We start from the raw sequence: 57671 nt of genomic DNA, 5'->3' as shown, positions 1-57671 counted from the left end.
ATCAGGGTCACGCCACGCAGCCAGATTTCGCCGCTCTGCCCCACCGGCAAGACGGCTCCATCCAGATCGGCAATGCGTACCTCGATGATGGGCGACAGCACCCCCGCGCTATGCGGGTGCGCCTCGAACATGCGTCCCGAGCTGCCTGCGCAGACGCCGTTGGACTCGGTCAGGCCGAAACCAATGCCCGACATGCGCCCTTTGAACTTGGCCAGCACCTCATCGATGAGACGCGGGTGCAGTCCTGCTCCGCCAAATCCGACACCGGAGAGATTGCCGGAGCTCTCAGCCTGCTCGAAGCCCGGCAGACCAATCAGCTGCTGAACCATGCTGGGCGCACCGTTGAACTGCGTGACTTTCTCCTTGCGAATCAGCTCGGCGGCCTTCGCCGGTTCCCATCGGTGCACAAAAATCAGACGGCGACCATGGCGCAGACTGACCAGCAGCTGGGCATGCAGGCCGCTGACGTGGAACAGCGGCACCGCCGACAGGGTCGTGGGCTGGAGCTGTCGCGCCATGATCGCGGCGATGGCGTCCGGCGACGTCATGGCCGCCACGGCGCCGATGAAGTCGATGTTGAAGATGCCCTGGCACACGGCGCGGTGTGTCGACTCCACACCCTTGGCACGGCTGGTGGCACCCGATGTGAACAGAATCAGCGCAGGGGCGTCGGCACTCAGCGATGGCGACACGAAGCCATCATGGCCTCCGGCCGTCAGCTCCTGCCAGCTCAGATCGCCCCCCTCGCCATCCACCACCACCGTCTTGATGGCCGTTCGTGCAACGGCCTCGACGACGCGCGCATGCCGGTCTGCGTCGCAGAACAGCAGCACCGGGCGGGTATCCTCCAGATTGGCCATCAGCTCGCTGCTCAGCCCAAAGCTGTTCAGCGGAACCGGCACCGCGCCCAGCTGGGCTGCAGCCGCAAAGGCCACCGCCCACTCGGGACGGTTGCGCATGGCGATGGCCACCCGGTCTCCGGCCTTGATCCCGTGCCGCTTCTGCAAGCGGCTGGACAGCGCATCGGCGGCTGCAAAGAAGCGATCGAAAGTCCAGCGATCCTCCCCATAGACCAGGAACTCGGCCGCACCGTGGACCCGGCCTGCGTCTATCACCTGGGCAAGAGTTTGAAATGCATTGCGATAAGCGGCCACGCTGCGTCCGTCGGGCAGCGTGATCTGCTGCACTTCGAAGGCCGCGCCCGGCGCCGTCAGCTGCGCGCGAATGCGCCTGATCTGTTCACCCATGGAAACCAAGGCATCGCTCATCTCAGAAACCTTTCAGTTGTGCAAAGCGGTTGCGGTGATAAATGCCATCACCCAGCAGCCGCTGCAAAACGCGTGCCCGCTTGAAGAACAGACCAATATCCAGCTCATCCGTCACCCCGATGCCACCATGCAGCTGTATGGCCTCATTGCACAGCCTCTCGCACAGGTCGGATGCCTTCGCCTTGGCCAGGCTGACCAGCGCGGGAACCTGGGCTTCGCTGCCGGAATCTATCGCTTCCAGGGCGGCCAGCACACTGCTCTGCAGCAGTTCAAGCTCCACATACAGGCGGGCTGCGCGGTGCTGCAATGCCTGGAACGAGCCGATCGGCACATCGAACTGAACGCGCTCCTTCAGATAGCTCACCGTCCGCTCGAACACCTCACGCAGCAGGCCCAGAGACTCCGCCGCCAGGCAGGCTCTGCCCCGGTCCAGCACTTCCTCCAGCGCACGATTCGCCGGCCGGCCCACCAGCGCCATTTCAGAGCTCAGCGCCACCTTGTCAAACCGCACATGCGCCATGTTGCGGCTGTCGATCATGCGCATCGGGCTGACGCTGACACCCCGAGCGTCGGCGGGCACCAGCCACAAGCCGGGGACCCCTTCCTCGGACACCGCCAGGACCATGAAGCCCTTGGCACCCACGCCATCCAGCACAAAGGACTTTTCACCGCACAGGCTCCAGCCCGAGGCGGTCCGCTCTGCCAGAGTGCCGGATCGATGGGCCGGATACTGCCCGGATGAGTCCTCCAGAGCCAGCGCCAGCCTGGCCTGCCCATTGGCCAGCAAAGGCAGCCACTGCGCCTGCTGGGCGGCAGAGCCCGCGCGAATGAGCAGCTCCGGTGCCAGCACGGCCTGGCTCAGAAGCGGCTGGGCCGACAGGTTGCGGCCAATGGCCTCAAACACCGCCCCAATGCCCAGATAGCCTACGTCCAGTCCTTGATGCGACTCGGGCAGAACCGCCACGGGCCACCCCATCTCCACCATCTGCTGCCACAGCGGCGTATCAAAGCCCTGTTCCACCCTGGCATCCCGCAGGCGACGCTGCTGGGCCACAGGCGCTTCCTGCGCGAGAAAGGCTGCCGCGCTGTCCCTGAGCAGCTCCTGCTCCTGCGACAAAAGCATGGTCATATTCCGGTCTCCATTTCTTTTCATGATCCACTGCGCTGGCGCCGCAGCAGGACAAGCCCTGCTGCAGCCAGCGGCTCAAGGCAGCTCCAGCACCCGCTTGGCGATGATGTTGAGCTGTACCTCCGAACTGCCGCCGGCAATCGTGTAGCTCTTGGAGCGCAGCCAGGCGCGGCCTACCTCGATCTCTTCGGCCGTGAGGCCATTGCCGGCTTCCCAACCCAGGCCACGCAAGCCCAGCACCTGCTGCAGCAGCTCGTACTTGGCAACTTCCTGCTCGGTCTGCACCAGCTTCATGATGCTGGAAGGCCCCGTCACATCCTGGCGCGCCAGCGCCTTTTCGGTGACCCGACGATGGGTCAGTGCGAAGGCCTGCGCATCCATCAGCAGCCCGGCCAGCCTGTCACGCAGCGCACCATCGCGGATCTGCCCCTGCTCATCCAGCATATAGGGCAATGCGGTCGCCAGAGCATCGTGCGAGGGCGCCCCCCCTTCCGTGAACTTGGACATGGCGGCGCGTTCGTGCTGCAGCAGTTTCTTGGCCAACGCCCAGCCTTCGCCTTCCCGGCCCACGAGCTGGCGCACCGGCACGCGCACATCGTCGAAAAAGACCTGACAGAAGCTGGACTTTCCGCTGATCAGCTCTATGGGCTTGACCGTAACGCCGGGGCTCTTCATGTCGATCAGCAAAAAGCTGATGCCGTCCTGCTTCCTGCCTTCGCTGCTGGTACGCACCAACGCGTACATCCAGTCGCCCTTGTCTCCGTCCGACGTCCAGATCTTGCCCCCGTTGACGATATAGGCATCGCCCTGCTCGTCCGTCACGCGCCTGGCCGAGGTCTTGAGACTGGCAAGATCCGAGCCTGCATTGGGCTCCGAAAATCCCTGGCACCAGCGCTGCTCCCCTCGCGTCATGGGCACCAGGTGTTCGAGCTTTTGCTCGTGCGTTCCAGCCTCCACCAGGACCGGCCCCAGCATCCACACGCCCAGGTTGTACTGGGGCTGCCGGCAGCCGAGACGGGCCATCTCCGTGTCCAGGATTCGAGCCTGCTGGGGGGTGAGACCACCTCCGCCGTACTCCCTCGGCCAGGACGGAGCAAACCAGCCACGGTCGCGCATGCGCTCGAACCACAGCTTCTGGTCCTCGTTCATGAACTGCAGCCTGGAGCTGCCCCAGACCATCTCCTCGGAGACTATGGGCCGGCGCATGCTCGCAGGACAGTTTTCCTCCAGCCACTGCGCCACTTCTTGTTTGAATGTTTCCAGGTCCGTCATGGCTTCCTCACCTCAGGCCAAAGAGAAATACGCAATCTTGCCTTCACCCGCGGTGCGCAACAGCACTCCGTCCTGGTGAAGCAGGTTCAAATGGGCTATCGTTTCCCCTAGGGCCATCAGACGGTCCACGGGGGTGCGCAGCCGGGGAAAGAGCACCGGCACCAGTTCGGCAGCCGTGGCCCGGCCCACCCGGCCCAGATGCCCGGTCAGCAGCGCAAACTGCTCGGCATGGTGCTCCAGCACCTGCGCCAGGCGTTCGTGCAGACCGTAGAACACCCCCTGATGCGAGGGCAGCACCAGCGTGTCGGCCGGCAGCTCGCGCAGTCGATGCAGCGAATCGAGCCAGCGCCTGAGGGGATTGCCCTCGGGCTCGATGGGGCTGACCATCACGTTCGAGGTGATGCGCGGCAGCACCTGATCCCCGGCCAGCAGAATGCCGTCGTCCTCACAGTACAGGCAGGCATGCTCGGGCGAGTGTCCTTCACCCAGCACGATGCGCCACTGGCGCTCCCCGATCTGCAGCAGCTCGCCCGGGTGAATGCGCTGGTAGTGGCTGGGCTGCCTGGGCATGAACGGGTCCTTGCGCATCGCCGCCAGCATGCTGTCCAGCTCCTCGCTGCTCACCCCTGCACGGGCATAGAACTCCCGATGCGCCTCGGGCAGCGGATCGGGCGGCGGCCCCATCAGCGAGCGCAGCATCATGAACTCTCCGGAGGTCATGAGCAGCGGCACGCCAAAGCGCTCCTGCAGCCACCATGCCGCCCCCGCATGGTCATAGTGGCAGTGAGTGCAGATCACCCGGGTCAGAGGCTGTCCGGCCAGCTTCTGCGAAAAGATCTTCTCCCACAGCTCGAAGGTGCCTGGAATGCCCAGTCCCGTATCCACCAGTGCCCAGCCGTCGCCGTCCCTGAGCAGATAGACATTGATGTGGTCCAGGGCCATGGGCATGGGCATGCGCAGCCACAGCAGGCCTGGCACGATCTCCACATGGCTGCCATCGGCTGCGGGCGGCACCAAGGGGTAGCGCAGCACATCTGCGGGCTTGGCCCGTACGCGCTCCTGCGCGACGACGCTAGCCACGCAGAGCCTCCTCGACCGCCTCGGCCGTCAACGGCACATAAGTCTGCAGTCTGTCATTGCGCACGAAAAGCGGATCGCTGCCCGGGACATTGTCATACCCCTGCCTTTGCAGATCGACCTTGCGCAGCTTGTAGTTGCCGGTCATGTCCGGCGTATCCATGAGGCGCAGGAACAGCGGCGCTGCATAGCGCGGCAGGCGGGAAACGGCCAGATCCCAGAATGCCTTGGGGTCGAACCGTGCGCCCTCCTGCATCACCAGTGCGGCCATGCCTGCACGGCCACCGTGTCCGGGAACCTGCACGCCATAGACGGTGATTGCATCCAGCCCCCTGAAGTCCCCCAGGGCATCGCCGACCTCCATGGTCGAGACGTTCTCGCTCTTCCAGCGAAAGGTATCGCCGATGCGGTCCACGAACCAGCAATAGCCGTCTTCGTCGCAGCGCAGCAGATCCCCCGAAGACCACCACACGTCGCCATGCTGGAAGACATTGCGCAACAGCTTCTTCTCCGAGGCTTCCTCGCTGGTATAGCCCTCGAAGCGCCCGGCCACCACGCCGGGATACTGGATGACCCTGCCGATGGCCTCACCGGGCTCGTTCACACCGGCGAGTTGCAGAAAGCCGTTCTCGTCGCGGATGTAATCGCCTTTCTCCTGGTCGTAGCGGACCAGCCGCAAATTGGTTTTTTCCCAGAAGGGAACGCGACCGCAGGAGCCGATCCGATTGTCCAGGTTGATGGTGTTGGTGTTGGACTCCGTGCCGCCCCAGCCCTCATAGATCTGGAACACGGCACCAAAGCGTGCTATCCATTGCTGCCAGATCTCCGGCGTCAGACCGGTTCCGGCCATCTTGCGCAAGCTGTGCTCCCGGTCCCTGTCGGTCGCAGGCGCGCTGAGCAGAAAGCGGCAGATCTCACCCACGTACTGGCAAAAGCTGATGCCATGCGTGCGGACATCGCGCCAGAACTCGCTGCGGCTGAACTTGCGGCGCACCACGATGCGCGCACCTGCGGCCATGGCGGTTGCGGTCAGCGACATGGACGCCGCGCCGTGGTAGAGCGGCAGAAAGCAGTAGAAGCAGTCGTCCCGGGTGATTTCCCACAGCAGCTGCATGGAATCTCCGGCCATCAGCCAGCGTGCATGGCTGATGACTGCGGCTTTTGGCAGGCCCGTGGTCCCGGAAGTGAAGATGTACTGCGCCGTGTCGCCAGCCCGCACGCCCTCGCGCCATGCCAGCGGCACGGCGGCGCCGTCCTGGCTCATGGCCAGCGCCTGCAGATCCGGCCCGAAGTGCGGCGGGATGCCCCCGGCCGCAGGCCTGTCCTCGTCGGGCCAGTGCCAGTAATTCAGCGCGGCATTCAGACCCTCGGTCTGCGCAAAGCGCTCCGCACATTCCTCGCCCACGATCACATGGCCGGCACGGGTCACCTCCAGCGCATGCGTCAGTGGCTTGCCCGTCACATGGGTGTTGATGAAGGCCACCACGGCTCCGAGCTTGGCCACGCCGAACCAGGCAAAGAAGAATGCGGGACGATTCTCGATGGCCATGGCCACCACATCTCCCCTTCTGACCCCCTGCGCATGCAGCGCACGGGCCACCTGATTGGCGCGCTGATTGAACTGCGCATAGGTGTAGCGCACATCCCCTTCAATCAGAAAGATGCGTTCGCCAAAATCCCGCGCACAGTCCTCCAGGCGATCGGCCATGGTGTAGGGCGTATCGGCCATGTACTTGGCCGCAATGGGCGCGCGGCGATCCAGCTTGAGCTGGGTCTGCTCGCGCGACACCACAGTCGTGTCGCTCATCACATGTCTCCTTGGTATTCTTGATGTGTGAGATGTCGTCGATCAGCGCTGAGGACGCGGCATGCCGAGGCCGAACTGGGCGATCAGCTCGCGCTGGATTTCGTTCGTGCCACCGCCGAAGGTGTTGATGGTGGAGGCGCGCAGCTCGTATTCCAGCTCGCCCATCAGGTAGGCGGCCGCCGAGCCGCCGCGCACCAGAGCGCTGCTGCCCACAATGTCCATCAGCCGATGCAGCACCTCGACCACGCTTTCCGAGCCATAGACCTTGGTGGCCGATGCCAGGCCCACATCCATGGCGCCGGCCTCCAGACTCGCCGCGATGCGGAAGTTGGTCAGCCGCATGGCTTCCAGGCGGGCATAGCATTCGGCCAGACTGCGTCGGACCCACGCCTGATCCACCGCACGGCGCCCCTGCTCGTCCCGGGCCTTGGCCCACTGGAGCACCTTGGCGAAGGGGCCGAACACCTTGTCCGACCAGGCACCGAGCCCCAGGCGCTCGTGGTTGAGCTGGGCGGTGATCAGCTTCCAGCCGCCATTGAGCTCGCCGATCAAACGTGCGGCGGGCACCTGAACATTGTCGAAATACGTGGCTGCCGTGTAATTGCCCACGGTCTGGATCAGCGTGTGCGAGAAGCCCGCATCCCGGGTATCCACCACCATGATGGAAATACCTTTGTGCCGGGCCAGCTCCTGGTCGGTGCGCGCAGCCAGCCACACGTAGTCGGCCGACTCGATGCCCGAAGTCCACAGCTTCTGGCCGTTGACCACAAAGTGACCTGTCTGCAGATCGCCGTGCAGCTGGGCCTGTGTCTTGAGCACGGCCAGGTCGGAGCCCGCACCGGGCTCGGAGTAGCCAATGGCGAAGATGATGTCGCCACTGGCCATGCCCGGCAGAAACTCCTTCTTCTGCGCCTCGGTGCCATGCTCCATCAGCGCGGGACCGACGGTGCTGATGGTCACGAACGGCAGCGGCGCCCCGGCGATGTTCGCCTCCTCAAAGAAGATCAGTTGCTCGGTGGCCGACAGGCCCTGGCCGCCGAACTCCTTGGGCCAGCCAATCGCCAGCCAGCCATCGCGCCCCATCCTGCGGATCAGCGCGCGGTACTCGTCTCCGCCTTCGGCACCGCGCATGCGGGCCTTGAGTTCGGGTGTCATCAGGGCCTGAAAGTAGTCGCGGCATTTCAGGCGCAGCGCATGCTGCTCGGGAGTCAGGTCAATGAACATGGATGTCTTCCTTGCATCAGGCCTCGTCGCCCAGAATCAGACCGCTGGTGGGCACGCCGGTACCGGCGGTCACCACCATGTTGTGCACGTCCCTGACCTGGTTGACGGAGCTGCCGCGGATCTGACGGACGGCTTCGGCAATGCCGTTCATGCCGTGGATGTAGGCTTCGCCCAGCTGGCCGCCATGGGTGTTGATGGGCAGGGAGCCGCCGCGCGCATGCTCGCCGCCACGGATGAAGTCCTTGGCCTCGCCGCGTTTGACGAAGCCGAACTCCTCGAGCTGGGGGAGCACAAAGGGCGAGAAATGGTCGTACAGCACTGCGCTTTGAACATCCTTGGGCGTCAGGCGGCTTTGCTGCCACAGCTGTCTGGCGACATGACCCATCTCGGGCAGACCGGTGATGTCTTCGCGGTAGAACGATGTCATCGACTGCTGGCCCTCGGAAATGCCCTGGGCCGCCGCCTTGATGTAGACCGGCTTGGCCTTCATCTCGCGTGCGCGATCGCTCGATGTGATGACCATGGCCACGGCACCGTCGGACTCCTGGCAGCAGTCCAGCAGGTGCAGCGGCTCGCAGATCCAGCGGCTGGCCTGGTGCTCCTCCAGCGTGATGGGCTTGCCGTAGAAAAAGGCCTTGGGATTGGTGGCTGCGAAGTCGCGCACGGCCACGGCCACGCGGCCGAAGTCCTCGCTGGTAGCGCCGAAGCAGTGCATGTAGCGGCGCGCAAACATGCCCACCCAGGAGGCCGGGGTGTGAAAGCCATGGGGCATGTACCAGCCATAGTTCACATTGTCGAAGAACGGCGTGCTGCCGAAGCCATAGCTGCCGGTGCCGAACCTGTACCAGCTGCGCTCATTCATGGCACGGTAGACCACGACGGTCTTGGCAATGCCCGTGGCCACGGCCATGGCCGCATGCAGCACGGGGCCGCAGGCCGCACCGCCGCCATGCGGCACCTGCGAGAAAAAGCTCACATTGCGAGCCCCGAGCAGGCGGGCGATTTCGTACTCGGGAACCTTGTCCACGGAGTAGGAGGAAAATCCGTCCACCTCCTTGGGGTCGATGCCGGCATCGCTCAGCGCAGCCAGCGTGGCTTCCATGGCCAGGCGCAGCTCGGTGCGGCCCGAGTTCTTGGAAAATTCTGTTGCGCCCAGACCCACAATGGCGGCGCGACCGGAAATATTCATATCGTTCAAAGGAATGTCTCCGCTTTCTGTTCTCAGACCAGGGCCACTTGCACAGTGCCGCTGACATGGGAGCCCATGGAATTGCTGCCCTTGAGCGCGATCTGAACGCTGCGCGTGGCCTCGTTCTTCTCGATCACCGAGCCCGTGAACGTCATGGTGTCGCCGGGGTAGTTGGGCGCACCCAGGCGAATCCTGAGGTCCAGGAGGCGCGCCTCGTTGCCCGCCCAGCTCTCGACAAAGCTCTGCACCAGACCGTTGGTGGTCAGGATGTTCATGAAGATATGGGGCGAGCCCAGCCCGCGTGCAGCGTCGCGGTCATGGTGACCGGGGAAATAGTCGCGCGTGGCGATGGCGCCGCCGGCAATCAGCGGCACGGTGATGGGCACGCTCACGGATTGCAGCTCGTCGCCCACGTTCACCGTCTCGAAGCGAATAGATTGATTGGCCATGTTGTTGTCTCCTTAGCGGTCCTCGGGCAGGTCGTACTTCCAGCCGAGCGTGTCGTTGTCTGCGAGCCAACGGCCCAGCGCTTCCAGGTGCTGCTCGGCGCTGCCAAGCTCGGCAGCCAGCGCACGGCACCAGAACATGAATCGGTGCATGGGATAGGTCACATCCACCCCCATGCCGCCGTGCACATGTTGTGCAACGCGGCCTACCCTGAGGCCCAGTTCGCTGGACTGGGCGCGCACCGCATGGGCCTGCGGCACGCAGGGCAGGCCGGCATCCAGACGCCAGACCAGCTGGCTCAGTGCGCTGCGCTGGGCCTGCATGAGGATGTAGCCGTCGGCCATCTGGCCCTGGACCAGCTGAAAGGTCCCTATGGGCCGATCGAACTGCTTGCGCTCGCTTACATACTCCACCGTGCGGCGCAATTGCTCCTGCGTCACGCCCTGCTGAAGGCTGGCCAGGCAGGCGATGGCGGTCTCCTGGACCCAGTCCAGCGCGCGATCGCCCAGCACCGCCAGCACCGGCGTGTTGCGAAAGCAGACGTCCGCCACCGCGCAATAGTCCTGGCGCATTCCGCCCACACGGCTGACGCCGTCGGCCAGCAGGCTCACCAGCACCAGCCTGATCTCGTCGCCCGCCGCCGCAGCCACCAGCGCCATCCGAGCCTGTTCGCCCAGCGGCACGGCCTGCAGCTGGCCCGTGAGCCGCTGCCCGTGCAGCTGCAGCGCCGCTCCACGCGTGGCCACGGCAGCCTGCAGCGACAAAGCCAGCAACTCGCCCTGCATGGCTGACTGGACGACGTCATCCTGACCTTCGGAAAACCTGGCAACTGCGGCTGCAGCGACCTGCTGCTGCCACAGCGGAACCTGGGCCAGCGCACGGCCCTGCTGCTCCAGCACGGCCAGCATCTCGCCCATGCCCAGACCCATGCCGCCCGCAGCTTCCGGCACCAGGATGCTGTGCAGGCCTGCGGCCACGCACTGCTGCCACAGCTCCTGCATGAAGGGCTGACCCGAGGCATCGTGCTCGCGCAGCTTGTCGTCCGTGCAATAGTCGGCAAACAGGCTTTGCGCCATGTCGGCAAACGCACGCTGGTCTTCACTGAGTTGAAAATCCATGACGGCCTCCTCGCATCAGGCCACGGGACGGAACTGGGCCAGAGTCAGATCACCGTCGAAGGTGTTGAACTCCACCTGCACCTTCTGCCCGATCTGCACCTGGCCAGGCTCGACGCCGACGAGCTGGGCGATCACGCGCACACCCTCCTGCAGCTCCACCAGGCCGATGGGATTGGGATGATCGAAAGGCGGCACCTCCGGGTAGTGCATGACCACGAAGGAGTACACCGTGCCCTGGCCGCTGGCCTGGACGGTGTCCCATTCGAACGAATGGCACTCGGGACAGACGGGACCCGGCGGGTGGTGCAGATCGCCGCAGCTCTTGCAGCGCTGAATCAGGAGCTTGCCTTGCTTGAGCCCTTCCCAGAAGAAGCGGTTGTCGTCGCTCACGCCAGGAGCGGGCCGCTTGATCTTCGCGGCCGCCGCCGGCGCGGGTTCGGCCTTTGGCGCATGGGCGGGCCGGAACTTGAAAACGCGGAACATCAGCTGGCCGACTTTCTCGTCCTCTCCGCCCCGGGCATTGATCGAGAAATACTCCATGATCTGCGTCACAAAGTAGCCTGTTCCCAGGGCCGTCGTCTTTTCCTCGCTGATGGCCTCCAGGCGAGTCGTGTAGTACAGGTCCTCTCCCTCGACCACATCGCGCTCGAAGCTCAGTTCCGAATTCACCGCCACGGTGGAGGGAAAGCCGTGCGCTTCGATCAGCTTCAGAACCTCATAGGGATTCTCGTTCGTGGAGCCCGGCGGATAGTTGTTCTGCACCGGCCCTTCCATGCACCAGACCTGCAGCATGGCGGGAGGAGCAATGGTCTTGCCCGCCTTGTCGGTCTTCACCGCCACGCCCATCAGCTCGCACCACTGACGAATCATGGGGCGGTTGACCTTGTCCCAGGCATAGACACGCCCGTACTGCTTGCCCACATAGCTGCGGACTTCTGACATCCAGTCTTGATCGGTCAAGATTGTCTCCTTTGAAATTCAGTGTTTCTGCTGAGCGGATTCCGAGTTCGATGCGCCCAGGAAAGCAGGGCGCTCGCCGCCTCCATGCAGCAGCAGGTTGGTGCCGCTCATGTAGGAGGCGCTTTGCGAGGCCACGTACAGACAGGCGTTGGCAATGTCCTCGGGTTCGGCCAGTCGGCCCGCAGGAATGGTCTGAGCGACCGAGGCGATTCCGGCCTCGTCCCCGAAGTGCAGATGCGACTGCTCGGTGCGCACCAGGCCGGGGCTGACGGCCACGACGCGCACCTTGGGCGCCCACTCCACCGCCAGAGAGCTGACCAGGCTCAGCACCGCCGCCTTGGCGGCACCGTAGGCCGCCGTGCCCGGCGACGGGCGCAGCGCGCTGATGCTGCCGATGCAGACGATCACGCCACCGCCGTCCTGCTGCTGCATCACGGCATTGGCGGCCTGAGAGGCGTGCAGGGTCGAGAAGAGATTCAGGCGCAGCACGCTTTCGTGAAAGCGCGGCGATACCGTGGCCGCATCCACATGGGGAGCGCCGCCGGCGTTGTTGACGAGAACGTCCAGGCGGCCATGGCGGCGCTTCACGTCATCGACCATGTCCCTGACGGCCTGGGCCTCGCGCACATCGCAGGCCACGAATTCCGCGCAGCGACCGCCCGTCGACGGCAGCTCCTCGGGTTGCTGGCGCCCGCAGACCACCACCGTGGCGCCTGCGGCGAGAAACCCCTGCGCGATGGCCTTGCCTATGCCCTTGGTGCCGCCGGTGACCAGCACCACCTTGTCTTGAAAGTCGTTATTCGTATCCATGGCTGCCAATTTAGATTTCGGCACCGGCAGCAGATACGTCCAAAAGGACGATGTTGGTCGCTTGTCCGAAAACGACCATGGCCTCTGTTCAACTCCCTGGAAAACCTTATGTCAGCCCCCCCTACGGCTATTGAAAACATGGATACCGCGCAGGAGGAACTGCTGGTTCGGCAGCAGGACAACGGCGTGGCGGTGGTGCAGCTCAACCGCCCCCAGGCCACGAATGCACTGAGCCTGTCCCTGCAGGCCGCGCTGTCCGGAACCTTCAGCGCGCTGGGTGCAGACGATCGCGTGCGCTGCATCGTTCTGACCGGCGGCGACAAGGTGTTTGCGGCGGGCGGCGACATCCGGAGCATGGACTCCTGCGGCCCCGTGGAGATCATGAAGCGCCACACGGAGCGGGTCTGGGCGCCGATCGAGAAATGCCCCAAGCCCATCATCGCCGCGGTCTGCGGCTATGCCTTTGGCGGCGGGGCCGAGCTGGCCATGCATTGCGACATCATCATCGCCGGGCGGGGAGCCAGCTTTGCCCAGCCCGAAATACGCATCGGCATCATGCCCGGCATTGGCGGCACCCAGCGCCTGGTGCGCGCCGTGGGCAAGTTCCAGGCCATGCGCATCCTGCTGACCGGCAAGCCCGTCAGCGCCGACGAAGCTTATGCCATGGGCCTGGTCAGCCTAGTCTGTGCAGACGATCAGGTAATCCCTGAGGCGCTGAAAATGGCGGAACTGATCGCCCATATGCCGCCGCTGGCCGTGGAGCAGATCAAGGAAGTGGTGATGGCCGGCATGGATGCATCGCTGGACGCCGCCCTGATGCTGGAGCGCAAGGCCAACCAGATTCTGTTTGCGACCCGCGACCAGAAGGAAGGCATGAATGCGTTCATCGAGAAGCGGCAGCCGCGCTTCAGGGGCGAGTGAGCGCTTCAGGGCAGTGATCCGGCACTGCGCGCCCCCGGCCCCGGAAGCATGCAACCCTCGGCGAAGTCCGACCACAGGGGCCGGGACTGCAGATGTGCATGCCTTTGCCTGGGTGCGCTGAAAGTCGAGTCCAGCGTGCCCAGTGCAATGCATATCCAGTCAGCCCAGTCGCCGGTCTGCCTGGACCAGAACAGCGATGAGCCGCAATGCGCGCAGAACTGCCTGTGCACGGATGGCGACGACGCATAGGACTTGATCTCGGACTCCCCCGAGACTATGCGCAGGTCATGGCGCGGTACAGCGCCATAGCTCGCGAACGCAGCGCCATGGCTCTTGCGGCACTGCCCGCAATGGCAATGTGTCACGGCCCTGGGCGACGACAGCAGCTGGTATCCGACTCTTGCACACAGGCAGCTTCCCAGATAGTTCTCGGGCACGAATTCGCCTCCAAATCCTTTGATCCCCGATCAGCGAGCCAGAGGTCGCGCATGCCTGCATGTGCCGGCACCGGCGGTCAGGACTGGCCCGAGCCACTCGCCCGCAAGCTCCGGCCCCATGCCGGTTCTTGCCCGCGAAGGGGCGCACGCTCAAAGCATCATGCCACCGGAGACCTCGATACGCTGGCCGGTGACCCAGCTGTTGCCTTCGGCCAGCAGGGCGGCGACCGCCGCGCCGACATCGTCGGGGCGCCCCGCCCGGCCCATGGCGGTCAGTCCGCTGATATGGGCGTTGACCTGTGCATTGTCGCGCACCACGCCGCCACCGAAATCCGTCTCGATGGCGCCAGGCGCGATGGTGTTCACGGCGATGCCGCGTGCGCCCAGCTCCCTGGCCAGATAGCGCGTCATCACTTCGATGCCGCCCTTCATCACCGCATAGGCCGCATAGCCTGGCAAGGTGAAGCGCGCCAGCCCGGACGAGGTATTGATGATGCGCCCGCCGTCCTGGATCAGGGGCAGCAGTTTCTGCGTCAGAAAGAATGCGCCCTTGAGGTGAATATCGACGAGCAGGTCGAACTGCGCCTCCGTGGTCTCGGCAAACGGTGCCACCAGGCCGATGCCGGCATTGTTCACCAGATAGTCGAGCTGTTCGCGTTGCCAGGTGTCGGCCAGCACGCTCCTGACGCTGCCGGCAAACGCGGCAAAGCTCTTGCAGTCGCCCACATCCAGGCGCAGCGCCACGGCGCGGCTGCCCAGCGCCTCGATGCGGGAGACCAGCGCCTGGGCATCGCTCTCGCGGTCCTTGTAAGTGACGATCAGATGAACGCCGAGTTCGGCCAGCTTGAGGGCTTCGCTACGTCCCAGGCCCCGGCTTGCGCCGGTGATCAATGCGATGCGGGGTGCAGATGCTTGCATGTCGGTCTCATGGAGGATGTCAACACGCCAGGACTTTAGGAGTTCTCCATAAACGAATAAAGACCGACATAGATATCACACTGTTCTCTTTAAAAATACAATAAAGCTCATGGACTTCAATGCACTTCATGTGTTCACCCGTGTGGCCGAGCGCTCCAGCTTCACACTGGCCGCAGACCAGCTCGGGCTGACCAAGAGCCGTGTGTCGACCGTGGTCCAGCAGCTGGAAAAGCAGCTCGGAACGCGCCTGCTGCAACGGACCACGCGACATGTAAGGTTGACCGCCGACGGAGAGCAGTTCCTCGAACGCAGCAAGGAGCTGATGGCCGACATGGAGCAGCTGCAAGCCATGTTCCAGCCCGCCACCAGCGGACTGCGCGGCAGCCTGCGCATCGATATGCCCAACACCCTGGCCCGGGACCTCATCCTTCCGAAACTGCCTGAGTTCCTCTCGGCCCATCCTTTGCTGGAGGTGGGCATCAGCACCAGCGACCGCCGCGTGGATGTCGTTCAGGAGGGCTTTGACTGTGTGGTGCGCATCGGTCCGCTGGCAGATACCGACTTGATCGCCCGCACCATCGGCGCGCTGGAGATGTGCAATCTGGCCAGTCCCGCCTACCTGGAGCGCCACGGCACGCCCGCAACCCTGGCCGATCTGTCACGCCACCGGATCATTCACTATGCGAACCAGCTCGGCCGTCATGGCGCGGGATGGGAGTACCAGTGCGGCAGGGAGATCGCACTGCAGCCCATGCGCTGCGCCCTGGTGGTCAACGGCACGGATGCCTACCAGGCCGCCTGCCTTGCCGGCATCGGCCTGATTCAGGCCCCTGTACGGGGAGCACGCCATCTGCTCGATCAAGGCCTGCTGGTCGAGGTCATGCCCGACTTCAAGGCCGCGCCCATGCCGGTGTCCCTGCTCTACCCGCATCGCCGACAGATGGCGCCACGCGTGACCGCCTTCCTGAACTGGATCACCGAGCTATTACGGCCCCATCTGGCAGGCACGGACGGCGCGCGCTCGCGGGCGGTCTGAGCGACAAGCCAGGACGGCGGCGACCGGTGCTTCGCGGACCATCGAAGATGGAGGGAGCATCTGGTGCACGTCGATGCCGGATCCAGGCATTGAAACCGTGAGAATGCGAACGCATGGCGGGCAGGCAGCGTCTGAATACAGCGCATGGCAGGCGCCGGCAGATGCGGACCTGCATCTTCCGGAACCATGGCTTCTTCGGCTTCAGGGCAAGCGCGCCCCCCGCTTCGCAAGCAGGTCATAGACCAAGCAAAGCGATGCGAAATCGGCACCGTGCCGGCACCGCAGAATCCGCGTGCCTAGAATCGGCGCCTGTGTCGAAAGAACCGTCATGGCCTGCGCCGTGGCCATGAAGGGCTTTCATTCTTGCAACCCACGGTGTTGAAGATGAACAAGCCTTTCGTATCCCTGTGCCCGGAGATCACGCGGGACCATGCACTGAGCCTGGTGGACTGGCTCAACGACGAGGACGTCGTGCGCCACCTCAGCGATTCGCGCCATGTCTCGCGTCACATAGAGCAGCTCATCGACCGCATCCGGCTGCCGATACTCACCCACCTCTTCAACCAGGGCGGGCGCTTCTTCATGGTCTACGACCGCAAGGACCTGCCCGTGGGCTTTGTGCGCCTGATCAGGAATGGGCAGGACTGCGAGATCGTGCTGGTCATCGGCCAACGCGACCGCTGGGGGCGCAAGCTCGGCGTCAGTGCCTTGCATGAAGGGATGAAGCGAGCCTTTTTCGACCTGCGCGCCGAAAGACTGATTGCCAGAATCCATGCCGGCAACACGCGCTCGCTCAAGGCGTTCGCACACAACGGCTTTGTGCTGGAGCACGAGACGCCGGCACTGAAGTGCTACGCGATGACGGCACAGCGCTACCTCCAGCGTCTGCGCGCAGGGGCGTCGGGCGCGGCGGCCGGAATCTGCATCACGGCCGAGGATCAGGCACGCCTCAGAGACAGGCTTGCCCTGGAATGGGAGTCCCAAGCAGCCGATCTCGAACATGAGGTCGAGCGCGCCATGGTGGTCGATGCGCGGCAGATGCAGGGCGATGTGGTCACCATGAACTCCAGGGCCTTGCTGCGCCTCGACGAGCAGAGCGTCGAAGTGGCCCTGGTCTACCCCGAGGATGCCGATGACGATACCGCAAGCCTGTCGGTTTTCTCGGGCCTGGGCACCGCCATTCTGGGTTGCCGCGAAGGAGACCACATCGTCTGGCGGATTCTCGATCGCACCCGACATATCCGGATCGAGAAAGTGCTCTACCAGCCCGAGGCGGCCGGGCACTTCCATCTGTAAGCCGGCTCGGGCCAGGAGCACTCACCGCATTGCCTTGAACAGAAAAAGCAATAGCAGCCCGCGCATTATTTCAATGGATTTCAGATTCAAATATTCTTTCAATCCTTTTAAATCAAGCGAAGACAGATTCCATATCAGGTGCAGTCAAGCGCCTGACTCTCCTCAGACTGCGGCGTGAATATTCTTCTCTCCAAACAAGGCGCGCATGCTCACCACCTTGCCCGCGCCATTGAAGCGAAAGTGATCGATGGGCGCGATCACGGTCTTGCGGCCCTGGTGTTCGAAACTGACGGTGAATGCGAAGGCCGCTTCATCGGCGACCGCGCGCACCTCCTGTGTCAGCGCCACCACCAAAGGCAGCTTGAGCGAGTCGGCGTAGAACGCGCGAATCGCCGCAATGCCGCGCCGGGGCTCGGTGCCCACGGGGTCTTCCACCGTGGCATCGTCGGCAAACAGTGCGACGATGCCGTCCAGATCACCGGCGTTGAGCGCGGCCACATAGCGATGCACAACCGCAGTCATATGTTCAACAGTGTTCATTTCTGCTCCATCCTTTCAGAATGAGGTGTTCCCGAACAGGGCGGCCCCCGGACCCGTCGAGGCCGGGCTCCTGTCGTCCGTGCAGGGCCGCACGTCGGCTCAAGGGAATCAGAATCCCGCCGGACGCATCACTGCATCGATACCGCCATCGATCACGATCTGGGCGCCATGCACATAGCTGGCGGCTTCACTCATGAGAAAGGCGATGACGGATGCCATCTCGGCGGGGTCGGCGCGGCGGCCCAGCGGAGGCACGAACCTGGCAATGGATTCGCCGTAGCGCGGGTCCTGCAGCCCTGCCTGCAGCAAAGGAGTTTCGGTCGCACCGGGGGCAATCGTGTTCAGGCGTACGCCGGCCTGTCCCCATGCGGCGGCGCGCTTGCGCACGGCCACCGTGAGCGCATTCTTGCTGCCTGCATAGGCCAGGTTGCCGCCCTGCTCCCCTGCCTGTTCGACCATGGCGCGGGCCTTGTCTTCCTCGCCGGCTTCCAGTGCCGATGCCAGCGGATTCTTGTCGAATGCCAGATGGGCGGAAGCCACCGACGAGATGACGACGGCCGCAGGCTGCCGGCCTTGCCTGAGCAGCGGCAAAAAGGCATCCAGCAGTTCGGTCGCTCCGAAGTAATTGACCGAAACCACATTGCCGACCCTCTTGGTCTGCGGCCCCAGGCCAGCACACAGCACCAGGCCGTCCATGCTCTTGCCGCATCGTGCCTGCACATCGGCAACCGCCTGTCTGCGGCCTTCGCACGTCGAGAGGTCTGCGATCACTTCTGCATCGCGGACATCGATGCCGACGATCTGGTGGCCTGCCGCTTCCAGGGCCTTGCGCGTGGCCGCGCCGATGCCGGTGGCGCAGCCGCTCATCACGATGATGGACATGTCTTGTTTCCTTGGATCTGGGTTGGGATGGCGCACATCAAAGCCCATCTCGAAAGGTCAGACTACATGCAAACGGACGATGTGATTCCCCTAGGGAGAACTTACCGTGGCATTTCCTACACTGACGCGAAATCTGCGCGTGAGGAAACCCGCCATGTACCCCCATCTCTTCCAACCCATCACCATCGGCCACATCACCCTGAAGAACCGGATTCTGATGGGCTCCATGCATACTGGGCTGGAGGATCAGGCACAGGGTTTCGAAAAGCTGGCGGTCTTCTACACCGAACGCGCTCGGGAGGGCCTGCAGCTGATTGTCACCGGCGGCTTCGGCGTCAACGAGTACGCGCTGGGCATGCCCGAGCATGCCGAGTTCTCGACGCTGTGCACGCCCGAGCAGGCGGCCCGGCATCGCCTCATCACCGACGCCGTGCATGCCGAAGGCTGCCACATTCTCATGCAGGTGCTGCATGTGGGTCGCTACGACCATGGCAGCGGCGGCGTCTCCCCCAGCAGCGTGCTCTCCAAGCTCAGCAACCGCAGCTCACGCGAACTCAGCGCCGCCCAGATCGAGCAGATCATTGCCGACTACGTGCGCTGCGCCTGCCTGGCCCGTGAAGCCGGCTACGACGGCGTGGAGGTCATGGGCGGAGAAGGCTATCTGATCAACCAGTTCCTGGCGCCGCTGACCAACTTCCGCACCGACGAATGGGGTGGCGACGCCGCCGGCCGCAGCCGCTTTGCACTGCGCATCGTGCAGGGCATACGCGCGGCACTGCCCGAGAACTTCGTCATCAGCTACCGCCTGTCCCTGATGGACCTGGTCGAGCATGGCAGCCACTGGAAGGAAGTGCTGGAACTGGCCCGCCAGCTGGAAGCCGCCGGTGTGAATTTGTTCAACACCAGCGTGGGCTGGCATGAGGCGCGCATTCCCACCATTGCCATGATGGTGCCGCGTGCGGCCTTCAGCTGGGCTGCCGAGCAGCTCAAGCAGGCGGTCGGCGTTCCCGTGGCGGCCAGCAACCGCATCAATACCCCTGAAGTGGCCGACGACCTGATTGCCCTGGGACATGCCGACATGGTGGCCATGGCCCGCCCCTTTCTGGCCGACCCGGCCTTCGTGCGCAAGGCGCAGGCCGGCCAGGACAGCGCCATCAACACCTGCATTGCCTGCAACCAGTCCTGCCTGGATCGCATCTTCACGCGCCAGCCCGTGAGCTGTCTGGTCAACCCCAGAGCCTGCCGGGAATGGGAATGGCCACAGGAAAAGGCGGCAATACCGCGCAAGATCGCCGTGCTCGGTGCGGGCCCGGCGGGACTGGCCTGCGCACGCGAGGCAGCCGACCGGGGCCACAGGGTGACGCTGTTCGAGCCAGGCATCCGCATTGGCGGCCAGTTCTTGCTGGCGCAGAAAGTGCCCGGCAAGCAGGAACTGGGCGAGACGCTGCGCTATTTCGAGCATGAAATCCAGCGTCTGAGCATCGAGCTGCGGCTCAACACAACACCGGACGTTGGCACCTTGAGCGGCTTTGATCATGTGGTCGTGGCCACGGGAGTGGCACCGCGGCGCAGCGGCATCGAGGGCGAGAACAGCGCCAAGGTGGTGGACTATGTCGAGGCATTGCGCAGCCCCCGCTTTGTCGGCGAGCGCGTGGCCATCGTGGGCGCAGGGCCGCTGGGCTTTGACATGGCCGAGCTGCTGGCCCACCACAAGGCCGACGACGGCAGCGTGGCGGCCTTTGGCCGCGAATGGGGTATCGATCCGGGGCGCGAGCAGCGCGGCGGTATCAAGGCCGGCGAGAGGGCCGATTCGCCACGCCAGATCTGGCTGCTTCAGCGCAGCAAGGCGGCCATGGGCAGCAGCTTGCCCACCACCACGGGCTGGATTCGCCGCGCCCGGCTCAGGAACAAGAGCGCACGCATGTTCAACGACGTGGAGTACATCCATATCGACGACAACGGCCTGCACCTGCGCATACGTGGCGAGCAGCGCTGCCTGAGCGTGGACCACATCGTGGTCTGCGCAGGTCAGGAGCCTCACGACCCCTGGTCGCCCAGGCTTGAGGCCCACGACATTGCGCATACCGTGATTGGCGGTGCACGCGATGCGCACAAGATTGATGCAGCGAGAGCCATCGAAGAAGGTGCCGAACTCGGCCGCAAACTATAGGAGACAGCGAGAAAAATGAACAACCCCCACGCACCCCTGCTGCAGACAGGGCGTATCGGCTCCCTGGAGCTGAAGAACCGCATCGTCATGGCCCCCATGGGCGAGAACTTCGGCGGCGACGACGGCATCTGCGGCGAACGCACCCAGGCCTACTACGAAGCCAGGGCCCAGGGCGGCACCGGTCTCATCATCATGGGAACGACAGCTATTTCCTGGCCTTCAGGCACCAGCGAGCCGCACCAGCTGGGTATCTCCAACGACCGCTTCATACCGGGCCTGGCCGAAGTCACGCGCCGCGTCCATGCCCATGGCGGCAAGATCGCGGTGCAGATCAATCACAGTGGCAAGGTCGCCGCCCACGACCGCGCCTGTGGCCGCGAAATGTGGGTATCCTCCCTGCCGCCCGACGGCCCGGTTCACGACGGCATGCGCACCATCACGCCCAAGGAGTTCTCGACCTTTGTCGGCGTCGGCCCCTACCCGGAGCGCTACCGCATCATGGACAAGGCCGATATCGCGCAGATGGTGGAGTGGTTTGCCGCTGCGGCCCTGCGCGCCAAGCAGGCCAACTTCGACGCGGTGGAAGTGCATTGCGCGCACAACTACATGGTCGCCAATTTTCTCTCGCCCTTCTTCAACAGCCGCACCGACGAGTACGGCGGCAGCTACGAGAACCGCAGCCGCCTGCTGCGCGAGGTGCTGACCGCGGTGCGCGAGCGCGTGGGCCCCGACTATCCGGTCTGGGTACGTCTGGACGCGGAAGAAATGCACACGCCCGGCGGCATCACCATGGACGAGGCACTCAAGACCGCCAGGCTCTGCGAGGAACTGGGCATGGACGCGATCAGCGTCTCTGCCTATGCCCGCATGCCCACCGGCTCGGCGTTCACCGACGCCCCGATTCCGCAGAAGGAGAACGCCTACCGCGAATTTGCGCGGCAGTTCAAGCAGGCCGTGAGCCTTCCCATCATCTCGGCCGGGCGCTGGGAGCTTGACGATGCCGCCGATGCGGTGACCAGGGGGGAGATCGACTTCGTGGCCATGGGCCGCAAGCTGCTGGCCGAGCCCGACATGGCCAGCAAGCTGCAGGCCAATGCCGCCAAGGACGTGCGTCCCTGCATCTACTGCTATGCCTGCGTGAGCGAGATCTTCGTCAACCGCGGCATCAAGTGCGCCGTCAATGCGCAGACCGGCCATGAAGCCGTCAGGACCATCCGCTTTGCCGAAAAGCCCAAGCATGTGCTGATCGTCGGCGGCGGCCCCTCGGGCATGGAAGCCGCCCGCGTCGCCGCCCTGCGCGGCCACCGCGTGACGCTGGCAGAGCGCAGCGACCGCCTGGGCGGCACCCTGTTCTTTGCCGCCCTGGCCTACCCTGAAAACGGTCGCCTGCTCGACTATCTGGTCAAACAGATGGATCACCCACAAATTCAGGTTCGCCTGAACACCACCGTCGATGCAAAGCTGCTGGCCGAGCTAAAACCCGACGAAATCCTGGTGGGCACCGGCGCCAGGCGTGCCGCCCCCGCCATCGATGGTGCCCAGCAAAGCCATGTCTGGAGCGGCGACGAGCTGCGCCGCCTGATGACGGGCGACCGCGCCGACGAGATTGCCAAGGCCAAGCTGAACCTGGCCGAGCGCGCACTGTTCAAGGCCGGCGGCATGCTCAAGGTGACGGACAGCACGGCAGCGATCCAGAATCTGTCCAAGCTGTGGATGCCCCTGGGCAAGCGCGTGGTCATCATCGGCGCAGGTCTGGTTGGTCTGGAACTGGCCGAGTTCCTGCTCGATCGCGGCCGCGAAGTCACCGTGCTGGACCCCGGCACCCACCCCGGCACCGAGCTGGCCATCGTGCGCCGCTGGCGCGTGTACGACGCCGTGAAGAACCATGGCAAGCTGCTGATGCAGTCCAGCGTCAAGCGCATAGACCGCAAGGACGTCGTCTGGACGGACAAGAAAGGCGAGGAATACCGCACGCCCGCCGACTCCGTGGTGCTGGCCATTGGCGCCGAAGCCGATTCCAGCGTCGCCGAGCAGTTGCAAGCCCTTACCCGGACTCCCGTGCGCCGGATCGGGGACTGCCAGGACCTGGGCTATATCGAGGGCGCCATGCATTCGGGCCATCAGGCCGGGCGCGAAGTCTGAAGCCACTGACCGAAGAGCCGAGACCGCCTGCAAGCATGAGCCCGCAGGCGGTTGTTCGTAAACACTACGGCAGGCAGTGTCGGCCTTTTGCCGCTGGTCGCCAGTTGGTCTTCTCCGAGCAACAGCAAGCAGGAGACAGTCACCGGGCTGCGTCCAGCCGCAAGCCACCGATCCAGGCCAGCAGCCCTATACTTTTGCGGGTCCGTCACCTCACGTTCCAAGAATCGACCCAATGCACGCAAGGAAATGCTTCATCGCTTTGCTGGGGGCTCTGGCACTCACCCAGACAGCACCGGCTTCTGCACAGAACCTCAATGGAAAACATCTCTTCACCCAGAGATGTGCCATCTGCCACGGTGCGGATATCAAGGGAACCGGCCCCTTGGCCAGGAAAAGCAATCCTCCGACGCCGGATCTGACGACTGCGGCCTTCAGGAAACGGCTCGAAGAGTATCCCGGCGTCATTGTCTCCTCGGTCATACTCCGGCCGAACGGGGATCTGATCCCCAGAACGCTGCGGGAGAACGGGGTCAAGCTCGCCCCGCATCCCTGGACGGTGCAGGATTTTCGCGACCTGAACCAATACATGAGCGACGTGATTTCAAAAAGCCGATGACTGCGCCCGCCGCTGCCCGGACATGCTGACCTGTATAGACCCAGTCCCGCAAACTGTATAAAGAAACAGTAGACTCTGGACTCGATAGCTCCCCGACCAAGGTCCAGACATGTCAGCAGAACTCGAACAAGAAGACCTCTCCATCTTCGATGACCGCCTTTGGCATCACAAGGGCTGGGAAGCCCGCGTCATCAAGAACGAAGATGACGATGGCTGGGCCGTGGCCATGACCCGGGACGGCCAGGCCGAACCCGCGCTGGTCGGCCCGTGGACCATGGGGCGCGACAAGAAGAACCCCAAGCCTCTCGATGCATCGGCCTTCAACACGCTGGTGAAGACCGCCACCGAAGTCATACGCCGGCATGAGCAGCATCAGGCAGCGCTGTTGCACAAAGCCATACAGATCGACGTTCGCGGATCGCGCGTGACGGTGGCGCTCGATATCGAGCCCGATGAGGACAACCCCACGGCGACTCTCACGGCCACCGCGGCCGACGGCAGCGAGCTGGCCAAGGTACGAGTCCGGCCCGACCATGTCCTCAACCGCGCCTCCGCGCAGCGCTGGGCAGACGCTGGCTACCCGCGTTACAGCGAGGACTGAGCCTGAGAGCCGGGGAAACTGGCCCGGCGCCGCTCTGCGCGGACCTGAAGAGCCTGTTCACCGAGGGCGGTCAGCACCAGCCAGCCCCCGCCGAATACCGGACAGCGAGCCGGCCTGCAACTCACGCACCGGGCCGAGAGCGCAGCGCGGCCTCGAACCGGTCCAGCTCCTGCTGCAGCGTGCCGCGCTGCCTGAAACGCTGGCCGGCGCGCTCGTACCAGTTCTCTGCGTCCTCGAGATCGCCCTCCTGCAGATGCAGCAGCCCATGCAGCCAGGCTGCGAGCAGGCCTTCATGCTGCTGCACGGCATCGTGCGCGGCATTCCATTGCCCGGCCCGCATCTGCAGCACGATGGCTTCCAACTGTGCGTTGATATCGCTCATGACAGGGCGCGCTTGTGCTCAGGCCTGCAGCGCCTGCTGCACGAGATGGCTGTCCACATACTGTTCCATGCTCGTGATCCTGCCCTCGTTGAGCCGGTACAGATGGGCGAAGCCAGCCGTCATCGCCTTGCCCGTCTTGCGATAGGTGCCCGAGTAGACGCCGAAGGCTGCCACGCGGTCGCCATCGGCCAGGTAGGTGTGGACCTTGGCGCTGTAGCCGTCCCACTCCGTTGCCAGCCGCTGGAACACGCCCGCGACGATTTGCTGCGGGCCGACGTAGGTTCCGGCATAGGGAAAGCCGGCGGCCTCTGTCCACCGCGCGTCGGGCGCCAGTGCGGCCAGCAGATTCCTGGCGTTCTCGTCGGGCAGACCTTCGTAGGTCGAGCGGATGATGTCCAGATGGGTGGTCATGGTGTGCCTCCCGGGCTTCAGCCCCATTGCATCTCACCCTTGGCCACCTTGGCGCCGATCTGCAGCGCAGCGGCCAGGCCGGCGTCAGGATAGCGCCTGTTCATGGCGGCGATCAAGGCATCGCCATTGGCGGCCCTGGCCAGTTCCTGCTCGAAGGCCAGCAGGTATTCGCGGGTGTAGTTCACGGCCGAAACGTCCAGCGCGCCATGGGCGCCCAGGTGGCCCGGCACGACCACGGCCGGCTTGCGTGCGGCGATGGCCTCCAGATTCCTGACCCAGGCGGCGCGAGAGGCTGGCGTCGGTGTATCGGCCGTCCACACATGCAGGCCCGAGAACACCAGCACGCCGCCGAAGACGGCATTCAGCGAGGGAACCCACAGGTAGCGGCGGTTCTCCAGTCCCTGCGCCTTGACGATGTCGATGCGGTGGCCTTCCAGCGTCAGCGCAGGGCCGTCATAGGCTTCGGGAAAGACGATATCGGCGAGCTTCTGCGGACCGTTCTCCTTGAGCTGGGGCGCCCAGGTATCAATCTTCTTTTGCACATTGGCGCGGATGGCGGCAATGGTGTCGGAGGCTGCGATCACCCTGGCAGCGGGAAAGGCGGCCTTGATCGGTCCCAGGCTGAAGTAATAGTCCGGGTCGCTCTGGCTGATATAGATGGTGCTGAGCTGCTTGCCCGAAGCCTTGATGGCTTGGGCCACGGCGCGACCATCGGGCAGGGAAAAGCCGCCGTCGATAAGAACGGCCTCCTGGTCGCCCGAAAGCAGCACGGGCGCACGGAAAAAGCCTTTGTCGTCTGCAGGGAAGTGCTGCCATTGCAGCCTGGATTGGCCGGTCACGGCAGCGGCGCAACCTGCCAGGCCTGTGGCGATTCCGGCGACGGCGACGGTTTGAACAAAGTCTCGGCGATTCAGCATGATGGTTCTCCGGTGAATTTCGGGATGGCGGGTTGAAAGGCGAAAGCCTCAGGCCTTGGCGATTTGCTCGGCAAAGGCCTGCGGATTGGCGTAAGCGGCACTGGAATTCAGTAACTGACGCTGGCCATGGGTTTCCAGGATGAAGCACGGAACGCCACGCGCGCCGAACTGGCCCAGCAAGGCCTGCGCAGCGGCGATGCGGGCGCGATTGGCTGCCAGCAGCTCTCCATCAGACCGCAACAGACATGCAGCCGCCTGCTGCAGCCCCTGGGCTTGCAGCACGGCCGCCAGCGGCTCCAACCGGGTGATGTCCTCGCCGTTGACATAGCGCGCATGCTGGATGGCTTCAAGGGCCTCTGACTCCCGCTCGGGAGCGGTCAGGCTGACGGCGCTCAGCGCCAGGGTGGCGGGGCCGCTGTCGAACCGCTGCTGGCGGTCCGACAGCACCTGGCTGCGGTAGATCTCGCTGAAGCGCTGGCCCGTCAGGCGCTCAATACGCTGGTCGTTGCTCCAGGCATAGGCCGCAAAGTCGTCGTCCATGGGACGTGCACCCGCGCCGGCGAAGAGACCGCTGGGCAGCAGGCGCAGTTCGACCTCGGTCGCCTTGCCCAGAGCCGCCACTGCTGCGGCGGCACCATAGCACCAGCCGCACAGAGGGTCGAATACGTAATGCAGGGTCTTGGTCACAAAAGGGCTCCATGGCTTGAATACCGTGATCGTAGAAACAATGCATTGACAGAAAAACCCCGATCGAATAGATAAACCGTATGTCAATGACAAACAATCCCGAAGAATCCATCGCCGGCAGGCTTGCCAATCTCAAGCGCCTGGCCTACTTCGCGGCCGTGGTGGAGACCGGCAGCTTCACGGCCGCCGCAGACCGGTTGGGAATCACCAAGGCTGTGGTCAGCCAGCAGGTCGCCAGACTCGAGCGTGAGTTCCGCACCACGCTGCTGACCCGCACCACCCGCAAGGTCGTACCCACCGACGCGGGGAGGCTCTTCTATCAGCGCTGCGCGTCCATCCTCAAGGAGGCAGGCGATGCTTTCGACGAACTGGGGGAAGTGGCGGCCGAGCCTTCGGGCATCCTGCGCCTGACGGCTCCGCTGGACTATGGCATCACGGCGGTGGTGCCTGCCATCACCGAGTTCACCCGGCGCTACCCCCAATGCAAGGTGGATGCCGTGTTCAGCGACCAGTCGCTCGACCTGATGTCGGGGCAGGTGGAGCTGGCAATCCGCGTGGGCTGGCTTTCGGACCTCAACGTGCAGGCCCGTCAGATCGGGAGCTTCCGGCAACTGCTGGTCGCTGCGCCCTCGATGCGCCGGCAAGTGGGGCAGCTCAAGCAGCCGCAGCATATCGGCGAGCTGCCTTTCGTGGCGAACACGGCCTTGCGTGCCCCCTGCAGCTGGCACTTCTCGCGCGGCGAGCTGGAGCAGCAGAGCGTGACCGTGCATCCGGTCATCTCGCTGGATGCGACGCTGGGCGTACGCGAGGCCGTGCGCCAGGGCGCGGGCCTGTCGGTACTGCCCGACTTCGCGGTGGCCGATGATTTGAAGAACGGCACGCTGATACAGGTACTGCCCAGATGGTCGCTGCCCTCCGGAGGCATTCATGCCGTGTTCCCGACGGCACGCTTTCGGCCTGCAAAGGTGAAAGCCTTTGTGGACCTGATGCAGGAGCACATCCGGCCCAAGGCATGACCGAGGCCGGCCATCAGGTGCCAGACAAGCGGCTCAGCCGAAGACATGCTGAAGCCACACCAGAGCGCCATCGCACAACGGCCGCGTCATCGCGGGGCTGCAGCTTGCAGACGTTGCCATTGCGCTTGACCAGGACCGCAAAGGCTCGATTCAAGCCATGGCCTGGCTCAAGCGGCATCATCAAGAGTGCATGGAAAAAGGGAGCCCAAGCTCCCTTTTTCCATGCTAAGCGCTCGGTCCCGCCTGAGCGGTGCCTTCAGAGTCAGAAGTTGGGCGCTTCCACGCCGCCGTCCACTCCCAGCACCTTGCCGGTCACCCAGCTGGATGCGGGGCTGGCCAGAAACAGCGCGGCGTTGGCAATGTCTTCGGGCTGGCCCATGCGTGCCATGGGCGTGGTTTTTTCCATGCGTTCCTTGCGCTCGGGCGTGAGAAACGGTGCCAGCGCATCGGTCATGATGGTGCCGGGCTCGATGGCGTTGATACGCACCCTGGGACCGAAGTCCTGCGCCAGGCAACGTGTGAGCTGGTTGAGCGCGGCCTTGGACGCCGCATAAGCGCTGAAGTACTTTTGCGAGTAGCGCGCCGCCGTGGACGAGATATTGACCACCGCGCCGCCGCCTGCGGCCTCCATGGCGGCGGCCACCTTCTGGATCAGCGTATAGGCAGGCACCACATTGAAGGCCAGCATGTCGCCCACGGCCTTGCCCGTGACCTTGCGTGGGTCGTTGGGGCCGCCGCCACCCACATTGTTGATGAGCACATTGATATTGCCCAGCTCGGCCACGGTGCGGTCGATCAGGGCCTGCAGGTCCTCTTCCCGGTTCACATCGCCAGGCACGATGATGGCGCGGCGCCCCAGCACTTCGATCTCGGCCTTGACGGCCTGCAGATCCGCCTCGGTTCGCGCAAACAGCGCCACATCGGCGCCCGCCCTGGCCAGCGTGATAGCACAAGCACGGCCAATTCCCTTGCCCGCACCGGTCACTACAGCGACCTGCCCCTCCAGTGAAAACTGGCGAAAAATCTCGTTCATGTCTCGTCCTCTGATTGCGTTCTGATCCGCCCATGCTCTGCACGAAACGCATTCGCGACATCCGCCAAACGGACCATGGGGCGAGCCCCATGCCAGGGCGGGGCCGCCTCAGGCAAGCCCACAGACCTGGACAGCGGGCTCGGGGAGCGGCGGTGGCGCCGTCCTAGGGGGTCACGGCGGCTTCCAGCATTTGCGCAAACTGGTCGGTGTAGGGCGGCAGCATGCCCCACTCTCGACGCGGGTCGTGGCTGCCGGCCTTGTAGACCGAGCGCGCATGACTGAACTCGAGAAAGCCCTCTCGGCCATGGTAGTGGCCCATGCCCGAAGCTCCCACACCGCCGAACGGGGCGTCTTCCAGCGCCGGATGCATGACCACGTCGTTGATGGAGACACCGCCGGACAGCGTGTTGTCCAGCACCCAGCCCTGCTCCGTCTCGTCGCTGCCGAAGTAGTACAGCGCCAGCGGGCGCTCGCCGGCATTGATCGCCGCCACCGCATCGCGGATGTTGTGGAAACTGCGCAGCACCAGGGCCGGGCCGAAGATTTCATGCCGGGAGATCTCGGCGTCGGCAGGCGGGTTGATGACCAGCGCCAGCGGCAGGCGACGGTCCGACCCGGCTTGCGCGGCACCGACTTCCAGCACGCTCAGGCCCCGCGCCTTGGCATCGTCCACATAGGCTTTCACACGGGCATGGTGACGCTCGTTGATCACGGGCGTCATGTCGGCGTTGTCGGTCACCGTGGGATACAGCGACTGATATTGCGCGGCGATTCCTTCGGCCAGCACCTGCAGCCGCGACTCATGGACCCAGACCTCGTCCGGCGACACGCACAGCTGGCCGGAGTTCAGCGACTTGCCCACGGCAATGCGTTCGGCCGCATGGGCGATATCGGCCGTGTCGCTGACCAGCACCGGAGACTTGCCGCCCAGCTCCAGCGTCACGGGCACCAGGTTCCTCGCGGCGGCCGCCATGACGAGCTTGCCCACGCTGGTGGAGCCCGTGAAGACCAGGTGGTTCCAGGGCTGCTCGGCAAATGCTGCCGCCACCTCGGGGCCGCCCTGCACCACGGCCAGCACCTGGGGATCAAAGCGTTTGGCCACGGCCTCGGCCAGCACCTGGGCCGTGCGCGGTGCGATTTCGGAAGGTTTGAGCACGGCCCGGTTGCCCGCCGCGAATGCGCAGGCCAGCGGCGACAGCAAGGTGAACAGCGGCGCATTCCAGGTGCCGATGATGCCGATCACGCCCTTGGGCTGGTACTTGACCCAGGCCGTGGCACCAAACATGTCGAAGGGTTTGACGCTGGGACGCACCGAGTCGCCCAGCCAGTCCTTGAGATGGTCGCGCGCATGCTTGAGCGAGGCCAGCGAGCCCAGGATGTCGTTGGCCAGCGAAAATACGGCAGGGCGGCCGCCGAAGTCTTCACCCATGGCCTGGCACAGGGCATTCCTGTGCTCCACCAGCATGTCGATGAGCTGCTGCAGGCGCTGCATGCGCACTTCGGCGCTGACTGCACCTTCTTCGATGAAAGCCTGCTTTTGCATGTCCAGCAGCTGGCGGATGCCGATGGACGAATTCGTCTGGGTCATTTTGTCTCCTGAATATTTCTCTTGAAAGCCATGAACGGGAAGGCACATGCTCGGACCTGAAGATTTCCCGGTCGTCGTCCAAAAAGACGATGGCATAACCCTGAGCCCCTCGCACGATGCTGCGCATGCACACCCCTCAAAACCCGCCTCCCGCCGTCAGCTGGCGCACTCATCTCAGCCTCGCCTTGCTGGCGCTGGTCTATATTTTCTCCTTCATTGACCGGCAGGTTCTGTCTATTTTGCTGGAACCCGTCAAGCAGGAATTCGGTGCCTCCGACACCGAGATGGGTCTGCTCACGGGGCTGGCCTTCGGTCTGATCTATGCCATGCTGGGTGTGCCGGTGGGTCGTCTGGCCGACACCCGCAACCGCCGCAACATCGTGGCCCTGTGCTGCGGCATCTGGAGCCTGGCCACCGCAGCCTGCGGCGTGGCCACCCAGTACTGGCACATGCTGCTGGCCCGCATGAGCGTGGCCGTGGGAGAGGCGGGCGGCATGGCGCCATCGGTGTCCATCGTCTCCGACCTCTACCCCCCCAAGATGCGCTCGTTCGCCATCAGCCTGTTCATGATGGGCCCCAACCTGGGCACGCTGCTGGGCCTGGTCATCGGCGGCATGGTGGCCCAGCACCACGGTTGGCGCTCCGTGTTTCTGGCCTTCGGCATTCCGGGCGTGATTCTGGCCCTGCTGGTGTATTTCTTTGTCAGGGAACCCGCACGTGGCGCCTATGAAACCGCCCGAGTCGCCGCGCAAGGCAGTGCGCCGCGCGAATCCATGTTCCGCCAGCTCAGGCGTCTGCTGGGTATGGCGCCGCTGCGCAATATCTGCATCGCCTGTGGCGTGGCCGGCATTGCGGGCTATGGCTACGGCGTCTGGGCACCGAGCTTTTTCATGCGCATTCACGGTATGAGCATTTCTCACGCCGGTCTGGTGTTCGGTCTGGCCAGCGGACTGGGGGCCGTGTTCGGCGCCATGTTCTGTGGCTGGCTCAGCGACCGGCTGACCCAGCGCGATGCTCGCTGGCAGCTGCGTCTGGCCGCCATGGGCACGCTCTGCGCCGTGCCGGCCGGCGTGGCCGTTTTCTTCTGGCCCGTTTCCGATTTCTGGACAGTTGCCGGCATCAAGGTTCCCTACGCCATGGCCTTTGCGCTGTTGTTCGGATTTTTCGCAAGCTGGTTCGCCACGCTCTCCTACAGCGCCGTCAGCCAGATGGTCACGGCCGCCGAGCGCAGCGTGGCCTCGGCCCTGCTCAATCTGTTCATGACCTTGCTGGGTGTGGGCCTGGGCCCGCTGGTCACCGGCATCCTGTCGGACTACTTTGCCCAAACCCATGGCTCCGAAGGCCTGCGCTGGGCGCTGATGGGCGTGACCTCGCTGCTGCTCATCACCTCGATCTTCTTCGCCCTGGCCATTCGCCCCTACCGTCAGCGCCTGCAGCAGCTGCAGACGGCTGCCGCCTGACCCCCCCAAAAAAACCGGAGACTCTCATGAGCCAGCCCGTCGTTCTCATCACCGGTGCCAGCCGTGGCATCGGCGCGGCAACCGCCATCTTCTTTGCCCTGCGGGGCTGGCGCGTGGCCATCACCGCGCGCACGCTGACCGAAGGCGCGCAGCTGGACAACCAGCTGCGTCTGCCCAACGGCCAGTTGCTGTCCGGCAGTCTGGAGTCCACCGCCCGGGCCATCGAGGCCGCAGGCGGCGAGGTGTTTGCCCATGTCATGGACCTGATGGATCTGACCAGCCTGGACAAGGCCGCCGACGCCGTGCTGCAGCGCTTTGGCCGTGTCGACCTGCTGATCAACAACGCCGTCTACCAGAACCGCGAGATCAACCACCTGATCCCCGAAATCACGGCAGGGTCGCTGCAGCGCTGCCTGCTGGGCAATGTCATCGCTCCGTTCCATCTGGCCCAGCGCCTGCTTCCCTCCATGGCGGCACAGGGCGGAGGTCGCATCATCAATGTGTGCTCGGCGGCCGGTCAGTACAACCCTCCCGTGCCTGCCGACCAAGGCGGCTGGGGCTTTGCCTACGGGGCTTCCAAGGCCGCCATTGCGCGCCTGGCCGGCTGCATCAACACCGAGTACAAGCAGCAGAATGTGCGCGCCTTCAGCGTCAACCCCGGTGTGGTGACGACGGAGGCCGTCAAGGCCACGCTGGGCGACGACGGCGTGCTGGCCCAGCGCTATGGCGCGGCCACGCCTGAACAGATCGCGGCCGCCCTGTTCTGGCTGGGCTCCGAGCCCGAGGCCCTGTCGCTGGCCAAGTCCCACACCATGCTGGACCTGCAGCCTCTGTACCAGGAGCGTGTGGCAGCGGCCGCGACCACCTCCTGAGCACGCACTCACACTCGGACTGGTGCAAACCCTGGGCAGTTTGCGCCAGCTCAAAAGCGCTCCGGCACTCGTCCAAACAGAGTATGCGCGGCGGCGCCGCCTGCCAGAAGATGCATCCGTCCAAAACTAAATACGGAGACCTCTGCAATGGCAACCACGAAGGACTACCGCCTCGGTGAATTTACCTACCCGCGTGGCTGGTTCATGATTTCCGAGGCCAGTGCGCTCGACACCCACAAGCCCGTGGCCGTGCGCTTCTTCGGCCAGGATTTCGCGCTGTACCGCGGCCGCGAAAGCGGCAAGGTCGTGCTGCTGGACGCTTACTGTCCCCATATGAAGACCCATCTGGCGGCGCCCAACGCCACCAGCTATGTGGTCATCGACGGCGGCGGCAGCAATGTGGAAGGCGACGGCATCCGCTGCCCCTACCACGGCTGGCGCTTCGGCGCGGACGGCAAGTGCAACCACATCCCCTACCACGACGGCGCCATTCCGGCTGCGGCCGCGGTCAAGAGCTGGAAGGTGGTCGAGCAGTACGGCGCCATCTGGGTCTGGTTCGATCCCGAAGGCGGCGAGCCCGACTACGATCTGCCCACTTTTGGCGACTGGCATGACGAGACCTATGTCAACGGTCAATGGGACTACCTGGGCGAGTTGAACCAGCATCCCATGGAGGTCGTGGACAACATTGCCGACTATGGTCATCTGAGCCCCATCCACGGCTCCACCGTGGCGCGCTTCGAGAACGAGTTCAAGGGCCACAATGCCATCCAGCGCCAGTGCGGCGGTCACCGCACCCTGGTGGGCGAAGGCGGTGCCAGCGCCGATCTGCACACCGACACCTGGTACCACGGCCCAGCCATCCTGGTCTCCAAGGTCAGCGGCATGTTCAACTCCTTCATGATGATCATGCATACCCCCATCGAGGACGGCAGGATCAAGGTCTGGCACAACCTGCTGGTCAAGACCGCGCATGGCGGCCTGCCCACCAAGGCGGACGAAATCGCGGCCAAACAGTACCAGGAGGCCAGCCGTCTGGCCTTTGCCCAGGACTTCGAAGTCTGGTCGCAGAAGGCCCCCTGCCTGAATCCGCTGTTCATCCCCAGCGACGGAGCCTTCCTCAAGGCCCGCATCTGGTACAAGCAGTTCTACAACCCGCGCGCCAAGGCAGCTGAATACCTGGACCAGTGCGAGGGCCGCTACATTCCCCGCGGCATGGTGGCCTATACGCAGGAGCCCGAGGAAGCGACGGCCTGACCCTGGCACTCTCCAAGGCCAAAGGCCCATGCGCTTGCATGGGCCTTTTTTGCTGGAGGGAGACCTCCCATCAAAAAGATAGCTGCCAACGCTTTACCCCCATGAAAATCCAGTACAAAACATACTGAAGTCCTGATTCATGAAACGCAGGCTGCTATTGTCTTATCCGGTCCTCAAGGCCGGGAATGCGTCACCTGCGTCAGCAGCAGGACATGCCGCCCCCAGCCGAACTCTCCGCCCTGCGCACAGGCCGAGACATCGATGGACGCGACTGCCGCCTGCGCCTGCTCCAGCGTGTCGAACCACCACTCGAGCACATGGCGGTAGCCATAGCCGTCCGGCGCCTGCGCATCGACAGTGTTGCAGACGATGCGGCTGGTCCGAGCCAGCGCACCGCTTCGCCACTGTAGCGGACAGGCTTGCGGCAAGGCTGCCGCTCCCTGCCAGACATCGCTGCGCTGCAGAAAGCCGATCACGATCACCTGCCCCTGCTGCGGAAGGACATCATCGCTCCGGCTGCCATGCAGCACCTGCTGACGGCACAGCAGCGAGAAATTGCGCACATAGTCGGCAAACACGCGAGGCTCGTCGGGGCGCATGATGGCCAGGGTTTCGGGATCGCTCCAGATGTCCGAGCCTGCTTCGCGCCCGGACAGCACCATGAGGTTGACGCCGTCGTAGTCCTGGCTCAGGGCTGCGGCAGGGGCGGGCATGTCCAGTACGCGTGCGCACTGTGCCACGGCCTGGACGCGCTGCCCGACGCTGCGGCACTGGCGCCCCAGCGCGGAATGCTCGCGCCAGGCCTGGGCGAATTCCTCGGGGCGCAGCGCGGGGTTGCGCCGCGCCAGATAGATCATCTTCCAGACGGCAGCGCCGCCCTGCTCGCGGGGTTCCTGCCTTTTCATGCTGCGACGGCCACGGGCGCATGGACCCTGTGGTAGGCGCCAGGGTAGTGCTGCAGGGCGCGGTAGAAGGCCCACACCGCCGGTGCCAGCGTGGACATCATGATCGCCATGGCATAGCGCAGGCCTTCGCCGGGAGCAAGGGTGTTGAGCACATCGCTGAGCCAGCCGGCCACGATGGGCCCCACGCCATTGCCGAGCAGGGCGCCGGCCATCAGCACCATGGCGCTGGCCGTGGCGCGCCGCTCGGCGTCAACGACCAGGCTCAGTGCCGCATAGGTGGCCGGTGCCCACCAGGCCGTGAAGAAGGAGTAGACCAGCATGCAGGCCATGGACAGCACAAATAGGTCCGAGCCCACCAGCAGATAGCCGAAACCCAGCACCATGGCCAGGCCGGTGCCGATCACCGGAATGCGGATCTGCCAGCGCACGTCGCTGCGTGCCAGCCGGTCCGTGAGCCAGCCCGAGAACAGACTGCCCGAGACCGAGAGCACCGCAGCCCCTGCGGAAATCGAACCGGCCTGCTTGAGGCTGAGATCGAAGCGGCGGGCCAGCAAGGCGACATTCCAGGCACCGATCGAGATTCCCGCGATCAGCACACAGGCCGCGCCCAGAATCAGAAAGCGGGTCACGGGCTCCTGCCATATCAGGGCGACCGCCGATCGGGACTGTGGCCGGACCTCCTGCGCTGCCGCTCCCGCCTGCACGCAGACGCGAACGGGTTCTCGCACACTCAGGCGCAGCACCAGCGACAGGAGCATGATGGCCACGCCGATGATGACCATGGTCGCGCGCCAGCCCCACAGCTCGGCAAACAGCGGCCCCAGCAGCAGGGCCAGCAGGGCGCCCGTCGCATTGCCGACGCCGAAGACACTCATGGCGCGCGAGCGCTCATGGGGTTTGTAGAGATCGGCCAGGATGGACATCGAGGCCGCGCCGCCACCGGCATCCCCCAGGGCAGCGCCGGCGCGCGATGCCGTCAGCCCGCCGGAGCCGGTGGCCAGTGCGCCGAGGGCCGCCACAGCGCCGCCGATGCCGCGGCACCAGGCAATCAGGCTGCGCCGTTCACGGCGATCCGCCAGCCGCCCCAGGGGAATACCCAGGGCGGCAAAGGTCAGCGCAAAACCGAGTCCCGTGATCAGGCCGATCTGCAAATCCGAGAAACCGAACTCCTGCTTGATGGGCTGCAGCAGCACCGCCAGAACCTGCCGGTCCATGAAAGTCAGGGCAGACAGGGCTGTGAGCAGGGCCAGCACATAAACTCTTGAGGGGGTCTGATGGTTTCTATCGGTCATTGTTGTCCTTGTTGTTCGCATCGCGCTGCATGCCTAGCGCCCTGACCGCCCGGCTGACAGCGGGGTGCGGATGCTCGGTGCTGCCCTGAGCATCGTGGACAGGAGCGGCCGCACTCACATCGTCTTAACGGACGATGGTCCACCCTCCGTGCAGAGCGCACGCACCTGGCTGGAGGCGGACAGCCATGGCGCGAAAGCCTCGTGCGCCAGACCTCTCATGCCATGCGGATCTCGGAGATATAGTGGCGGCGTCAACTTCAGGGCCTACACCCCATGCACCTGCGCAAGCTCTCAGTCCCGCTTCAAACATGGCTCCTGCTGGGCTGTTTCGCCATCTCCTGCGACGCACAGGAATCTGCGGCCTGGGACAGGCAGGCCACGGGCCGCACTTCCATCTCCGGGCTGGGCACGATCGACTACGAGGTGGGCTACAGCAGCGCCGGCTTTGACCATTTCTCTTCTGAAATCGTGGCCCGGTGGAACGACGGGGGGTTGCGGGAACAGACGCTGTATGAAGGCATCTACGACAGGCCGCCTGCCAGGGTCTGGGGAAGCGGGCCCCATCTGTGCGTTGCCATGCAGGTCTGCGCACGCTACTCGGATCGCTGCAACCGGTATGTGATTGCCCACCGCTATGACGACCAAGCCAAGGCCTTTGTGGCACTGACGTCCGAAAAGACGGCTCGCAGGATCTGTGCCGTGGCACGCTGAAGGTCAAAAAGAAGGAGGCCGAGGCCTCCTTTAAATCCCGTCGTCAGGCGCGACGAACAGGGTATTCCTGTGCCGTATGGAATGACTTGTTTGCGGATCAGACGACCACGGCCGCCAGCGGCTCATGTGCTGCCGCATAGGCCTTGGCCCAGCGGTAATCCGCCTTGCCTGCCGGGCTGCGCCTGACTTCCTTGGCCAGATACACGGCGCGCGGCAGCTTGTAGCCCGACAGATTGCTGCGGCAGACCGTCTCGAACTCCTGCAGGTCGAACTCCTGGCCTGGCTGCACCTGCACCACCGCCACCACCTTGCTGCCCCAGCGCTGGTCGGGAACGCCCACGACCACCACATCCTGGACCGGCAGGTAGCGGCGGGCCGCTTCCTCCACCTCTTCGGGGTAGACCTTCTCGCCTCCGGTGTTGATGCATTGCGAGCCACGCCCCAGCACCACATATTCACCCGTGGTGTCGATGCGCGCCCTGTCTCCCGTCAACACCCAGCGGCTGCCCTCGACCATCACAAAGGTCTCGGCCGTTTTCTTGGGATCGCCGTAATAGCCCAGGGGCATGTGTCCGCGGCGCGCAAGAATGCCTTCCTCTCCGGGCCTCCCGAGGATGCGCAGATCCTCGGAGATCACGCCCAGATCGGGGCGCGGCGCGATGCGCATGAAGCCCTCGCCCTCGGGTGTCTTCTCACCCCCGCCCAGAACACCGGATTCGGAGCTGGCCATTCCGTTGTTCAGCACCAGATGCGGAACCTGCGCCAGCAGACGCTCCTGCAGATGGCGCGAGAACACGGCACCGCCGTTGCCGAAAATCACCAGCGACTTGAGCGGCCAGCGTCCGGGGTGGCTCTCCAGTGTCTGGATGATGGGCAGGGCCATGGCATCGCCGACCACGGCCATGACATTGATCTGATGCCGCTCGATCAGGTCCAGCATGTGCACGGGATCGAAATTCTTGCGCTCGCTGACATAGACGGGATGTCCGGAAAACAGGCTGATCAGGGTGGCCCACATGGCTGCGCCATGCATCAGCGGGGCGGCAGCCAGATAGGCCAGTGCCGGGCCGGCAGGCACCAGCTGCAACAGCTCCTCGGGAGTCTCGATGGGCGGTCGGCGAAAGTAATAGCCGCCTCCGCCGAGCGCCTCCATGAACAGCGATTTGTGCGGCCACATCACCCCCTTGGGCAGCCCCGTGGTTCCGCCCGTGCAGAGCATGAAGATATCGTCATCGCTGCGCTCGGCGTCCACCAGTTCCCGGGCACCTTCGGCCAGCACCGGCTCGTAGGGCTGAACGCTCCTGGACAACCCGTCGCGCGAAGCGCCAACCCGCAGCGCCAGGCGCAGCGTGGGCACCTGGGGCATGACCTGCAGCACCGCTGCATCAAAGTCCGCGCCATAGACCAGGCCCCGCAGGTCCAGGCTGTTGAACAGTGCCTGAAGCTCATCGGCCACATAGCGGTAGTTCACGTTCACGGGCACGGCTCCGATCTTGCTGCAGGCGAAAAAGGCCTCCAGATACTCCGCACCGTTGTAGAGCTGGATGCCGACGTTGTCGCCCCGCCCGATGCCACGCGCGCGCAGTGCATTGCCCAGCCGATTGGCGCGCTCGTCGAGCTGCCTGAAGCTGAGCTTCTGGTCCCCGCAACCAAAGGCCGTGCGGTCGGGCACGGCCTGTACCACCAGCTCAAAAATATCTGCCAAGTTGAAGGTCCGCTTCATCTTCCTGTCTCCATCTGTGCTTGAGTCTTTCTGATTTCACTGTGCCTCGCATCGCCCTCATGCTCGGCAGAGAGCCTGCTGCATTCATCGTCCGCTTGAACTGGGGACAGACCCTTGCTCATTGGCCGTCCGATGCCCGGGCAGAACGGCCTGTGTTGCCAGAGCGCCTGCCCTGGGGCGCGTCTGCAGACGCGCCGTCGCGGTTCAGTGCCGGCGGATATCCGGCAAAGCGCAGCCTGGCGACCTTGCCGCCATGTCGTTCAGGTCACTTTGCTGCTCCAAGCTGCACCTCGTAGTGCCTGATGACCCAGGCATAGATCCCCACCGCCAGCAGATAGAACGCCAGTATGCAGACCAGCGCCCAGCGCAGCGACTCCTGCCCGAACCGGACAGTGAAGGCATCGCTGAGCAGCCCCACCGTCAAAGGCCCAAGACCACCGCCCACCGCCGTCAGCAGCAGGTTGTAGATGGACAGCGAGGTCGCCAGGCGGTGCGCCGCAATCACATTCGTCAGTGCTGCAAACACCGGCGCCGCCCAGAAGCTGGAGAAGATGGCAAACACGCCATAGAAGGCCACGGCATGGGGAATCCGAAGCCCGGCAAGCTGCCAGGTCTGGGGCGAGGTGTTGAGATAGAACGCCAGCCCCAGTGGCACCGAGATCAGCGTTCCCAATATCGGCACCCCCACCTGCCAGCGCTTGTCACGACTGGCCATGCGGTCGGTCAGCCAGCCACTGACCAAAGCACCGGCGATGGCTGCAGGCCCGCCGATAAACCCCATGATGGCCCCCGCATCCTTGAGCTGCAGGCCGTGCGATCGCACCAGAAACGCCGTGTTCCACAGGCCGATGGCATAGCCTGAAAACGCCATCAGCATGCTGGCCAGACCCAGACCCACAAACGCCTTGTTGCGCGCCAGCGCGACCATGACATCGCCAAATTTTTCAGCGCCAGCCTGAGCCGTCGCTCCCCCGTCCTGCGCCCCCCTCAGGGGCTCGCGACAGGTCAGCCGCAGCAGCAGGGCGACCAGCACGCCGGGCAGCGCCAGCGACAGGAAGGCCGAGCGCCAACCGTAGTGCTGGGCGATCCAGGCACCCACGCCGAGCCCCACCAGCGAACCCAGATGCGGGCCCAGGCTGAACACGCTCATGGCGCGGCTGCGCTGCTCGGGCGGATAGACATCGGCGATCATGGTGGTGGAGGCCGCCGTGCTGCCCGCCTCCCCCACGGCCACGCCCACGCGGGCGGCCGTCAGGCTCCAGAAGCCCGCGGCCATGCCGCACAGGCCCGTGGCGATGCTCCAGCCGGCGCAGCACCAGGCAATCAGGTTGCGCCGGTTGGTGCGGTCTGCCAGGCGGCCGAAGGGCACGGCCAGAATGCTGTAGAACAGCGCAAAGGCCAGCCCCGTGAGCAAACCCATGGCGCTGTCCGAGACCCCCATCTCCTGTTTGATCGGCTGAATCAGCACCCCCATGATCTGGCGGTCGATCATGCTCACCCCATAGACCAGCAGCAGTACCAGCAGGAGATAGTGGCGTCTCCAGCCGGTCACATTGCCAAGCGGCCGCAGCGGGGCCGACGCAGCTTGCGACACTCGGGTCACAGCGGATGCACTCATGTCCTGTCTCCTGAATAACGTGGTCTGCGCCACGTTGAATGATCGAAAGCCGGCAATCCCGGCGCACGGGCTCGGCCCATGAGACCAAGCCGCAGCGGATCAGCCGGCCGGCAGTTCGCAGAAAGGCACATCCCTGTCGCTGCGCGGCTCGGCGGCCAGGCCCAGCACGCGTTCGCCGATGCTGTTGAGCACCACCTCGTCGGTACCGCCCGCGATGCGCATGCCGGCAGCGCCGAACCACAGGCGCTCCACCATCGCAAAGCGCTGCCCCAGTCCGCAGGCCTCCAGTTCGCAGGCCGCCAGCACGCCGCGCTGGCCCAGCAAATCGATGGCGAAGTAGCTGAAGGACTGCAGCGCGGCAGCGGCCACATTCTTGGCGCCGCTCAATTCCGGGCCGGGCTGGCGCCCCTTGCTCAGCGCCGTCAGAGCGCGGCATTGCAGCAGCCACAGTGCCTGCTCCTTGAGATAGAGATCGGCCCAGCGCTCGCGCAGGCGGCCGTCCTGCAGTGCGGGCCGACCTTCGAAGCGGACATCGGCGAGCAAACCTGCCGTGGTGCGCCACAGCTCGGCGGGCATCACGCCTCCAATGGCCAGGCGCTCGGCCATCAATCCCGTCAGCGTCACTTTCCAGCCACCGTCCAGCGCCCCCACCAGTTGGTGGTCGGGCACGAACACATCCTCGAAGAAGACCTCGTTGAACTCGGACTCGCCGCCAGCCTGGCGAACCGGGCGCACGGTGATGCCGGGCGAACGCATGTCCAGAAAGAAGGTGCTCAGGCCCTCGAACTTGGGGGCCTGCGGATCGGTGCGGGCCAGCACGAGTCCGAACTGGGCAAACTGTGCGAGCGAGGTCCAGACCTTCTGGCCGTTGATGATCCAGCCCTCGCGGCCATCGGTGGCGCGCTCGGCACGCGTGCGCACCATGCCCAGGTCGGAGCCTGCGCCGGGCTCGCTCAGCAGCTGGCACCAGAGGTTCCTGCCGCTCAGCGCCGGCGCGACATGCCGGGCCAGCACTTCGGGAGCAGCATGCGTCATCACCGAGGGCAGCACCATGCCCAGACTCACATTGAACATGCCGGTGGGCACCTTGGCCTTGCCCTCCTCCTGGCGCCAGATCAGCTCCTGCATGGGCGTGCCGCCACGGCCGCCGAGCGCCTTGGGCCAGGTGATGGCGCCAAAGCCTGCGGCGGCCTTCCTGGCTTGCCACACCCGAGCCGCCTCCATGCGCTGCGCGGCCGTCATGTCGCGCCCGAAATAGTCGTCGGCACCGGCCTTGGGCTCGGCATTGGCCTGCAACCAGGCTCGGCATTCGGCGCGGAAGGCCGCCTCTTCGGGCGTGTCATCGAAGTCCATGGACTGGCAGTCGGCCTGGGTCGCCCTCTTCACGGGGGCCTCAGGCTCTGCTGCGAGCAGCCGCTGCTCCAACTCGGCCGCCACCTGCTCGCGCCAGGCATGGATGCTGCCCAGCTCCACGGCCTGCTGACGCGCGCGGCGATAGAACAGGTGGCAATCCATCTCCCAGGTATAGCCCATGCCGCCATGGGTGTGGAGGTTTTCCTGAGCGGCCTCCGACAGCGCCTGGGTGCTGCTCACGCGTGCTGCCGCCGCTGCACCGGGCAGCTCGGGTACCCCATCGCCCGCAGCCATGTCCGCCGTCAGAGCCCAGGCACCGTAGTAGCAATGCGCACGGGCCAGCTGATTGCTGGTGTAGAGATGGGCCAGCTTGTGCTTGATGCCCTGATAGGAGCCGATGGGACGGCCGAAGGCCTTGCGCTCCCTGGCATGGCCGCAGGCCATCTCCAGCGCGGCATCGGCGGCCCCGAGCTGCTCAAAGGCGAGCAGCACGGCCGCACGATCGCGCACGCGCCGCATGACTTCGGCAGCGCTGCGGCTGCCGTCCAGCGGCTCGGCCTGCGTGTTGTCGAAGTTCAGGCAGGCATAAGGCTTGGAGGGGTCCAGGGTCTTGAGCCTTCGGCGTCGCACCGTGCCGTCGAACCCGAAGGCCACGAGCACCTGCGCCCCTGCCGTGTTGCGCGCCAGCGCCACGCCCCATTGCGCGGCCATGCCGTCGGCCACCAGCGGGCATTCGCCCTTCAAGGTCTTGCCGTCAAACAGGGGCAGAACGGATGGAGGGTCCTGCCCGTCCGCCGGTGCTGCCAGACAGCCAATGCTTCCGCCCGAAACCGGCAGCAGCCATTTCCTGCGTTGCGCAGAAAGCTCCGGTGTCGATAGCAGGATGACCTGCACCGCCAGATACATGGTCGAAGCCAGGGGTACGGGGCTGAGCTGGCGGCCCACTTCCTCGGCCACCACGCACATCTCCATGGCACCGAGGCCGATGCCGCCGCAGTCCTCGGGCAGCATCAGGCTGGTCACCCCCAGCTGGGCCAAGCCGCTCCACACGCTCCGGGCATGGCTGCCCTTGCCCTCGAGCAAGGCACGCGCCTGTGCCAGCGGCGATTCGCGGGTCAGGAATTTGCGTATCTCGTTGCGCAGGGCGTTCTGGTCGTCACTGAAATCGAAGTTCATCGTCTGTCTCCCCCCATTCATCCAAAACTCAGGCCACGGCGGCAGCCGCTGCGCCGGACATATGCGACATCGTGTTGGCAGGCGGCGTCAGACCCAGCACCAGGTCGGCCCCCTTGTCGCCGATCACCACCGATGCCGCATTCGTGTTGCCGGACACCAGATGCGGCATGACCGAGGCATCGATCACGCGCAGCCCCTGCACGCCCTTGAGCTGGAGGTCGGGGGTGACCACGCCCAGCGGATCCGCCGCATCGCCCATGCGGCAGCTGCCGCTGGCGTGGTGGCCCGAGCCCAGGTACATGGAGATCCAGTCCAGCAACTCGTCATCGGTTTGCACATCGGGCGTGGGACGGGTCTGCGCCTCTATCAGGCCGGCCAGAGCGGGCTGACGGGCAATCCTGCTGGCCATGCGCACGCCGTGGAGCAGCGCCTTGCGGTCACGCTCGTCGTGCAGAAAGTTCATGCGGATGCTGGCCAGCTCCTCGGGATGGCGGCTTTTGAGCCGGAGCTGGCCGCGCGAGTAGGGACGCACCTGGTACGGAGCCATCGTCATGCCCGGGAAGGCCTCGGTGCGATAGTTCTTGCCGCTTTGCATGTAGCCTTCGATGTCCCCGGTCACGGGCAGGCCGTGAATCTGGATGTCGTTGTAGGGCAGGCTCGCATCGCTGCTGAACCAGGCGGCAAACTCCGAAGCCGGCATGGCCATGGCGCCCTGCCTGGTCAGCAGGTACCGCATGAGCGAAGCGCCAATACCCAGACCGCGCAGCGAGCGGTTGAGACTGGGCGTGCCGGCCTTCATGCGCCAGGACATCGGGACAATCGCATGGTCCTGCAGATTGGCGCCCACTCCGGGAAGATCCACCCTGACCTCGATCCCCATTTCCTGCAGATGCGCCGCCGGGCCGATGCCCGAGAGCATCAGCAGCTGGGGCGACTGCAGGGCGCCTGCGCACAGCAGGATCTCCTTGCCGGCACGGGCGACGTGGCTGCCGCCTGCCCTGTCCTTCCAGTGCACCGTGGTGGCGCGCAGTCCATCGAGGCCTATGCGGGTGACCAGCACCTGCATGCGGACCTCCAGATTGCGCCGCCGCATGGCAGGCTCGATGGCATTCCTGGCCACCGACGAGCGCCGGCCATTCTTGAGGTTGACCTGGAACAGACCTGCGCCATGCGGATGGCCGTTGTTGAAATCCCTGCAGGCAGGCATGCCGGCTTGAATGGCGGCCCGCACCATGGCCAGCGATACCGGGTGCGGATTGTGCAGATTGTTGGCGGTCAGCGGCCCGCCCCGCCCATGCCAGGGCTGGGTGAAATCTGCCTCGCTGCGCTGCTGGTCTTCGGTACGCACAAAGTAGGGCAGCAGCTCGTCGTAGCTCCAGCCCGCGGCCCCTTGCGCAGACCAGCTGTCGAAATCCGCACGGTCGCCGCGCACATAGATCATGCCGTTGATGGACGAAGATCCGCCCAGGCGCTTGCCGCGCGGCAGGCTGATGCGGCGATTCGCCGCGTACTGCTCGCGCTCTGTTTCGTGCCCCCAGGAATACCTGGGGCTGTTGATCATCTGGCCCCAGCCCGAGGGCATGGAGACCAGCCAATCCTTGTGGCTGGCGCCACCTTCGAGCAGCAGGACCTGGTGCTGTCGGTTCTCGCTCAGACGCGCAGCCAGTGTGCCGCCCGCCGAGCCCGCGCCTATGACGATGTAATCGAAGACTTCGTCCATGGCCTGTCTCCATTGATTGTTATTGGATGAATGACTGTGCCGAGCCAATACCGGGTGAGCGCGCCCGCCCACCCTTTGGGCTCTGGTCAGGCCCTGGCAGTTTTGCCGTAGAAAGTCTGCCCCCTGGCCGCCATATCGCGCAGCAGCTGAGGCGGGCGCAGTTGCTCGCCAAACAGATCGGCCAGACGGTCGGCCTCGGCCACGAAATGCGGCAGACCGATGCCGTCGATGAAGCAGAAGGGACCGCCCGTGTAGGCCGGAAAGCCCACACCTAGAATCGCGCCGATGTCGCCATCGGCCGGCGCCAGCAGCACGCCCTCCTCCATGGCACGGGCGCCTTCGACGGCCTGCACATAGAGAATGCGCTGCTTGAGATCATGGGCGCTGGGCTGCTGGGCTTTGAGCGGGTAATGCTCGGCCAGGCCCGGCCAGATGCGCTTGCCGCTGCCACCCTCACTAGGGTCGTAGTCATAGAAGCCCTTGCCCACCTTGCGGCCCAGACGGCCCAGCTCGAACAGCTTGCCGATTACGGGGACGGAGCGACCGGGCCGGTAATCCTCTGGAAACTCCTTGGCCTGGGCTTCGCCCGCATGCTTGGACAGGTCAATCGACAGCTCGTCGGTAATCGCCAGCGGCCCCACGGGCATGCCCGCATGCCTGGCACAGTTCTCAATCAATGCCGGGGCAATGCCTTCTGCCACCATGCCAATGGCGTCATCCACAAACGCGCCGATGAAGCGGCTGGTGAAAAAGCCGCGCTTGTCGTTGACGACAATGGGCGTCTTCTTGAGCTGGGCCACAAAGTCCAGTGCCTGCGCCAGCGTGGCATCCGATGTCTGCTTGCCGCGAATGACTTCCACCAGCGGCATCTTGTCGGCCGGCGAGAAGAAATGCAGGCCGATAAAGCGATCGGGCCGGTCGCTCGCCTGCGCCAGCAGGCCGATGGGCAGGGCCGAGGTATTGCTGGCCAGCACGCAGGTTGGCGGCAGCACAGCGTCCAGCTTCTTCGTGACTTCGGCCTTGATGGCACGGTCTTCGAACACGGCTTCGATCACCATGTCCGCGTCGCGCAGCTGCTCGTAATCGGTGCAGGGCGTGATGCGAGCGAGAATGGAATCGGCCTTCTCCCGGCTCTGGCGGCCCTTGTCCACCAGCCTGGCCAGCACCTTCTCGGAGTACTGCTTTCCCTGGGCCGCAGATGCCTGATCCCGGTCTATGAGCACCACCTGAATGCCGCGCTGCGCAGCCACCAGCGCAATGCCGGCCCCCATCATGCCTGCACCGATCAGTCCCAGCTTGCGGCATCTGAACGGCTCAAACCCTGCAGGACGGTGCATGCCTTTTTCGGCCTTGGCCTTGTTGACGAAAAGCGTGCGGATCATGCCGCGTGCCACCGGACTGCGCGACAGCACGGCCATGTACTTGCTCTCGATGCGCAGGCCCTTGTCCATGGGCAGCTGACAGCCCTCGTAGATGCAGCTCTGAATGCACAAGGGTGCCGGCATATTGTGAAAGGTCTTGGCCTGCAGCAGGGCGTTGCCCACCACGAAAGCCGGCGCGACGCGCGGGTCCAGCGGGCCACCGCCAGGAACGCGAAAGCCTTTCACATCCCAGGGCTGCACCGCCGTGGGCCCGGCCCGCAGCCAGGCCTTGGCGGCGCCAAGCAATTCTTCGGGAGGGACCACTTCGTCCACCAGTCCGGCCTCCTTCGCCTTCACGGCTTGCAGTTGCCTGCCTTCCATCAGAAAAGGCATGGCAGCCAGAATGCCGATCATGCGCGGCAGACGCTGGGTGCCGCCGGCGCCGGGCAGCAAGCCAACCTGTACCTCGGGCAGGCCGAGCATGACCGAGGGGGTATCGGCTGCAATGCGGTGGTGACAGGCCAGGCAGATTTCATACCCCCCGCCCAGTGCCATGCCGTTGATGGCCGCCACCAGGGGCTTGCCCAGGGTCTCCAGTTTGCGCAGCAGCCTGGACAGCGATGCGCAGGAGGCGAAAAGCTCCTCGATGGGCATGTCCGCCATGGCGTCGATATTGGCCTCCATGCCCAGCAGGTCGGCCCCCGCGACAAAGCTGTCCTTGCCCGAGGTGATGATGCCGCCGCGCACCCGGTCGTCGCCTTGCATGCGGGCGATACAGGCCTCCAGGCTGTCCATGAAGGCCTGATCGATCACATTCATGGTCTTGCCGGGGTAATCCAGGGTCAGCGTGGCAATGCCGTCATCGTCGACGCCATAGCGGATGATTTCCGTTGTCATGTCTTGTGTTTCCTCGCTCACACGCGTTCGATGATCATGGCCGAGCCCATGCCCGCCGCCACGCACAGGCTGATCAGCGCCGTGCGCTTGCCGGTACGCTCCAGCTCGTCCAGCGCCGTGCCCAGGATCATGGCGCCCGTCGCCCCCAGCGGATGGCCCATGGCAATCGCTCCGCCGTTGACGTTCATGCGCTCATGGGGAATGTCCAGCTCCTCCATCATGGTCAGCACCACCGTGGCAAAGGCCTCGTTGAGCTCCCACAGATCGATGTCCGAAGCCTGCATGCGCGCCCGGGCCAAGGCCTTGCGTGCGGCATGGGCCGGGCCGTCCAGCATCAAGGTCGGCTCGGAGCCGATGCTGGCAAAGGCGCGGATGCGCGCACGGGGCTTGAGGCCTTGCCTGGCACCCGCTTCTGCCGTGCCGATCAGCACTGCCGCTGCCCCATCGACAATGCCCGAGCTATTGCCTGCGTGGTGATGGTGATGAATCTGCTCGACTTGCGGATAGCGCTGCAGCGCCACGCTGTCGTAGCCGTATTTCTGGCCCATTTCGGTAAACGCGGGCTTGAGAGATGCCAGAGATTCGACCGAGGTTTCGGGACGAATCGTCTCGTCTTTTTCCAGCAGCGTCAGGCCCAGGAAATCCTTGACGGGCACGACCGATTTGTCAAAGCGACCTTCGGCCCAGGCCGTGGCCGCACGACGATGGCTTTCCGCCGAGTATGCGTCCAGATCATGGCGACTGTGGCCACGCAGCGATGCCAGCAGATCGGCCGAGATGCCCTGCATCACGAAATAGGTCTTGCTGGCCATTTGCGGGTCCTGCGCCCAGGCTCCGCCATCGGAGCCCATGGGCACGCGGGACATCATCTCCACGCCCGCGCCAATGGCCATGTCGGCCTGACCGGACATGACCTTGGCCGCAGCAAAGCTCACGGCCTCCAGGCCCGAGCCGCAGTAGCGGTTGAGCTGCACGCCGGCCACGCTCTGCGCATAGTCGGCCTGCAGCACCGCCATGCGGCCCACGTTGCCGCCCTGCTCGCCCACGGGCACCACACAGCCCATGACCACATCGTCCACCATCGCCGTATGGAGCTGATGGCGCTCGCGAAGGGCCAGCAGCGGCTGCGCGGCCAGCCAGACCGGCGTCACCTCATGCAGCGCGCCATCCGGCTTGCCCTTGCCGCGGGGGGTACGGACATGGTCGAAGATCAATGCCTCCATCTGCATTCCTCACATCACCAGGTTGTTATCGGGTTCCTTTTCAGGTTGCCATACGGCTTTTGCCCAAACCTACCTGATTCAGACTAGGGGCAGACTATGAGAGAAACCGCCAGCCCCGGGTGGCACATGGCGTGTCCCACCCGCCGACTCAGCCGGCTCGCGCCGCCAGAGTGCCCGCACCGGGGCTTTGTCGCCTTCGGAGCCATCGTCCCAGCTCTCATGGGTGACGCAAAAGTCTCCCGGCTTGCCACACCGGAAGGCTGCAGACAAGGCTGCCGCGCTCGGGCCACCAGCCCTCCGGGTTGTTCATGGTGTCCAGCGACAGCGCGTCCCCTTCGGACTCGGGCGACTGCAGAAACAGCGTACAGGCCCTGCCCCCCGTCCGGAATGCCGGCGTTGTGCACCAAGATAGCGGCCACGCCAACCTCGTCCCGGATGTGCCGTGCCATGGCGACCCTGGCGTCGCAATGGCTCAGGCCGGCCGCCGATCCCTGCAACTGGCGCGCTGTGTTCCGGGCTCGCTCCCGATGACAGTCGTTCAGCACCACATGCGCGCCCCGGGCGGCCAGCGCCTGCGCGATGCCCAACCCATGCCGCGCCCGGCACCGCTGACCAGCGCCACTTTTCCATACAGCCTGAACATGACCTGCACTCCTTGGTTGTGGAAGGTCCCGAGCTGACCAGACCTCCCGGACATACTCCAAACGGACGGGGTCAAAACCGGCGGGATCCACAAGATAGAAAAGTCAGACACACATCAGGAGACCGACTTGAGTACAGACCACCCGTTTGAGGGCCGAAGCGCAGGCCCCCTGTCCGGAATGCGCATCCTCGAATTCGCAGGCATCGGGCCTGCCCCTTTCGCCGGCATGATGCTGGCCGACATGGGCGCCGAGCTCATTCTCATCGAGCGCAGCGCCGACCATGCAGCGGCATCCCGCTACCCACGCATGGCGCAGAACCGGGGCAAGAGGTCCATCGCACTGGATCTCAAGTCCGAAGGCGGACGCGCAGTCGCCTGGAAGCTGATCGAGTCTGCCGATGCGCTGATCGAAGGCTTCAGACCCGGCGTGATGGAGCGCCTGGGCTTCAGCCCCGAGGAGGTCGCCCGCCGTGCTCCCCGCCTGGTCTTCGGCCGCGTCACCGGCTGGGGCCAGACAGGCCCCCTGTCCCACGCCGCAGGCCACGACATCAACTATGTGGCGCTGACGGGGGTGATGTCCACTTCCATGCGCCCCGGACAGGCTCCCGTGCTTCCACCGACCATCGTGGGCGATATGGCGGGCGGCGCCATGTTTCTGCTGTTCGGTCTGATGTGCGCCATGCACGAGGCACGCCAGTCCGGCAGGGGTCAGGTGGTGGACGCCGCCATGATCGACGGCGTGGCAGCCATGAGCGGTCTGATGCACCAGATGCGCGGCGCCATGGGCTACTGGAAGGACGACCCCGCGCGGAATCACTTCCTCAACACATCGCCCTTCTACGAGGCCTTCGAGTGTGCCGATGGCGGATACATCACCCTCGGAGCCATCGAGCCGCAGTTCTATGCCTTGCTGCTGCAGAAGCTCGGCCTGGCCGACGTGGACCCCGGGCGCCAGTACCAGAGCGCCGACTGGCCTGACGTCAAGGCCCGCGTGGCCGAGAGGGTGCGCAGCAAGACGCGGGCACAGTGGTGCGCGGAACTCGAAGGCAGCGATGTCTGCTTTGCCCCGGTTCTGAGCCTGGGCGAAGCGCCTTCTCACCCGCACAATGCCCAGCGTCAACTGTTTGTCGATCTGGACGTGGACGGCAGCATGCAGTGCCAGCCGGCACCCGCTCCCCGCTTTTCGCGCACCCCGGCGCGCAGACCCACGCCCGGCACCAGGATCGGCCAGGACACCGATGCCGTGCTCGCCGCCCTGGGCTATGCCCAGGCCGATATTGCGGCGCTGCGCGAAAGCAAGGCCTGCGCCTGAGCCGCCTGTCTGCGGTGGGTGCCGTCCAACGGGAATGTCCGTCGCTGCAGATCCTTGGATTGCCGATATTTTTCGCATCACAATCCCGGCCCCCCGATTGCGACGGGCTTGCACTCTCAGATGCAATGTGTCTGCCCGCAGCCGGCACGGCCATGCAGACCGGCCCCTGGATGCGGGCCCGGGGCAGCGCTATGTGCCGGGCAAGCTCGATAGCACCACCTTGTTGCGTCCGGTCATCTTGGCACCGTAAAGCGCCTTGTCGGCCGAGCGCAGGACTGCAGGTACATCCAGATCCTTGCCCGGCACCCAGGCCGCGCAACCGATGCTGACCGTGATGCAGCCGAATTCGCTGCCCGTGTGCACGATCGCCAGCTCGGCAATGGCCTCCCGAATATTCTCTGCAATCAGCGCGCCTCCATCCAGGGTCGTGTCCGGCAGCACCACGATGAACTCTTCGCCGCCATAGCGGGCAGCGCTGTCCTCGGGACGCCGGATATTGTCGGCAATGCATCTGGCAACGGTCGCAAGGACCGCATCCCCGGCCTGATGCCCGTAGGTGTCGTTGTAGGCCTTGAACCAGTCGATATCCACGAACAGCAGTGAGAAAGCACTGTGATTCCTTTTGGCACGGTGCCATTCGTGCTCGATGATCTCGTCAAGTTTGCGGCGGTTGTTCAGGCCGGTCAGGCCATCTGTACGCGCCAGCAGCGCCAGCTCGGACTCGGCGCACATGCGGCGCTTGAGCTGGACCCCGAACGCGAAGGACAGACCGATGAAAGCCATGGTGAGCGTTCCCATGACAGAGGCAATCAGAAGGGCGCGCTGACGCCAGACTGCGTAGATATCGGAGTGCGCCTTCGCCACCATGATGATGAATGGCAAGCTCGGAAGGTTCTTGAAGTAATACGCGCGCTGGGCGCCATCCAGGTAGGAGGTGTCCGAAAAGCTGCCTTCAGGTGCCAGCATGAACTGCTTGAACGTGCTGGCGTTGCGGATATTGCGCCCGATGACCTTGGCGTCGAAGGGCTGACGCATCATCATGGCGCCATCCTTTCGGATCAAGGCCAGCGAACCATGCTTGCCCAGCGAAAGCACGGAAAACAGCTTCTGAAAGTACTCCAGCTGGACATCGATCAGCACAATGCCCGCGAAAGAGCCGTCCGCATGGGAGATCCGCCGGCTCAGCGGAATGCTCAGCGAGCCACCATGCAGCGTTGATGAATAGGGGTCTCCCACATAAAGACCGACGTCGGGGCTTTCCTGATGAACCTTGAAGAAGTCATGCTCCAGGTAATGCCCGCCGGGCGGATTTTCCGTGCCCGCATTCAGCACGACCTGCCCCTGTGCATCGAGCACCCGAATGGAGCCCAGGTAGGAGGCCGTCGCGGCCTTGTCGAACAAGGCCGCATTGCGCACATGCGGGGGAGCGGCCATGACCTCGGAGTCGTTCAGCCCATCGACCACGGCCTGCAGGGACAATGCATAGAGCTCGAAGTTGCGCACCACATCGTTCTCGGCCAGAAGCGCCACGTTGCGCGACGTCTCTATCGCATGCGCCATGGCATCCAGCCGACTCTGATAGAGAACAATGGTGCAGATGGCCGTCATCGAGAGCGCGATGATGCCCCCTACCAGAAGCATCGCATAGGGGGCACGGGAAACGACGTTGCTGTGATCAAAAGCAGGCTTGCGAAATAGTTTCATGTCGTTGCTGTATTTGAGCGAGCCGGTCGCATTTCTTCGATGCAGGCAGGCCGGTGCGTTCTTGTGGGGCAACACCGGACAATGGCCTCCGCGCTCCCCCATTCTGCCTGTGTTTGCCGCCACAGCGTTGCCCCCGTGCAGCAGCGGGCAGCGCAATGCTCCCAAACGCCTGACAGCCTGCCTGCGGGAGCAGGCTGCAGGTCTCGGAAATGCTGGCGAATCGGCAACTTCCCGTGTGCGCCCATGCCAGCGCGTTGACCGAAGAGCCAACCCGGCAGGAAGAGCCGAACGGCTGGCTTGTCTTCGGTGCAACAGGCGCCGGCCCATCAGGGCAGGACGCACCGCCCCGCGCAGAGCGGGCCGGTGACTGGCAGGCCATGGTGCCTGTCCGTCTCATTCCAGACGATACGGTGCAATCCGCAAATGCGTGCTGGCGCGCGCAGCCAGATCCCGGAGCAGCGGCTTTCGGTCACCCGAGCCGTGGATGGCGATGCCTGCAATGGGCTGCTGCGGCAGCATCTCCGAACGCTCTGCTGTAGTCCTTGTGCTTTCTCCCAGCAAGCACAGCTGCTGGAGAAATCAGTCGGCCGTGACGTTGCCGCCCCCTGGCCATGAAGTCACGGCAGTCATTCCACGGCCGATGCCGACGATCCGTTCATTGATGGACGCCGGGTGCGCACGCGTTGACGACAGGTCGCCACCGATGCCGGCCTGGCAGCACTTCACTTCAGGAAGCGCTCCACCAAACGCACAAAATAGCTGGCTCCGACGGGAATCAGCGCATCGTTGAAATCGTACGACGGATTGTGTACCTGGCAGGGGCCAGGCCCATGGCCGGGCAGGCGGTGATCGCCCTCTCCATTGCCGAGCAGCACGTAGCAGCCGGGACGTTTCTGCAGCATGAACGCAAAGTCCTCGGAGTTGGTCAGTCGGGGGGCGTTGTCATCGACCTGCTCGATGCCAACAACCTCCTGCATGACCGACACCGCAAATGCCGTCTGCTCGGGATCATTCACCAGCGCCGGATAGCTGCGCTCGAAATGCAGCCGTGCCTCGCAGCCATAGGCCGTGGCCGAGCCTTGCACGATATCCTGCATGCGCTGCTCGATCATGTCCAAAGTGCCTGCGCTTTGTGCCCGTACGGTTCCGCCCAGCCAGGCACGGTCGGGGATCACGTTGACGGCATCGCCGCCGTGGATTTGCGTGACCGATAGCACAGCCGCGTCATCAGGCGTTCGATTGCGCGAGATGATGGTCTGAAGAGCCATGAGGATCTGCCCGGAGCACATCAGGGGATCCACGCCTGTGTCGGGCTGCGAGGCATGTGCCCCCTTGCCTTGGACATCGATGCGAAAGCGGTTGCTGGAGCTCATGAATGGGCCCGCTCGTACGCCGAAGCTGCCGATGGCGCGCCCCGGGGCGTTGTGCAGTCCGAAGACGGCATCGCAGTCGAAGCGCTCGAACAGTCCGTCTTCAATCATGGCGCGCGCGCCGGCCTGCCCGCCCTCCTCGGCGGGCTGGAAAATGCAATGCAGCGTGCCCTCGAACTCGCCACTGTGGGCCAGATGCCAGGCCGCAGCCAGCAGTATCGCCGTGTGACCGTCATGACCGCAGGCATGCATGCGGCCTTCGTGCTTTGAGCAGTGTGCAAAGGTATTGAGCTCCTGCATGGGCAGCGCGTCCATGTCGGCACGCAGACCGATTCGGCGAGCGCCCCGGCCGCGCCTGAGCGTGCCGACCACGCCCGTTCCCCCCACGCCGCGCGTGACCGCATAACCCCAGCGCTGCAGGCAGTCGGCCACCAGCGCGCTGGTGCGCTCCTCTTGAAAGCCCAGCTCAGGATGGGCATGCAGATCGCGGCGAATCTGACGGAATTTCGGGTTGTCGGCAATGGCTTGAATGATTGGCATGGCGACCCCTCAATGCAACTTCACGCTCAAGCTGCGGGCCTTGGCCTCGTCGCGCGCAATCTGATCGGCGAACTGGCGTTGCTCGGTCGCGGTGGCCACTTGCATGCCCATGCCTGTCAGCTGCTCCGGAACGCCTTTCGATGCCAGAGCAGCTTCCAACGCCGCCTTGAGACGGGCGATGTGATCTGGCGCGACCCCCCTGGGAGCGAAAAGGCCCATCCAGCCACTCATTTCCAGGCCCTTGACGACCTTGCCTTCGTTGAGCGTGGGAATGTGCTTGATCATGGGCTGTCGCTGCAAGCTTGCCACACCCAGAACCTTGATGCGACCGGCCCGGATATGTGGCAGGGCGGTTGCCGGCACCATGACCGCCAGGTCGATCTGGCCACCCAGCAGGTCTGCCAGCAGCGGGCCCGCGCCCTTGTAGGGCGCATGCAGCATGCGCACCTTGGCGCGTTGCTGCAGGTCTTCCATCACCAGATGCTGCATGGTGCCCATTCCGGGACTGCCATAGCTGATGGACTCTGGCCCGGCACGCAAAGCCGAGATCACGCCATCCAGGTCATTCGCCGGCAAGTCCTTGCGTGCCACCAGCAGCGGGGAGTTCGAGCTGATAGGACCGATCGGCACGAAGTCCCTGGCTTCGTAACGCACATTCCTGTTGAGCACGGGCACCAGCACCACATCGTTGATGGAGCCCACCAGCAGCGTGTATCCATCCTTGGCAGCGTTGGCGACTCTGCCCGCCCCCAGGGCCCCGCCAGCACCGCCCAGGTTCTCGATCACCACGGGCTGCCCCAGTTCAGCCGATAGCCGGGGCTGCACCACGCGGATGGCGGCGTCGATGGAGCCGCCCGAGGCGAAGGGCACGACCAAGGTGACGGGTTTGTCCGGGAAGCCTGCCGCTCTGGCAGAGGCTGCCAGAGCGCAGGCGGTGCTGACGGTGGCCGCTGCACAGAGCAGACGGCGGACAAGCGAGAGGGGCGCAGAACGCATGATGTGTCTCTTTGTTGATGAACAGCCTCGAAAGCGGGCACAGGCAAGTCTGGGGCATGGCCTCCACCTCTCAAGTGCTAAATTGCACTCAGCTATGCAATCTACGACTACCTCACACTTGCCCAACTCATGGCGCTCTTCGGCCTTGCTCAATCGCTTGTTGGCGCGCACGCGCCTGCGTCAGCTGCAACTGCTCGTGCTGATTGCCGATCTGGGCAGCATCCAGCGGGCAGCCGAAGCGGTGGGGCAGACGCAGTCATCAGCGACCAAAGCCCTGTCCGAGCTGGAGCGGATGGTGGGCTTGCCGCTCTTCGAGCGCCATGCACGCGGTGTACGCCCCACGTTGACCTGCCGCGACCTGCTGCCGCTGTTGCGCAGCATGCTGGGCTCACTCACGGGCTGCGCAGAAAGGTTGGCGGCGGCAGCGGAAGGAGCGCAGGGCGTGCTCAGCGTAGGGGCCATCACCGGGGCCTTGTCGGGCTTTCTGGGCCGAGAGCTCGGTCCATTTCTTGAGCACAATCCGCAATTGCGTGTGGAGGTGGTGGAAGACAGCCACCACGCGCTTTTGGCCGCACTGGCGGCGCGCACTCTGGACATGGTGCTCGTGCGCGAGCCTCCAACGCTGGCCAGCGGAACACGCTTCGTGCCGCTGCTGCAGGACAAGGTGGTGGCAGTCGCCGGGCCGAGCCATCCGCTGCGCCGCAAGCGCTTCCTGCATGCCGACCAGATGCTGGAGCAGCGATGGGTGCTGGCCCCCCTGTCCACGCAGATGCATGAGGCCTTCGAGCGCCTGTTCGAGCCCTGTGATCAGTTGCCCCGGCATTCACCTCTGATCACGCGCTCCCTGCCCATGCTGCTGGAGTACTTGCGCACCACGGATGCCGTGGCATTGACACCGCTGAGCGTTGTCCAGCCCTTTGTCCAGGCAGGGTGGCTGCAGGTCTTGGCGCTGCAGTTTCCAGCCACGCTGTCCGCAATCGGCGTGCTGGTGTCAGAGGCTCCCGAAAAGCAGGGAGTGGCGCTGCTGACCGATTACCTGGTGCAAAGATTGGCATAGGGACACCCGCCATTCCTCGTCAATGGCACCCTGCCTCATCGAAGGCATGTTTGCGGTTGCCATCGGCCCACCGCTGCTGTCTGGCGGTCCATGTTTGCGGCCTCCCGCCGGAAGCTTCCGCCCAACCTTCCCATGGGCACCCGACCGCAATCTTCCCGTCGTTTCAGACAACCCTGCGACCTTCTCTGCGGCCGGGCCATGCGTGCGCAAAGACTGCTTGCCATCGCGCGGTTCCGCCACGACGCCATGCATCCGGCCGTGCCCGCACAGGCCGGTGGGCATTGCGGCCCTGCTCTGGCGATCTCGCCGTCGGACCTGTTCTCGCCACCGCGCATTCAGGCCTGCGGGCTTCTTGCAGGAGGGTCTGCCTGCATCGCAGGGCTGGCAGTTGCTTGCGGCAAGATCGCAGGCGCAGGATCCAAGACGTCCAAAGTCTGTACACAGCTTGCCGGCAGGCTGTTCAAGCCATGGCGCTCGATTGCCCTTCCACAAGCCGATCAGAATCTCAAGAGAACGGACCCGAGCCTGTTTCCTGCCGGCGCAGAGCGCTCCTACTTGTTGCCCAGCCAGGCCACGCTGTTGAGAAAGATGCGCACCAGCTCGGTCTGGCGGCGCACGCCGGTCTTGGAGAAGATGGAGCGCAGGTGGGCACGCGCCGTGTTGCGGCGGATGTTGAGCGCTTCGGCGGCCTCTTCCAGCGACAGGCCGTTGGCCAGCTGGATGGCCAGCGAGGTCTCGGCCGGCGTCAGCTGGAACAGCTGCTGGGCCAGCTTCACGGGGGGATCGGCCTTGCCGCCGGTATCCCGCACAAAGACCGCAACGCTGGGGCGCTGCTTGCCTTCGGTCCACTCGTCGGGCGAGATGCTCTGCACCACCACGCCCCAGTTGAGCTGGCCCGACTGGCGGCTGACCGACATGCCTTCGGTCATCGACAGGCGGGAGACCTGGGTGTGCATCAGGGCGTCCTTGATCAGGCGCTGCAGCTTGCGGTTGTCGTTGGCGTAGTTGGCTTCCAGCATGCCGCCGGAGATCTTCAGGCCGTCCTGCATGTCCAGGATGCTGGCCGCAGCCGGATTGCACTCCAGCACATTGCCGTTCTGGTCGAGGATGACCACGCCCACCATCAGCTGGGCCGTGGCCTTGCTGTAGAGCGAGATGACCTGACGGTCCTGGTTCACCGAGAGATGCAGATTCAGCGCACGCTTGATATGCGGCAGCATCATGGAGCCGAAGGCACGCTCCTGCTTGTTGAAAGCCGGGGCCCCTTCGGGCCGCGTGACGCGCAGCCCGTAGACGCAGCTGTCCTTGGTGACGATGTCGGCAGCCATCACGTGAAAGACCTGCAGCTGCTTGCACCAGTCGTTGTAGTAGCTGGAAGCACGCCACTCGGACTCGGGCATCACGTCCCCCACGGTCACGATACGGTCGGTGGGCATGCTGCGAAACGGGCTCATGCTGATCTTGGGGCAGTTCGGCATCAGGTCGCGGCGATCGCCCGCCGCCGAGACGATCAGACCTACATCGTCGGCCGAGCCGGGACGCACGATCAGCGAGGCGTAATTGCCGCCCAGTTGCAGGCGCAGGGTCTCCAGAAAAGGCTTCCAGCCTTCCGGGTCCATGGCCGCTTCATAGAGCTGGCTGATCAGCGCACTGAACTGCTCTGCGCTCACGAATGGCGTATCGGCGGGTGCGCGCACCGGGGCCGGGGTGTCGAATACGGGCACATCCTTGATCACGCAGGCAATGGAGCTCGGCGTGTAGGTGGAGAAACCCATCTTGGCGAAGGCGCTGTCCATCATGTTCAACTCCTGGGTTGAAGATTGCTAGCAGACAGGTCAGTTCAGCTCAAACAGGCCGGCAGCGCCCATGCCGCCGCCAATACACATGCTCACCACCACAAACCGTACGCCACGGCGGCGGCCTTCGAGCAGGGCATGGCCGACCAGACGGGCCCCCGACATACCGAAGGGGTGTCCGATGGAGATCGCACCGCCATTGACGTTCAGGCGCTCATCGGGAATGCCCAACTGATCGCGGCTGTAGATCACCTGGCAGGCAAACGCTTCATTGATTTCCCACAGGCCGATATCCCCCACGGTCAGGCCATGCTGCCTGAGCAGCTTGGGGATGGCATGGACGGGCCCGATCCCCATTTCGTCGGCACGGCAGCCCGCCACGGCCACGCCTCGGTAGGTGCCCAGAGGCGCAAGACCGCGATGACGGGCTTCTTCGGCGCTCATGATCACACAGGCACTGGCACCGTCGGACAGCTGGGAAGCATTGCCGGCGGTGATGAACCGCCCTTGCGGCACCCACTGGCCGTTCTTCCAGACAGGCTTGAGCCGGGCCAGGCTCTCGAGCGTGGTGTCGGCACGGTTGCCCTCGTCGCGGGTCAGCGTCACCTCCTCGCTGCCGGTCACATTGCCTTCCTTGTCAAACAGCTGCTTGACCGTGGTCAGCGGCACGATTTCGTCATCAAACAGGCCCTTTTCCTGCGCCGCAGCCACGCGCTGCTGGCTGCGCAGCGAGTACTCGTCCTGGGCTTCGCGGCTGATGCCGTAGCGCTGGCTGACCAGCTCGGCCGTCT

General features: G+C 64.7%; 48 protein-coding genes (1 of these 48 running past the window's edge). 14 read left to right on the top strand and 34 right to left on the bottom strand.

What is annotated here, in order from left to right; all coding sequences use genetic code 11:
- From E2583_RS07870 to E2583_RS07820, 11 genes are all read right to left on the bottom strand, one after another.
- Positions 1 to 1268, bottom strand: the 5' portion of a protein-coding gene (locus E2583_RS07870) for a class I adenylate-forming enzyme family protein (RefSeq protein ID WP_291594656.1). Its footprint begins 439 nt before the window's first position; the window shows 1268 of its 1707 coding nt (coding positions 1-1268); it begins with the start codon at positions 1266 to 1268; its stop codon lies beyond the left edge, outside the window.
- Between the two features lies 1 nt (position 1269).
- Complete coding sequence (locus E2583_RS07865; RefSeq protein WP_291594654.1) at positions 1270 to 2397, bottom strand: acyl-CoA dehydrogenase; 1128 nt, start codon at positions 2395 to 2397, stop codon at positions 1270 to 1272.
- Between the two features lie 75 nt (positions 2398 to 2472).
- Entirely contained in the window at positions 2473 to 3669 is a 1197-nt protein-coding gene (locus E2583_RS07860; protein ID WP_291594652.1) for an acyl-CoA dehydrogenase family protein, read from the bottom strand.
- Positions 3670 to 3681: 12 nt separating this feature from the next.
- Positions 3682 to 4749 carry an MBL fold metallo-hydrolase gene (locus E2583_RS07855; protein WP_291594650.1) on the bottom strand — a complete coding sequence of 356 codons (1068 nt, stop codon included), beginning with the start codon at positions 4747 to 4749 and terminating at the stop codon, positions 3682 to 3684.
- Positions 4742 to 6553, bottom strand: coding sequence for a long-chain-acyl-CoA synthetase (locus tag E2583_RS07850; RefSeq protein WP_291594649.1), 1812 nt, complete (start codon positions 6551 to 6553; stop codon positions 4742 to 4744). Before E2583_RS07850 ends, E2583_RS07855 begins: the two co-directional genes overlap by 8 nt.
- Before the next feature lie 42 nt (positions 6554 to 6595).
- The gene (locus tag E2583_RS07845; RefSeq protein WP_291594648.1) at positions 6596 to 7777 is read right to left on the bottom strand and encodes an acyl-CoA dehydrogenase family protein; all 1182 of its coding nucleotides are present in this window, start codon (positions 7775 to 7777) and stop codon (positions 6596 to 6598) included.
- A gap of 16 nt (positions 7778 to 7793) precedes the next feature.
- The gene (locus tag E2583_RS07840; RefSeq protein WP_291595021.1) at positions 7794 to 8966 is read right to left on the bottom strand and encodes a lipid-transfer protein; all 1173 of its coding nucleotides are present in this window, start codon (positions 8964 to 8966) and stop codon (positions 7794 to 7796) included.
- Positions 8967 to 8998: 32 nt separating this feature from the next.
- Positions 8999 to 9415, bottom strand: coding sequence for a MaoC family dehydratase (locus E2583_RS07835; protein ID WP_291594646.1), 417 nt, complete (start codon positions 9413 to 9415; stop codon positions 8999 to 9001).
- Positions 9416 to 9427: 12 nt separating this feature from the next.
- Positions 9428 to 10531: an acyl-CoA dehydrogenase family protein gene (locus E2583_RS07830; RefSeq protein ID WP_291594644.1), complete on the bottom strand. Its 1104-nt coding sequence runs from the start codon at positions 10529 to 10531 to the stop codon at positions 9428 to 9430.
- Positions 10532 to 10546: 15 nt separating this feature from the next.
- A complete protein-coding gene (locus E2583_RS07825; protein ID WP_291594643.1) occupies positions 10547 to 11491 on the bottom strand; it encodes a Zn-ribbon domain-containing OB-fold protein in 945 nt (314 codons plus the stop codon).
- A gap of 18 nt (positions 11492 to 11509) precedes the next feature.
- A complete protein-coding gene (locus E2583_RS07820; protein WP_291594642.1) occupies positions 11510 to 12301 on the bottom strand; it encodes an SDR family oxidoreductase in 792 nt (263 codons plus the stop codon).
- Positions 12302 to 12409: 108 nt separating this feature from the next.
- Here E2583_RS07820 and E2583_RS07815 point away from each other — a divergent pair, with 108 nt between their 5' ends.
- Positions 12410 to 13222: an enoyl-CoA hydratase gene (locus E2583_RS07815; RefSeq protein WP_291594640.1), complete on the top strand. Its 813-nt coding sequence runs from the start codon at positions 12410 to 12412 to the stop codon at positions 13220 to 13222.
- A 5-nt stretch (positions 13223 to 13227) separates the two neighbouring features.
- Here the strand turns inward: E2583_RS07815 and E2583_RS07810 are convergent, their stop codons facing one another.
- On the bottom strand, positions 13228 to 13659 hold the full coding sequence (locus E2583_RS07810) for a GFA family protein (RefSeq protein ID WP_291594638.1): 432 nt from the start codon (positions 13657 to 13659) through the stop codon (positions 13228 to 13230).
- Positions 13660 to 13809: 150 nt separating this feature from the next.
- Complete coding sequence (locus E2583_RS07805) at positions 13810 to 14577, bottom strand: SDR family oxidoreductase (protein ID WP_291594637.1); 768 nt, start codon at positions 14575 to 14577, stop codon at positions 13810 to 13812.
- Between the two features lie 109 nt (positions 14578 to 14686).
- Here E2583_RS07805 and E2583_RS07800 point away from each other — a divergent pair, with 109 nt between their 5' ends.
- Complete coding sequence (locus tag E2583_RS07800) at positions 14687 to 15613, top strand: LysR family transcriptional regulator (RefSeq protein WP_291594635.1); 927 nt, start codon at positions 14687 to 14689, stop codon at positions 15611 to 15613.
- Positions 15614 to 15997: 384 nt separating this feature from the next.
- Positions 15998 to 16909 (top strand): GNAT family N-acetyltransferase, encoded by a 912-nt coding sequence (locus E2583_RS07795; protein WP_291594632.1) that lies wholly within the window; start codon positions 15998 to 16000, stop codon positions 16907 to 16909.
- Positions 16910 to 17071: 162 nt separating this feature from the next.
- Here the strand turns inward: E2583_RS07795 and E2583_RS07790 are convergent, their stop codons facing one another.
- Positions 17072 to 17449, bottom strand: a complete 378-nt coding sequence (locus E2583_RS07790; RefSeq protein ID WP_291594630.1) for a steroid Delta-isomerase — start codon at positions 17447 to 17449, stop codon at positions 17072 to 17074.
- A gap of 108 nt (positions 17450 to 17557) precedes the next feature.
- The gene (locus tag E2583_RS07785) at positions 17558 to 18331 is read right to left on the bottom strand and encodes a 3-alpha-hydroxysteroid 3-dehydrogenase (protein WP_291594629.1); all 774 of its coding nucleotides are present in this window, start codon (positions 18329 to 18331) and stop codon (positions 17558 to 17560) included.
- A 154-nt stretch (positions 18332 to 18485) separates the two neighbouring features.
- Here E2583_RS07785 and E2583_RS07780 point away from each other — a divergent pair, with 154 nt between their 5' ends.
- The 4 genes from E2583_RS07780 to E2583_RS07765 all read left to right on the top strand — a co-directional run bounded on the left by E2583_RS07780 (position 18486) and on the right by E2583_RS07765 (position 23860).
- Positions 18486 to 20501 carry an NADPH-dependent 2,4-dienoyl-CoA reductase gene (locus tag E2583_RS07780; protein WP_291594627.1) on the top strand — a complete coding sequence of 672 codons (2016 nt, stop codon included), beginning with the start codon at positions 18486 to 18488 and terminating at the stop codon, positions 20499 to 20501.
- 15 nt (positions 20502 to 20516) lie between these two features.
- Positions 20517 to 22643, top strand: coding sequence for an NAD(P)/FAD-dependent oxidoreductase (locus E2583_RS07775; protein ID WP_291594625.1), 2127 nt, complete (start codon positions 20517 to 20519; stop codon positions 22641 to 22643).
- 232 nt (positions 22644 to 22875) lie between these two features.
- Entirely contained in the window at positions 22876 to 23259 is a 384-nt protein-coding gene (locus tag E2583_RS07770) for a cytochrome c (protein WP_291594623.1), read from the top strand.
- Positions 23260 to 23368: 109 nt separating this feature from the next.
- The gene (locus E2583_RS07765; RefSeq protein WP_291594622.1) at positions 23369 to 23860 is read left to right on the top strand and encodes a hypothetical protein; all 492 of its coding nucleotides are present in this window, start codon (positions 23369 to 23371) and stop codon (positions 23858 to 23860) included.
- A 121-nt stretch (positions 23861 to 23981) separates the two neighbouring features.
- Here E2583_RS07765 and E2583_RS07760 read toward each other — a convergent pair whose 3' ends face one another.
- The 4 genes from E2583_RS07760 to E2583_RS07745 are packed head-to-tail and all read right to left on the bottom strand — an operon-like array spanning position 23982 to position 26257.
- Positions 23982 to 24242 (bottom strand): hypothetical protein, encoded by a 261-nt coding sequence (locus E2583_RS07760; protein WP_291594621.1) that lies wholly within the window; start codon positions 24240 to 24242, stop codon positions 23982 to 23984.
- Positions 24243 to 24260: 18 nt separating this feature from the next.
- Positions 24261 to 24653 carry a nuclear transport factor 2 family protein gene (locus E2583_RS07755; protein WP_291594618.1) on the bottom strand — a complete coding sequence of 131 codons (393 nt, stop codon included), beginning with the start codon at positions 24651 to 24653 and terminating at the stop codon, positions 24261 to 24263.
- A 17-nt stretch (positions 24654 to 24670) separates the two neighbouring features.
- Positions 24671 to 25570, bottom strand: a complete 900-nt coding sequence (locus tag E2583_RS07750) for an MBL fold metallo-hydrolase (protein WP_291594616.1) — start codon at positions 25568 to 25570, stop codon at positions 24671 to 24673.
- Between the two features lie 48 nt (positions 25571 to 25618).
- Positions 25619 to 26257, bottom strand: coding sequence for a DsbA family protein (locus E2583_RS07745; RefSeq protein WP_291594613.1), 639 nt, complete (start codon positions 26255 to 26257; stop codon positions 25619 to 25621).
- An 80-nt stretch (positions 26258 to 26337) separates the two neighbouring features.
- Here E2583_RS07745 and E2583_RS07740 point away from each other — a divergent pair, with 80 nt between their 5' ends.
- Positions 26338 to 27273 (top strand): LysR family transcriptional regulator, encoded by a 936-nt coding sequence (locus tag E2583_RS07740; protein WP_291594611.1) that lies wholly within the window; start codon positions 26338 to 26340, stop codon positions 27271 to 27273.
- Between the two features lie 262 nt (positions 27274 to 27535).
- Here the strand turns inward: E2583_RS07740 and E2583_RS07735 are convergent, their stop codons facing one another.
- Complete coding sequence (locus tag E2583_RS07735) at positions 27536 to 28306, bottom strand: SDR family NAD(P)-dependent oxidoreductase (RefSeq protein ID WP_291594609.1); 771 nt, start codon at positions 28304 to 28306, stop codon at positions 27536 to 27538.
- A 163-nt stretch (positions 28307 to 28469) separates the two neighbouring features.
- Entirely contained in the window at positions 28470 to 29894 is a 1425-nt protein-coding gene (locus tag E2583_RS07730) for a coniferyl aldehyde dehydrogenase (RefSeq protein WP_291594608.1), read from the bottom strand.
- Positions 29895 to 30019: 125 nt separating this feature from the next.
- Between E2583_RS07730 and E2583_RS07725 the strand changes: the two genes are divergently transcribed.
- From E2583_RS07725 to E2583_RS07715, 3 genes are all read left to right on the top strand, one after another.
- Entirely contained in the window at positions 30020 to 31354 is a 1335-nt protein-coding gene (locus E2583_RS07725) for an MFS transporter (RefSeq protein ID WP_291594606.1), read from the top strand.
- 26 nt (positions 31355 to 31380) lie between these two features.
- The gene (locus E2583_RS07720) at positions 31381 to 32226 is read left to right on the top strand and encodes an SDR family NAD(P)-dependent oxidoreductase (RefSeq protein ID WP_291594605.1); all 846 of its coding nucleotides are present in this window, start codon (positions 31381 to 31383) and stop codon (positions 32224 to 32226) included.
- Between the two features lie 147 nt (positions 32227 to 32373).
- Positions 32374 to 33483 carry a Rieske 2Fe-2S domain-containing protein gene (locus tag E2583_RS07715; protein ID WP_291594603.1) on the top strand — a complete coding sequence of 370 codons (1110 nt, stop codon included), beginning with the start codon at positions 32374 to 32376 and terminating at the stop codon, positions 33481 to 33483.
- A 173-nt stretch (positions 33484 to 33656) separates the two neighbouring features.
- On the opposite strand, the gene E2583_RS07710 is transcribed toward E2583_RS07715, so the two are convergent.
- Together E2583_RS07710 and E2583_RS07705 are read right to left on the bottom strand one after the other, a co-directional pair.
- Positions 33657 to 34388, bottom strand: coding sequence for an EthD domain-containing protein (locus E2583_RS07710; protein WP_291594601.1), 732 nt, complete (start codon positions 34386 to 34388; stop codon positions 33657 to 33659).
- Positions 34385 to 35680 (bottom strand): MFS transporter, encoded by a 1296-nt coding sequence (locus tag E2583_RS07705; RefSeq protein ID WP_291594599.1) that lies wholly within the window; start codon positions 35678 to 35680, stop codon positions 34385 to 34387. Before E2583_RS07705 ends, E2583_RS07710 begins: the two co-directional genes overlap by 4 nt.
- Before the next feature lie 273 nt (positions 35681 to 35953).
- Between E2583_RS07705 and E2583_RS07700 the strand changes: the two genes are divergently transcribed.
- Positions 35954 to 36391 (top strand): hypothetical protein, encoded by a 438-nt coding sequence (locus tag E2583_RS07700; RefSeq protein ID WP_291594597.1) that lies wholly within the window; start codon positions 35954 to 35956, stop codon positions 36389 to 36391.
- Between the two features lie 97 nt (positions 36392 to 36488).
- Here E2583_RS07700 and E2583_RS07695 read toward each other — a convergent pair whose 3' ends face one another.
- The 6 genes from E2583_RS07695 to E2583_RS07670 form a co-directional block, all read right to left on the bottom strand.
- Positions 36489 to 38096: an AMP-binding protein gene (locus E2583_RS07695; protein ID WP_291594595.1), complete on the bottom strand. Its 1608-nt coding sequence runs from the start codon at positions 38094 to 38096 to the stop codon at positions 36489 to 36491.
- Between the two features lie 283 nt (positions 38097 to 38379).
- Positions 38380 to 39732 (bottom strand): MFS transporter, encoded by a 1353-nt coding sequence (locus tag E2583_RS07690; protein ID WP_291594593.1) that lies wholly within the window; start codon positions 39730 to 39732, stop codon positions 38380 to 38382.
- Positions 39733 to 39831: 99 nt separating this feature from the next.
- Positions 39832 to 42261: an acyl-CoA dehydrogenase gene (locus tag E2583_RS07685; RefSeq protein ID WP_291594592.1), complete on the bottom strand. Its 2430-nt coding sequence runs from the start codon at positions 42259 to 42261 to the stop codon at positions 39832 to 39834.
- 28 nt (positions 42262 to 42289) lie between these two features.
- A complete protein-coding gene (locus E2583_RS07680) occupies positions 42290 to 43981 on the bottom strand; it encodes a GMC family oxidoreductase (protein WP_291594591.1) in 1692 nt (563 codons plus the stop codon).
- A gap of 86 nt (positions 43982 to 44067) precedes the next feature.
- Positions 44068 to 46239: a 3-hydroxyacyl-CoA dehydrogenase NAD-binding domain-containing protein gene (locus E2583_RS07675; protein ID WP_291594589.1), complete on the bottom strand. Its 2172-nt coding sequence runs from the start codon at positions 46237 to 46239 to the stop codon at positions 44068 to 44070.
- A gap of 17 nt (positions 46240 to 46256) precedes the next feature.
- Positions 46257 to 47462: an acetyl-CoA C-acetyltransferase gene (locus E2583_RS07670; protein ID WP_291594588.1), complete on the bottom strand. Its 1206-nt coding sequence runs from the start codon at positions 47460 to 47462 to the stop codon at positions 46257 to 46259.
- Between the two features lie 821 nt (positions 47463 to 48283).
- Here E2583_RS07670 and E2583_RS07665 point away from each other — a divergent pair.
- The gene (locus E2583_RS07665; protein ID WP_291595019.1) at positions 48284 to 49417 is read left to right on the top strand and encodes a CaiB/BaiF CoA-transferase family protein; all 1134 of its coding nucleotides are present in this window, start codon (positions 48284 to 48286) and stop codon (positions 49415 to 49417) included.
- A gap of 189 nt (positions 49418 to 49606) precedes the next feature.
- Here E2583_RS07665 and E2583_RS07660 read toward each other — a convergent pair whose 3' ends face one another.
- The 3 genes from E2583_RS07660 to E2583_RS07650 form a co-directional block, all read right to left on the bottom strand.
- Entirely contained in the window at positions 49607 to 51058 is a 1452-nt protein-coding gene (locus tag E2583_RS07660) for a sensor domain-containing diguanylate cyclase (protein WP_291595017.1), read from the bottom strand.
- A gap of 785 nt (positions 51059 to 51843) precedes the next feature.
- On the bottom strand, positions 51844 to 53031 hold the full coding sequence (locus E2583_RS07655) for a M20 aminoacylase family protein (RefSeq protein WP_291594587.1): 1188 nt from the start codon (positions 53029 to 53031) through the stop codon (positions 51844 to 51846).
- Between the two features lie 9 nt (positions 53032 to 53040).
- Positions 53041 to 54027 (bottom strand): tripartite tricarboxylate transporter substrate binding protein, encoded by a 987-nt coding sequence (locus tag E2583_RS07650; protein WP_291594585.1) that lies wholly within the window; start codon positions 54025 to 54027, stop codon positions 53041 to 53043.
- A 118-nt stretch (positions 54028 to 54145) separates the two neighbouring features.
- Between E2583_RS07650 and E2583_RS07645 the strand changes: the two genes are divergently transcribed.
- A complete protein-coding gene (locus E2583_RS07645; RefSeq protein WP_291594583.1) occupies positions 54146 to 55084 on the top strand; it encodes a LysR family transcriptional regulator in 939 nt (312 codons plus the stop codon).
- 551 nt (positions 55085 to 55635) lie between these two features.
- On the opposite strand, the gene E2583_RS07640 is transcribed toward E2583_RS07645, so the two are convergent.
- Together E2583_RS07640 and E2583_RS07635 are read right to left on the bottom strand one after the other, a co-directional pair.
- Positions 55636 to 56883, bottom strand: a complete 1248-nt coding sequence (locus tag E2583_RS07640; RefSeq protein ID WP_003057417.1) for a LuxR C-terminal-related transcriptional regulator — start codon at positions 56881 to 56883, stop codon at positions 55636 to 55638.
- Positions 56884 to 56919: 36 nt separating this feature from the next.
- Positions 56920 to 57671, bottom strand: a 752-nt coding sequence (locus tag E2583_RS07635; protein ID WP_291594580.1) for an acetyl-CoA C-acyltransferase, incomplete at its 5' end; no start/stop codon positions are given.

It is taken from the genome of Comamonas sp. (assembly GCF_009360615.1).
Classification (GTDB): Bacteria; Pseudomonadota; Gammaproteobacteria; order Burkholderiales; family Burkholderiaceae_C; genus Comamonas.
The sequence above is the reverse complement of the archived record's forward strand: the minus strand, read 5'-3'. Positions and strand labels throughout refer to the sequence as shown.

Excerpts from the sequence above, each read along its gene's own strand:
- E2583_RS07865 (WP_291594654.1), bottom strand. The coding sequence starts at position 2,397 with ATGACCATGCTTTTGTCGCAGGAGCAGGAGCTGCTCAGGGACAGCGCG.
- E2583_RS07860 (WP_291594652.1), bottom strand. The coding sequence starts at position 3,669 with ATGACGGACCTGGAAACATTCAAACAAGAAGTGGCGCAGTGGCTGGAG.
- E2583_RS07850 (WP_291594649.1), bottom strand. The coding sequence starts at position 6,553 with ATGAGCGACACGACTGTGGTGTCGCGCGAGCAGACCCAGCTCAAGCTG.
- E2583_RS07845 (WP_291594648.1), bottom strand. The coding sequence starts at position 7,777 with ATGTTCATTGACCTGACTCCCGAGCAGCATGCGCTGCGCCTGAAATGC.
- E2583_RS07840 (WP_291595021.1), bottom strand. The coding sequence starts at position 8,966 with ATGAATATTTCCGGTCGCGCCGCCATTGTGGGTCTGGGCGCAACAGAA.
- E2583_RS07835 (WP_291594646.1), bottom strand. The coding sequence starts at position 9,415 with ATGGCCAATCAATCTATTCGCTTCGAGACGGTGAACGTGGGCGACGAG.
- E2583_RS07830 (WP_291594644.1), bottom strand. The coding sequence starts at position 10,531 with ATGGATTTTCAACTCAGTGAAGACCAGCGTGCGTTTGCCGACATGGCG.
- E2583_RS07820 (WP_291594642.1), bottom strand. The coding sequence starts at position 12,301 with ATGGATACGAATAACGACTTTCAAGACAAGGTGGTGCTGGTCACCGGC.
- E2583_RS07815 (WP_291594640.1), top strand. The coding sequence starts at position 12,410 with ATGTCAGCCCCCCCTACGGCTATTGAAAACATGGATACCGCGCAGGAG.
- E2583_RS07805 (WP_291594637.1), bottom strand. The coding sequence starts at position 14,577 with ATGCAAGCATCTGCACCCCGCATCGCATTGATCACCGGCGCAAGCCGG.
- E2583_RS07800 (WP_291594635.1), top strand. The coding sequence starts at position 14,687 with ATGGACTTCAATGCACTTCATGTGTTCACCCGTGTGGCCGAGCGCTCC.
- E2583_RS07795 (WP_291594632.1), top strand. The coding sequence starts at position 15,998 with ATGAACAAGCCTTTCGTATCCCTGTGCCCGGAGATCACGCGGGACCAT.
- E2583_RS07790 (WP_291594630.1), bottom strand. The coding sequence starts at position 17,449 with ATGAACACTGTTGAACATATGACTGCGGTTGTGCATCGCTATGTGGCC.
- E2583_RS07785 (WP_291594629.1), bottom strand. The coding sequence starts at position 18,331 with ATGTCCATCATCGTGATGAGCGGCTGCGCCACCGGCATCGGCGCGGCC.
- E2583_RS07780 (WP_291594627.1), top strand. The coding sequence starts at position 18,486 with ATGTACCCCCATCTCTTCCAACCCATCACCATCGGCCACATCACCCTG.
- E2583_RS07775 (WP_291594625.1), top strand. The coding sequence starts at position 20,517 with ATGAACAACCCCCACGCACCCCTGCTGCAGACAGGGCGTATCGGCTCC.
- E2583_RS07770 (WP_291594623.1), top strand. The coding sequence starts at position 22,876 with ATGCACGCAAGGAAATGCTTCATCGCTTTGCTGGGGGCTCTGGCACTC.
- E2583_RS07765 (WP_291594622.1), top strand. The coding sequence starts at position 23,369 with ATGTCAGCAGAACTCGAACAAGAAGACCTCTCCATCTTCGATGACCGC.
- E2583_RS07760 (WP_291594621.1), bottom strand. The coding sequence starts at position 24,242 with ATGAGCGATATCAACGCACAGTTGGAAGCCATCGTGCTGCAGATGCGG.
- E2583_RS07755 (WP_291594618.1), bottom strand. The coding sequence starts at position 24,653 with ATGACCACCCATCTGGACATCATCCGCTCGACCTACGAAGGTCTGCCC.
- E2583_RS07750 (WP_291594616.1), bottom strand. The coding sequence starts at position 25,570 with ATGCTGAATCGCCGAGACTTTGTTCAAACCGTCGCCGTCGCCGGAATC.
- E2583_RS07740 (WP_291594611.1), top strand. The coding sequence starts at position 26,338 with ATGTCAATGACAAACAATCCCGAAGAATCCATCGCCGGCAGGCTTGCC.
- E2583_RS07735 (WP_291594609.1), bottom strand. The coding sequence starts at position 28,306 with ATGAACGAGATTTTTCGCCAGTTTTCACTGGAGGGGCAGGTCGCTGTA.
- E2583_RS07730 (WP_291594608.1), bottom strand. The coding sequence starts at position 29,894 with ATGACCCAGACGAATTCGTCCATCGGCATCCGCCAGCTGCTGGACATG.
- E2583_RS07725 (WP_291594606.1), top strand. The coding sequence starts at position 30,020 with ATGCACACCCCTCAAAACCCGCCTCCCGCCGTCAGCTGGCGCACTCAT.
- E2583_RS07720 (WP_291594605.1), top strand. The coding sequence starts at position 31,381 with ATGAGCCAGCCCGTCGTTCTCATCACCGGTGCCAGCCGTGGCATCGGC.
- E2583_RS07715 (WP_291594603.1), top strand. The coding sequence starts at position 32,374 with ATGGCAACCACGAAGGACTACCGCCTCGGTGAATTTACCTACCCGCGT.
- E2583_RS07710 (WP_291594601.1), bottom strand. The coding sequence starts at position 34,388 with ATGAAAAGGCAGGAACCCCGCGAGCAGGGCGGCGCTGCCGTCTGGAAG.
- E2583_RS07705 (WP_291594599.1), bottom strand. The coding sequence starts at position 35,680 with ATGACCGATAGAAACCATCAGACCCCCTCAAGAGTTTATGTGCTGGCC.
- E2583_RS07700 (WP_291594597.1), top strand. The coding sequence starts at position 35,954 with ATGCACCTGCGCAAGCTCTCAGTCCCGCTTCAAACATGGCTCCTGCTG.
- E2583_RS07690 (WP_291594593.1), bottom strand. The coding sequence starts at position 39,732 with ATGAGTGCATCCGCTGTGACCCGAGTGTCGCAAGCTGCGTCGGCCCCG.
- E2583_RS07685 (WP_291594592.1), bottom strand. The coding sequence starts at position 42,261 with ATGAACTTCGATTTCAGTGACGACCAGAACGCCCTGCGCAACGAGATA.
- E2583_RS07680 (WP_291594591.1), bottom strand. The coding sequence starts at position 43,981 with ATGGACGAAGTCTTCGATTACATCGTCATAGGCGCGGGCTCGGCGGGC.
- E2583_RS07675 (WP_291594589.1), bottom strand. The coding sequence starts at position 46,239 with ATGACAACGGAAATCATCCGCTATGGCGTCGACGATGACGGCATTGCC.
- E2583_RS07670 (WP_291594588.1), bottom strand. The coding sequence starts at position 47,462 with ATGGAGGCATTGATCTTCGACCATGTCCGTACCCCCCGCGGCAAGGGC.
- E2583_RS07665 (WP_291595019.1), top strand. The coding sequence starts at position 48,284 with ATGCGCATCCTCGAATTCGCAGGCATCGGGCCTGCCCCTTTCGCCGGC.
- E2583_RS07660 (WP_291595017.1), bottom strand. The coding sequence starts at position 51,058 with ATGCTTCTGGTAGGGGGCATCATCGCGCTCTCGATGACGGCCATCTGC.
- E2583_RS07655 (WP_291594587.1), bottom strand. The coding sequence starts at position 53,031 with ATGCCAATCATTCAAGCCATTGCCGACAACCCGAAATTCCGTCAGATT.
- E2583_RS07650 (WP_291594585.1), bottom strand. The coding sequence starts at position 54,027 with ATGCGTTCTGCGCCCCTCTCGCTTGTCCGCCGTCTGCTCTGTGCAGCG.
- E2583_RS07640 (WP_003057417.1), bottom strand. The coding sequence starts at position 56,883 with ATGATGGACAGCGCCTTCGCCAAGATGGGTTTCTCCACCTACACGCCG.